This is a genomic window from Streptomyces sp. NPDC052023 (genome assembly GCF_044548465.1).
GTDB lineage: Bacteria > Actinomycetota > Actinomycetes > Streptomycetales > Streptomycetaceae > Streptomyces.
Window position 1 is genome coordinate 253,247 of the sequence record NZ_JBIUBW010000007.1, and the last position, 49,687, is coordinate 302,933.

Annotated in this window: 48 protein-coding genes and 2 pseudogenes (1 of these 50 only partly in view); 27 read left to right on the forward strand and 23 right to left on the reverse strand. The window is 72.6% G+C overall.

The features are described from left to right. The 4 genes from ACIHCM_RS17805 to ACIHCM_RS17820 form a co-directional block, all read right to left on the reverse strand. On the reverse strand, positions 1 to 746 hold the 5' portion of the coding sequence (locus ACIHCM_RS17805; protein ID WP_399896258.1) for a DUF6895 family protein. Its footprint begins 181 nt before the window's first position; the window shows 746 of its 927 coding nt (coding positions 1–746); the start codon lies at positions 744 to 746; its stop codon lies beyond the left edge, outside the window. Further along, complete coding sequence (locus ACIHCM_RS17810) at positions 743 to 1,432, reverse strand: hypothetical protein (protein ID WP_399896261.1); 690 nt, start codon at positions 1,430 to 1,432, stop codon at positions 743 to 745. Before ACIHCM_RS17810 ends, ACIHCM_RS17805 begins: the two co-directional genes overlap by 4 nt. Positions 1,433 to 1,454: 22 nt before the next feature. Continuing rightward, entirely contained in the window at positions 1,455 to 1,634 is a 180-nt protein-coding gene (locus tag ACIHCM_RS17815; protein WP_399896264.1) for a hypothetical protein, read from the reverse strand. Between the two features lie 129 nt (positions 1,635 to 1,763). Beyond that, on the reverse strand, positions 1,764 to 2,915 hold the full coding sequence (locus ACIHCM_RS17820; protein WP_399896267.1) for an aromatic acid exporter family protein: 1,152 nt from the start codon (positions 2,913 to 2,915) through the stop codon (positions 1,764 to 1,766). A gap of 153 nt (positions 2,916 to 3,068) precedes the next feature. Between ACIHCM_RS17820 and ACIHCM_RS17825 the strand changes: the two genes are divergently transcribed. Together ACIHCM_RS17825 and ACIHCM_RS17830 are read left to right on the forward strand one after the other, a co-directional pair. Continuing rightward, a complete protein-coding gene (locus tag ACIHCM_RS17825; RefSeq protein WP_399896270.1) occupies positions 3,069 to 5,345 on the forward strand; it encodes a catalase in 2,277 nt (758 codons plus the stop codon). Positions 5,346 to 5,594: 249 nt separating this feature from the next. Beyond that, the gene (locus ACIHCM_RS17830) at positions 5,595 to 7,151 is read left to right on the forward strand and encodes an APC family permease (protein WP_399896273.1); all 1,557 of its coding nucleotides are present in this window, start codon (positions 5,595 to 5,597) and stop codon (positions 7,149 to 7,151) included. Positions 7,152 to 7,211: 60 nt separating this feature from the next. Here the strand turns inward: ACIHCM_RS17830 and ACIHCM_RS17835 are convergent, their stop codons facing one another. From ACIHCM_RS17835 to ACIHCM_RS17855, 5 genes are all read right to left on the reverse strand, one after another. Further along, complete coding sequence (locus ACIHCM_RS17835) at positions 7,212 to 8,420, reverse strand: cytochrome P450 (protein ID WP_399896276.1); 1,209 nt, start codon at positions 8,418 to 8,420, stop codon at positions 7,212 to 7,214. After that, positions 8,417 to 9,124, reverse strand: coding sequence for a tRNA-dependent cyclodipeptide synthase (locus tag ACIHCM_RS17840; RefSeq protein ID WP_399896281.1), 708 nt, complete (start codon positions 9,122 to 9,124; stop codon positions 8,417 to 8,419). The genes ACIHCM_RS17835 and ACIHCM_RS17840 overlap by 4 nt, the downstream gene beginning before the upstream one ends. 282 nt (positions 9,125 to 9,406) lie before the next feature. Beyond that, entirely contained in the window at positions 9,407 to 9,580 is a 174-nt protein-coding gene (locus ACIHCM_RS17845; protein WP_399896284.1) for a CsbD family protein, read from the reverse strand. A gap of 301 nt (positions 9,581 to 9,881) precedes the next feature. Beyond that, positions 9,882 to 11,414, reverse strand: coding sequence for an FAD-dependent oxidoreductase (locus ACIHCM_RS17850; protein WP_399896288.1), 1,533 nt, complete (start codon positions 11,412 to 11,414; stop codon positions 9,882 to 9,884). 53 nt (positions 11,415 to 11,467) lie between these two features. Beyond that, positions 11,468 to 12,103, reverse strand: a complete 636-nt coding sequence (locus ACIHCM_RS17855; protein WP_399896292.1) for a class I SAM-dependent methyltransferase — start codon at positions 12,101 to 12,103, stop codon at positions 11,468 to 11,470. Positions 12,104 to 12,252: 149 nt separating this feature from the next. Here ACIHCM_RS17855 and ACIHCM_RS17860 point away from each other — a divergent pair, with 149 nt between their 5' ends. The 4 genes from ACIHCM_RS17860 (at position 12,253) to ACIHCM_RS17875 (ending at position 19,534) form a co-directional block, all read left to right on the forward strand. Then, positions 12,253 to 13,119, forward strand: a complete 867-nt coding sequence (locus ACIHCM_RS17860) for a fructosamine kinase family protein (RefSeq protein ID WP_399896295.1) — start codon at positions 12,253 to 12,255, stop codon at positions 13,117 to 13,119. A gap of 72 nt (positions 13,120 to 13,191) precedes the next feature. Next, on the forward strand, positions 13,192 to 13,854 hold the full coding sequence (locus ACIHCM_RS17865; protein WP_399896433.1) for a lipoprotein: 663 nt from the start codon (positions 13,192 to 13,194) through the stop codon (positions 13,852 to 13,854). A gap of 189 nt (positions 13,855 to 14,043) precedes the next feature. After that, positions 14,044 to 16,557: a SpoIIE family protein phosphatase gene (locus ACIHCM_RS17870; RefSeq protein ID WP_399896298.1), complete on the forward strand. Its 2,514-nt coding sequence runs from the start codon at positions 14,044 to 14,046 to the stop codon at positions 16,555 to 16,557. Between the two features lie 172 nt (positions 16,558 to 16,729). Beyond that, a complete protein-coding gene (locus tag ACIHCM_RS17875; protein WP_399896301.1) occupies positions 16,730 to 19,534 on the forward strand; it encodes a SpoIIE family protein phosphatase in 2,805 nt (934 codons plus the stop codon). 152 nt (positions 19,535 to 19,686) lie between these two features. Here the strand turns inward: ACIHCM_RS17875 and ACIHCM_RS17880 are convergent, their stop codons facing one another. Beyond that, entirely contained in the window at positions 19,687 to 19,923 is a 237-nt protein-coding gene (locus ACIHCM_RS17880; RefSeq protein WP_399896304.1) for a hypothetical protein, read from the reverse strand. Between the two features lie 250 nt (positions 19,924 to 20,173). Between ACIHCM_RS17880 and ACIHCM_RS17885 the strand changes: the two genes are divergently transcribed. From ACIHCM_RS17885 to ACIHCM_RS17915, 7 genes are all read left to right on the forward strand, one after another. After that, positions 20,174 to 20,641, forward strand: a complete 468-nt coding sequence (locus tag ACIHCM_RS17885; RefSeq protein ID WP_399896307.1) for a hypothetical protein — start codon at positions 20,174 to 20,176, stop codon at positions 20,639 to 20,641. Positions 20,642 to 20,843: 202 nt separating this feature from the next. Next, positions 20,844 to 22,244, forward strand: a complete 1,401-nt coding sequence (locus tag ACIHCM_RS17890) for a sensor histidine kinase (RefSeq protein ID WP_399896310.1) — start codon at positions 20,844 to 20,846, stop codon at positions 22,242 to 22,244. Further along, on the forward strand, positions 22,241 to 22,663 hold the full coding sequence (locus ACIHCM_RS17895) for a roadblock/LC7 domain-containing protein (RefSeq protein WP_399896313.1): 423 nt from the start codon (positions 22,241 to 22,243) through the stop codon (positions 22,661 to 22,663). The genes ACIHCM_RS17890 and ACIHCM_RS17895 overlap by 4 nt, the downstream gene beginning before the upstream one ends. Continuing rightward, the gene (locus ACIHCM_RS17900; protein WP_399896318.1) at positions 22,660 to 23,022 is read left to right on the forward strand and encodes a DUF742 domain-containing protein; all 363 of its coding nucleotides are present in this window, start codon (positions 22,660 to 22,662) and stop codon (positions 23,020 to 23,022) included. Before ACIHCM_RS17895 ends, ACIHCM_RS17900 begins: the two co-directional genes overlap by 4 nt. Beyond that, complete coding sequence (locus ACIHCM_RS17905; protein WP_399896320.1) at positions 22,994 to 23,602, forward strand: GTP-binding protein; 609 nt, start codon at positions 22,994 to 22,996, stop codon at positions 23,600 to 23,602. The genes ACIHCM_RS17900 and ACIHCM_RS17905 overlap by 29 nt, the downstream gene beginning before the upstream one ends. Then, on the forward strand, positions 23,599 to 24,837 hold the full coding sequence (locus ACIHCM_RS17910; RefSeq protein ID WP_399896323.1) for a cytochrome P450: 1,239 nt from the start codon (positions 23,599 to 23,601) through the stop codon (positions 24,835 to 24,837). Before ACIHCM_RS17905 ends, ACIHCM_RS17910 begins: the two co-directional genes overlap by 4 nt. Next, positions 24,834 to 26,060, forward strand: coding sequence for a cytochrome P450 (locus ACIHCM_RS17915; RefSeq protein WP_399896326.1), 1,227 nt, complete (start codon positions 24,834 to 24,836; stop codon positions 26,058 to 26,060). The genes ACIHCM_RS17910 and ACIHCM_RS17915 overlap by 4 nt, the downstream gene beginning before the upstream one ends. Positions 26,061 to 26,189: 129 nt before the next feature. Here ACIHCM_RS17915 and ACIHCM_RS17920 read toward each other — a convergent pair whose 3' ends face one another. After that, positions 26,190 to 27,659, reverse strand: a complete 1,470-nt coding sequence (locus ACIHCM_RS17920; protein ID WP_399896436.1) for a helix-turn-helix domain-containing protein — start codon at positions 27,657 to 27,659, stop codon at positions 26,190 to 26,192. Between the two features lie 333 nt (positions 27,660 to 27,992). Here ACIHCM_RS17920 and ACIHCM_RS17925 point away from each other — a divergent pair, with 333 nt between their 5' ends. The 3 genes and pseudogenes from ACIHCM_RS17925 (at position 27,993) to ACIHCM_RS17935 (ending at position 30,504) form a co-directional block, all read left to right on the forward strand. Beyond that, positions 27,993 to 28,613 carry an L-threonylcarbamoyladenylate synthase gene (locus ACIHCM_RS17925; RefSeq protein ID WP_399896329.1) on the forward strand — a complete coding sequence of 207 codons (621 nt, stop codon included), beginning with the start codon at positions 27,993 to 27,995 and terminating at the stop codon, positions 28,611 to 28,613. Between the two features lie 51 nt (positions 28,614 to 28,664). Next, a pseudogene (locus tag ACIHCM_RS17930) lies at positions 28,665 to 29,135 on the forward strand (dienelactone hydrolase family protein); the annotation flags it as partial. Between the two features lie 169 nt (positions 29,136 to 29,304). Continuing rightward, positions 29,305 to 30,504, forward strand: coding sequence for a glycoside hydrolase family 64 protein (locus tag ACIHCM_RS17935; protein WP_399896333.1), 1,200 nt, complete (start codon positions 29,305 to 29,307; stop codon positions 30,502 to 30,504). Positions 30,505 to 30,570: 66 nt separating this feature from the next. Here ACIHCM_RS17935 and ACIHCM_RS17940 read toward each other — a convergent pair whose 3' ends face one another. Continuing rightward, positions 30,571 to 30,903, reverse strand: a complete 333-nt coding sequence (locus ACIHCM_RS17940; protein WP_399896336.1) for a hypothetical protein — start codon at positions 30,901 to 30,903, stop codon at positions 30,571 to 30,573. Between the two features lie 237 nt (positions 30,904 to 31,140). On the opposite strand from ACIHCM_RS17940, the pseudogene ACIHCM_RS17945 reads away from it, so the two are divergent. Continuing rightward, a pseudogene (locus tag ACIHCM_RS17945) lies at positions 31,141 to 31,347 on the forward strand (AAA family ATPase); the annotation flags it as partial. 131 nt (positions 31,348 to 31,478) lie between these two features. On the opposite strand, the gene ACIHCM_RS17950 reads toward ACIHCM_RS17945, so the two are convergent. The 4 genes from ACIHCM_RS17950 to ACIHCM_RS17965 all read right to left on the reverse strand — a co-directional run bounded on the left by ACIHCM_RS17950 (position 31,479) and on the right by ACIHCM_RS17965 (position 34,711). Next, positions 31,479 to 32,978, reverse strand: coding sequence for a chloride channel protein (locus ACIHCM_RS17950; RefSeq protein ID WP_399896339.1), 1,500 nt, complete (start codon positions 32,976 to 32,978; stop codon positions 31,479 to 31,481). After that, positions 32,971 to 33,258, reverse strand: coding sequence for an SHOCT domain-containing protein (locus ACIHCM_RS17955; protein WP_399896342.1), 288 nt, complete (start codon positions 33,256 to 33,258; stop codon positions 32,971 to 32,973). The genes ACIHCM_RS17950 and ACIHCM_RS17955 overlap by 8 nt, the downstream gene beginning before the upstream one ends. 84 nt (positions 33,259 to 33,342) lie before the next feature. Beyond that, positions 33,343 to 33,477 carry a hypothetical protein gene (locus ACIHCM_RS17960; RefSeq protein ID WP_399896345.1) on the reverse strand — a complete coding sequence of 45 codons (135 nt, stop codon included), beginning with the start codon at positions 33,475 to 33,477 and terminating at the stop codon, positions 33,343 to 33,345. A gap of 265 nt (positions 33,478 to 33,742) precedes the next feature. Continuing rightward, positions 33,743 to 34,711: a TauD/TfdA dioxygenase family protein gene (locus ACIHCM_RS17965; RefSeq protein WP_399896348.1), complete on the reverse strand. Its 969-nt coding sequence runs from the start codon at positions 34,709 to 34,711 to the stop codon at positions 33,743 to 33,745. A gap of 205 nt (positions 34,712 to 34,916) precedes the next feature. Between ACIHCM_RS17965 and ACIHCM_RS17970 the strand changes: the two genes are divergently transcribed. After that, complete coding sequence (locus ACIHCM_RS17970) at positions 34,917 to 35,747, forward strand: aldo/keto reductase (RefSeq protein WP_399896351.1); 831 nt, start codon at positions 34,917 to 34,919, stop codon at positions 35,745 to 35,747. A gap of 47 nt (positions 35,748 to 35,794) precedes the next feature. Next, complete coding sequence (locus ACIHCM_RS17975; RefSeq protein ID WP_399896354.1) at positions 35,795 to 36,400, forward strand: DNA polymerase ligase N-terminal domain-containing protein; 606 nt, start codon at positions 35,795 to 35,797, stop codon at positions 36,398 to 36,400. Between the two features lie 37 nt (positions 36,401 to 36,437). Here the strand turns inward: ACIHCM_RS17975 and ACIHCM_RS17980 are convergent, their stop codons facing one another. From ACIHCM_RS17980 to ACIHCM_RS17990, 3 genes are all read right to left on the reverse strand, one after another. Continuing rightward, entirely contained in the window at positions 36,438 to 37,448 is a 1,011-nt protein-coding gene (locus tag ACIHCM_RS17980) for an alpha/beta hydrolase family protein (RefSeq protein ID WP_399896357.1), read from the reverse strand. A gap of 27 nt (positions 37,449 to 37,475) precedes the next feature. Next, complete coding sequence (locus ACIHCM_RS17985) at positions 37,476 to 37,931, reverse strand: peroxiredoxin (RefSeq protein ID WP_399896439.1); 456 nt, start codon at positions 37,929 to 37,931, stop codon at positions 37,476 to 37,478. A 107-nt stretch (positions 37,932 to 38,038) separates the two neighbouring features. Then, positions 38,039 to 38,560 carry a MarR family winged helix-turn-helix transcriptional regulator gene (locus ACIHCM_RS17990; RefSeq protein ID WP_399896360.1) on the reverse strand — a complete coding sequence of 174 codons (522 nt, stop codon included), beginning with the start codon at positions 38,558 to 38,560 and terminating at the stop codon, positions 38,039 to 38,041. 383 nt (positions 38,561 to 38,943) lie between these two features. Here ACIHCM_RS17990 and ACIHCM_RS17995 point away from each other — a divergent pair, with 383 nt between their 5' ends. The 4 genes from ACIHCM_RS17995 to hemC all read left to right on the forward strand — a co-directional run bounded on the left by ACIHCM_RS17995 (position 38,944) and on the right by hemC (position 42,592). Further along, a complete protein-coding gene (locus tag ACIHCM_RS17995; protein WP_399896363.1) occupies positions 38,944 to 39,633 on the forward strand; it encodes a response regulator in 690 nt (229 codons plus the stop codon). 73 nt (positions 39,634 to 39,706) lie between these two features. Next, a complete protein-coding gene (locus ACIHCM_RS18000; protein WP_399896366.1) occupies positions 39,707 to 40,690 on the forward strand; it encodes an ATP-dependent DNA ligase in 984 nt (327 codons plus the stop codon). A gap of 143 nt (positions 40,691 to 40,833) precedes the next feature. After that, positions 40,834 to 41,610, forward strand: coding sequence for an NPP1 family protein (locus tag ACIHCM_RS18005; protein WP_399896369.1), 777 nt, complete (start codon positions 40,834 to 40,836; stop codon positions 41,608 to 41,610). A 49-nt stretch (positions 41,611 to 41,659) separates the two neighbouring features. Continuing rightward, positions 41,660 to 42,592 carry a hydroxymethylbilane synthase gene (gene hemC / locus ACIHCM_RS18010; RefSeq protein WP_399896372.1) on the forward strand — a complete coding sequence of 311 codons (933 nt, stop codon included), beginning with the start codon at positions 41,660 to 41,662 and terminating at the stop codon, positions 42,590 to 42,592. Positions 42,593 to 42,598: 6 nt separating this feature from the next. Here the strand turns inward: hemC and ACIHCM_RS18015 are convergent, their stop codons facing one another. Beyond that, on the reverse strand, positions 42,599 to 43,120 hold the full coding sequence (locus ACIHCM_RS18015; protein WP_393109789.1) for a hypothetical protein: 522 nt from the start codon (positions 43,118 to 43,120) through the stop codon (positions 42,599 to 42,601). Between the two features lie 527 nt (positions 43,121 to 43,647). Between ACIHCM_RS18015 and ACIHCM_RS18020 the strand changes: the two genes are divergently transcribed. Continuing rightward, entirely contained in the window at positions 43,648 to 44,442 is a 795-nt protein-coding gene (locus ACIHCM_RS18020) for an RNA polymerase sigma factor SigF (RefSeq protein ID WP_399896377.1), read from the forward strand. A gap of 42 nt (positions 44,443 to 44,484) precedes the next feature. Here ACIHCM_RS18020 and ACIHCM_RS18025 read toward each other — a convergent pair whose 3' ends face one another. Continuing rightward, positions 44,485 to 44,847 (reverse strand): ANTAR domain-containing protein, encoded by a 363-nt coding sequence (locus ACIHCM_RS18025; protein ID WP_399896380.1) that lies wholly within the window; start codon positions 44,845 to 44,847, stop codon positions 44,485 to 44,487. A 125-nt stretch (positions 44,848 to 44,972) separates the two neighbouring features. Here ACIHCM_RS18025 and ACIHCM_RS18030 point away from each other — a divergent pair, with 125 nt between their 5' ends. Next, positions 44,973 to 45,776 carry a VOC family protein gene (locus ACIHCM_RS18030; RefSeq protein WP_399896383.1) on the forward strand — a complete coding sequence of 268 codons (804 nt, stop codon included), beginning with the start codon at positions 44,973 to 44,975 and terminating at the stop codon, positions 45,774 to 45,776. 10 nt (positions 45,777 to 45,786) lie between these two features. On the opposite strand, the gene glgX is transcribed toward ACIHCM_RS18030, so the two are convergent. Further along, entirely contained in the window at positions 45,787 to 47,910 is a 2,124-nt protein-coding gene (glgX, locus tag ACIHCM_RS18035) for a glycogen debranching protein GlgX (RefSeq protein WP_399896441.1), read from the reverse strand. Between the two features lie 29 nt (positions 47,911 to 47,939). Beyond that, positions 47,940 to 48,452 (reverse strand): pep a2, encoded by a 513-nt coding sequence (locus ACIHCM_RS18040; RefSeq protein ID WP_399896386.1) that lies wholly within the window; start codon positions 48,450 to 48,452, stop codon positions 47,940 to 47,942. Positions 48,453 to 48,748: 296 nt separating this feature from the next. Between ACIHCM_RS18040 and ACIHCM_RS18045 the strand changes: the two genes are divergently transcribed. Both ACIHCM_RS18045 and ACIHCM_RS18050 read left to right on the forward strand, forming a co-directional pair. Beyond that, positions 48,749 to 49,045 (forward strand): DUF5133 domain-containing protein, encoded by a 297-nt coding sequence (locus ACIHCM_RS18045; protein WP_399896389.1) that lies wholly within the window; start codon positions 48,749 to 48,751, stop codon positions 49,043 to 49,045. A 69-nt stretch (positions 49,046 to 49,114) separates the two neighbouring features. Beyond that, positions 49,115 to 49,687, forward strand: a 573-nt coding sequence (locus ACIHCM_RS18050; RefSeq protein ID WP_399896392.1) for a maltotransferase domain-containing protein, incomplete at its 3' end; no start/stop codon positions are given.

Below are 49,687 nucleotides of genomic sequence, written 5' to 3' on the forward strand. Positions count from 1 at the left end.
GCGGCGGGGAGGCGGGACAACGTCGCGGCCACGGCGAGGAGTTCACAGCTCAGGTCCCACATCCGCGCCTCCACGCAGGTGTCGAGCCAGGCCGGGAGCCAGTCGGCGAGGTAGGACTCCACCTCCGGCGGCAGACCCCCGTCGGCGCGTCCCCAGTCGGTGAGGTGGAAGACGACGTGGGTGACGGCGTATCCGGTGGCGCGTTCGAAGGTCCAGGGTTCGGGCAGGCCGCCCAGCCAGGTGCGCTCCAGCGCCCGGGACCACCGGCCGTGGGCCGGGATGCCGCTGCGCAGTTCGGCGTTGAGCACACCGAGTCGCCGGGTGGGTTCCTGTTCGGTGAGCCGCCAGCCCCGGGTGCGGGCGACGACCGCGGTGGCCGCTTCGTAGGGCTCGTACCGCAGTCCCGCCGAGGCCAGGGCGGCGTACACCTCCAGGGGGTAGGTCGCGAAGGGTTCCAGTCGCTGGAGCCGGAGGAACAGCTCCCCGCGCCCGGTCTGTTCCCAGGCGAACGTCAGCAGGTCGTCGGCTGCCGCGCGCAGCGGGTCCGTGGGCGAGGCGGTACGGGTCACGGTCGCGCAGACCTGGGCCAGTTCGCCGAGCGGCTTCCAGCTTGCGTTGACCTGCCCGTCGACGGCCAGCGCGTCCTCGCCCAGGGCGAACTCGTCGCGGTGCGCACGGATCCAGGCGAGCGCGGGCCCGGCGACCTGCTCGGCGCTGCGGCTCTCCCGCACGTCCACGGCCCTCAAACGAGTGCTCCCCGGCGCATCAGCCGCGCGGCCTGCAGTTGCAGGGCCACGCGCGGGTCCTGGCCGCCCATCAGGTCCACGAAGTCCAGCCCGGCCTCCAGGCCCAGGGTGTCCGGCACCCCGGGCAGCAGGGTCAGCCAGCGCCCGGCGCCCGCGGCCTGCCGCCAGTCCCGGCGACGCACCGCCCGGACGAAGCCACGCGCGACGTCCACGGGGCGGCTCCGGGCCACCCGGGCCACCGCGCAGTCCTCGCCGGGCAGGGCCAGCGGGGCCAGCACCGCGAGCTGGTGGGTCAGCTGCTGCCAGCTCGCCCCGCCGAGCCAGACGGCGTCGGGTTCTCCGGGGACCGGTGCGCCGGCTTCGAAGCGGCACAGCCCCCGGGTCATCGCCCAGTGGCTCCACGCGACGGTGCCGCCGGCGCCCGGACGCGGCGGGTAGGCGGCCACGGACTCCTGGACCAGGGTGAGTTCGGCCGGGGTGGGCGAGGTGTGCAGCAGTACGTGCGGAAGGAGTACGTCCGCTCCCACCACGCGAACCGCCGCCGTGGCGACGCCGTGTTCCGCCTCGCCCGTCACCGTGGTGCTCTCCGCTCGCACGTGGTCTCCGCTCCGGAGAGCGGAGACCACGTCGGAAGCGAGCTCCTGCACCGCGCCCTCGAGGAGGGCGGAAGTGCCTGACTGCTTCATTTCGCTGCTCCCGTCGATCCGGTCAGCCCTTCTTGGGCCGCGGGGTCGGCGGCGACAGCAGCAGGGAACCGCCGCCGTCGGACAGGGCGAGCGCAGCGCACTCGCGGCTGTCGCGGTAGACGCCGTCGGCCTCGGCCGGGTCGAGCACCGCGTCGATGTCGGTGCTCTGGATCTCCGTGGTGATCTTCTCGGTGGAAGGCATGTCACCATCTCCCTCAGGGTGTCGAGCAGTACCTTCGGCACCCGGTGTCACCGCATCCACGCGAATGATGCGAAAGCCTTCAAAATTCGCATAGTTACAGAGTTCAACTTCTCCTCAGATGACGCGGCGTCACTCGTGACGCTCCGCGTCCCGGGGCAGCTGCTCGGCCAGGCGGCTGGCCTGTGCCAGCAGTGCACCGTGGACGGCCAGCGCCTCGGGGTCGTTCGGGACCGACCCGGGCAGCTGCTCCCGCAGGGCGTTGAGGGCCCGGTCGAGCTTGTCGACGGACTCCCGCAGCTCGTCCTCGGATCCGTCGCCGAAGCGGGTCCTGGCGTACAGATGGATCGCCTCGGCCGCGCGGCACAGGAAGTCCGCGTACGGGCCGGCGATCCGCGGGTCCGGCCGGGTGGGGCCGCGCTTCTCCTCGGCGACCTCCATCACGGTGCGGGTCACGCCGGCGGTGTGGACGGCCACGTAGTCGAGGACGACGACGGCATCGTCGTACGCGCGGCCGGGCGAGGACTGCCGGCGCCAGCCGAGCGGGTTGACGCGCAGGCTCTCGCGGCTCCAGCCGAGGGAGGAGCGGGCCTGGTCGACCAGCCGCCGCAGGCGCAACGCCCGTTCGTGCCAGCCCTCGGCGCGGTGGGCGTCCCACTCGTCCTCCCGGAGCCCCTCGGCGACGGAGGTCAGAATGGCGTGGGCCTCACCCGCCGCGTCCGCCAGGGCGGCCCGGGTGTCACGCAGGTACACCGGCGGGCGGATCAGCGCGTTGACCGCGATGCCCACCAGCGCGCCGAAGACGGCCTCCGCGATCCGGGCCGCCGAACCGGTGACGCTGACATTCGGGTCGGTGAGGACGAACAGCGCTCCGGTGGCCGCGTAGATGCCCTGGCTGCCCAGTTGCCGCCAGCTGCCGAGCAGGACCGCCACCGGAAGGACCAGAGCCATCGCGGCCATGGCGTTGCCGAGGGCCAGCACGCCCGCGGTGGCCACCACCGTGCCGAACGCGATGGCCGCCAGCTGTTGCAGACCGTGCGCCACCGACCGGTACACGGTCGACTCCACCAGCACGACCGCCACCCAGGGCGCCACGAACGCCATGGGCGCCTGAAGCCACCACCCCACCACCGCCCAGGCCACCCACGCGGCCAGCGCCGCCTTCACGGCCTGCACCGCCAGGTCGCGCTCCCGCCCCGGAGCCGCGCAGGCCCGCCGTACCGCGTCCACGGCGGCGTCGTAGCCCCGCCTGCCCCTGTGCCCTGTCGTGCGTATCCATGCCATACCACCCAGGTGCCACGCATGCGGGGCTTTGCAACCGGCAGAAATGCGGACGGTTCGGCTCAGGAGCTGCGGGTACTCAGGGCCTCGCGTGCGGTGCCGCGAGGCCGTGACCGGCGCGTATCAGACTTCGACGACTCGTTCCCCAGGAGTGCCATGCGCGACAAGAACCCGATCAAGGCCATGGCCGACAAGGCTGCCGCCGCCCTGGGTGACGACGGACCCGCCGAGGGTGTCCCAGGACGGCCGGGGGCCGAGACGCCGCCCTTGCACGAACCCACCGAGCCCAGGGAGCCGCTGCCGCCGAAGCCCGACCAGGCCGCTCCCGCGACGGTGGGCCCGACCGGCATCCCGACCGGAGCCGACCCCACGGCACGGGCGCAGGGCGGTCCCTATCTGACCACCGCCCAGGGCAACCGCCTGCACGACACCGATCACTCGCTGAAGGCCGGAGCCCGCGGGCCGGTGCTGCTCCAGGACCACCACCTGCGGGAGAAGATCACCCACTTCGACCACGAGCGCATCCCCGAGCGGGTCGTGCACGCGCGTGGCGCCGCCGCCCACGGGATCTTCCAGGGCTACGGCAGCGCGGCGAGCGTCAGCAAGGCCGCCTTCCTGCAGAAGGACGTCGAGACGCCGGTCTTCGTACGGTTCTCGACCGTGCTCGGCTCGCGCGGCTCGGCCGACACGGTCCGTGACACGCGCGGATTCGCGACCAAGTTCTACACCAGTGAGGGCACCTTCGACCTGGTGGGCAACAACATCCCGGTGTTCTTCATCCAGGACGCGATCAAGTTCCCGGACGTCATCCACGCGGGCAAGCCGCATCCGGACCGGGAGATCCCGCAGGCGCAAAGCGCCCACGACACGTTCTGGGACTTCGTCACCCTGCACACCGAGGCCACCCACCACACGCTGTGGAACATGTCCGACCGGGGCATCCCCCGGTCGTTCCGCATGATGGAAGGCTTCGGCGTGCACACCTTCCGGCTCGTGAACGCCGAGGGCGCGACCACGCTGGTGAAGTTCCACTGGAAGCCGAAGCTGGGCGTGCACTCCCTGGTGTGGGAGGAGGCGCAGATCGCGAGCGGCGTCGACCCCGACTTCCACCGGCGTGACCTCGCCGACGCCATCGAGGCGGGGGCGTACCCGCAGTGGGAGCTGGGCATCCAGACCTTCCCGGACACTCCCGACCAGACGTTCGAGGGCATCGATCTGCTCGACCCCACGAACATCGTCCCCGAGGAGCTGGCGCCGGTGCAGCCGATCGGGCTGCTGACCCTGAACGCCAATCCGACCAACTTCTTCGCCGAGACCGAACAGGTGGCCTTCCACCCCGGTCACCTGGTGCCGGGCATCGACGTCACCGACGACCCCCTGCTGGCCGGCCGGCTGTTCTCCTACCTGGACACGCAGATCAGCCGCCTGGGTGGGCCGAACTTCGCGCAGCTCCCGGTCAACCGCCCGCACGCGCCCGTCAACGACATGCTGCGCGACGGCATGCACCAGACGGCCGTGCACAGCGGGGCGGCACCCTACCGGCCGAACTCGCTGGACGGCGGCTGCCCGTTCCTGGCCGGCGCGGACACCCACGCCTACATCGAGACGCCGGTGGCGGTGCCCGAGGCACGCAAGGTGCGCAAGGCGCCGGAGTCGTTCGCGGACCACTTCAGCCAGCCCCGCCGCTTCTGGCGGAGCATGAGCCCGGTGGAGCGCGAGCACATCGTCGCCGCCTACACCTTCGAACTGGGCAAGTGCTACGAGCAGGCCGTCAAGGAGCGCGGTCTGCAGGTGCTGGCCAACATCGACCCCGAGCTGTGCGAGCCCGTGGCCGCCGGTCTGGGCCTGCCGGCCCCCGAGCCGACGGTGCCCGTCGAGACCGTCGAGCCGTCCCCCGCCCTGTCCCAGATCGGGCGCACCTGGCCGCTGGACGGCAGGATCGCCGGAATCGTGACCGACGGTACGGGCGACCTCGGCGAGGTCCGCGCGGTGCGCGAGGCCGTTCTGGCGGCCGGAATGGTACCGCTGGTGATCGCGCCGTCCGGCGGCAAGCTCGACCCGGAGGGCGAGCCGATCACGGTGCAGCGGACGTTCGCCACGGCCCGCTCGATCGAGTTCGACGCCCTGCTGCTGGCGGGTGTGCCGGGGCCGGGCGGTGACGCCTACGGGGCCCGGGACGCCAAGGCCGGCAACGGCGAGCCGAACGGCACGCGCCCCACCGATCCGAGGGTGCTGCTGATGCTGGGCGAGGCGTTCCGGCACGGCAAGGCCATCGGAGGCTGGGCGGGCGCGCGGTCCGCGCTCCAGGCCGCGGGCGTGCCGACCGACGCGCCCGGCGTGGTCGCCGGTGAGTCCGGGACCGGTGTCCTGGAGGAGATCTCCGGGCTGCTGAAGAGCCACCGGGTGTGGGAACGGTTCGCACCGCGCGTGTGAGGAGGCACAGGCTCGGTGTGGCGCGGATCACTCGGAAAGATCGCCATGCGCCGCATCGGGCCTCGCTGCGATTACCGAACAGCGGCCTGCCGGGACTCGACTTTGGAAGCTCGGAGCAACGCTCGAAGATAGCCTTAAAAATGCAGGCGGAACGCATATTTCACCGTTGAATGATCGGAAATGCAGCGTCGGGCCAAGCCGACGTCACAGGGAGCCGGCACGGAAACCGCAGGAATTAACGTCCTGTTCATGACTCAGCTGGACGTACGGCCCCAGGCCGGAGACACGGACGCGGCCTCCTCCGGGGGCATGCGCGCCAAGGGCCTGAGCGGGAACTCCGTCGGCCTGCTGGGCAGCGCGGTCATCGGTGTGTCCACCGTGGCCCCGGTGTACTGCCTCACCTCGACGCTCGGCTCCACGGCGGGTGAGGTGGGCGTCCAGATGCCCGCCGTGTTCCTCGCGGGTTTCCTGCCGATGCTGCTGGTCGCCTTCGCGTACCGCGAGCTGAACAAGGTGATGCCGGACTGCGGCACCTCGTTCACCTGGACGGTGAAGGCGTTCGGGCCACGCGTGGGCTGGATGTGCGGCTGGGGCCTGGTGATCGCCACGATCATCGTCCTGTCGAACCTGGCCGGCGTGGCCACCTCCTACTTCTGGCTGCTGGCCGGCGAGATCACCGGCAGCGAGTCCGTCGCCGCCCTGGACGGGAACAAGGCCGTCCACATCCTCACCTGCCTCGCACTGATCGCGATCGCGACGGTGATCAGTTATCGCGGGATGACCGCCACCAAGGGGGTGCAGTACGCGCTGGTGGCGCTGCAGCTGGTGGTGCTGGCCGTGTTCGTGGCGATGGCCTTCGGCAAGGCGGGCACGCCGGACTTCCCGACTTCGGCGGACTTCTCGTGGTCGTGGCTGAATCCGTTCGCTGTGCAGTCCTTCGGCGCGTTCACCGCCGGCCTGTCGCTGTCGATCTTCATGTACTGGGGCTGGGACGCCTGCCTGACCGCCAACGAGGAGACCAGCGGCAGCAGCCGCACGCCCGGCCGCGCGGCCCTGGTCGCCATGGTCGTGCTCGTCGGCTCGTACCTGGCCACCGGGGTCGCGGCGCAAATGGTCGTCGGCTCCGGCGACCAGGGGCTCGGCCTCGCCAACCCCGAGACCTCCGACAACGTCTTCGCCGCGCTCGCCGGGCCGGTGATGGGCCCCGCGCTCGGCATCCTGCTCTTCGTCGCCGTCCTCGCCTCGGCCGCGGCCAGCCTCCAGACGACGTTCATCCCGGTGGCCCGCACGGTGCTCGCGATGTCGACGTACGAGGCCCTGCCCGCCTCGTACGCCCGGGTGCATCCCCGCTTCAGGACGCCGGGGCGGGCCACGGTCACCGCGGGTGTCGCGACCGGCGTGTTCTACACGCTGATGACGCTGGTCAGCGAGCACGTGCTGGTCGACACGATCTACGCGCTCGGCCTGATGATCTGCTTCTACTACGCCCTGACGGCCTTCGCCTGTGCCTGGTACTTCCGTGCGGAGCTGCTGCGCTCCGGCCGCGACCTGGTGTTCAAGGGGCTGTTCCCCGTGGTCGGCGGTGTGCTGCTGGCGGCGGTGTTCGCCAAGACGCTGGTCGACATGTGGGACCCGGCGTACGGCAGCGGCTCGTCCGTGCTGGGAGTGGGGTCGGTGTTCGTGATCGGCGTCGGGCTCCTGGCCCTGGGCCTGGTGATCATGTCCGTGATGCGGTGGCGCAACCCGGCCTTCTTCCGCGGTGAGGTACTGACGGCGTCGACACCGGCGCTGGTCGCCAAGGACTGACGTACCGGGCCGGCGGGCGGGCGTCCCCTCCTCGGGGTCAGGGGAGTGACGGCTCCGGCGCTACCAGGCGACCGGCAGCCGCTCCGGGATGCGCTTCATGAAGCCCGTGCGCCATACGAGCTGCTCCACCGGCACGGCGAGGCTCAGCTCCGGCAGGCGCCGCTGGAGCACCTCCAGGGCGATCCGGGCGTGGGCACGGCCCAGGGCGGTCGCCGGGCAGTAGTGGGAGCCGCCGCCGAAGGAGAGATGGTCCGCGGCGTTCTCCCGGTGGACGTCGAAGCGGTGCGGGTTGGGGAACTTCTCCGGGTCGAGGTTGGCCCCTTCGACCAGGACCAGCACGAGCTCGCCCTTCTTGACCTGCACGTCGCCCAGCCGGACGTCGGCGAGGGCCAGCCGGGGCAGGGCGTCGCCGATGGAGAGGTTGACCCTCAGCAGCTCCTCCAGCCCTCGGTCGAGCAGTTCCGGTTGGTCCCGCAGCAACTCCCAGGTGGCGCGGTGGACGAGCAGGTGGACCAGCGCCATGGCGAGGAATCCGGCGGTGGAGATGACACCCGCGCCGAACATGGTGACGCCGACGGTGGCCAGCATCTCGTCCGTCAGGTGCGCGTAGTCGGGGTCGTCGCGCAGGGCGGCGAGCTCGCCCATCAGGCCCCGGGTCGCGGGGTCGTCCAGCAGCGAGGTCATGCGGCCGATGTCCCTGTCCCAGTTGATCTTCGCGCCGGTGACGGGGCACGGCGAGTTCATGAAAGCGATGTCCAGGCTGCGCAGGAACCGCGGCGCCTCGCTCTGCGGGATGCCGAGGATCCGGCAGTGCATCCCGGCCGAGTACGGATCGCAGAACGCGGCCCGCAGATCCGCGGTGGGACCGGCCTCGACGAGGGCGTCGACCAGCCGTTCGGCCTCGGCACGCAGCCAGTCGGTCAGACCCGGTGCCTTGGGGTTGAGGGCCTTCATCACCGCCCGGCGCAGCCCGGCGCCGGTGATGTTGCCCATGTTGTTCACGACCTCGGGCGGGATCGTCAGCGCGTACTGGCGCGGGACGCCGGGGGCGGAGGTGTCCTTCAGGGAGAACCGGCCGTCCTCCAGCACCTGCCGGCACAGGCCGTGGGAGGACACCAGCCAGGCCTCGTCGCCGGCGATCGTGCGGACCCGCCGTACCGGGGTCGTGGCACGCAGCTCCTCCACCTCGGCGGGCACCCGCCTCCCGTCCCACGAGAACGGGAAGTCGAGCACGTCCGTGGGGCGGGCGGCGTCAAGCGCGGTGGTCATGCGGTGGCTCCTTCGGTGGCGGGGGTGACCACTGCGTGGCCCTGGTTGCGGGAGGCGCGCAGGCCGGCGCCGCGCGAGTAGAGCAGTTCCGCCATCGGCAGGAGCTGGTGGTAGCAGTTGAGCGAGGACGGCACACCGAGGATCGCGGGGGTGTCGAGGAACAGCGGGGCCTCGGCGCACACGTACTCCAGGCACACGGCTTGCTGCTGCTCGCTCGCCCGCTCCCCGCGCCCCGTCAGGAACCGGCTCACCAGTGCCTCGCACACGGCGCGGAAGCCGTCGTCGGTGAGCAGCCGGCTCTTCAGCCGGCGGTGGATCTCCTGGTACGCCGGGTTGGAGCGGAAGTCGGACATCGGCTGCCAGCGCAGCCTCGTCCCCTCCGGGTCGGCGGCGGTGGCCGCGTCACGGACCTTCGCGCGCACACCCCGGAGGTTCTTCACCGCCTTTCTGCGGGCGTCGTCGGGGGCGTAGCCGGACGCCTCGTACATCTCGGCCAGATACAGGTCGGTGTAGACGAAGTCGATCTTCTCGAAGTGGTCCAGCCCCCAGCGGGCGAGGTCGTGCAGCCGCCGGGCGGAAAAGTAGCTGTTGCCCGGCGAGACGCCGATGACGGCATGTGCGCCCTCGGCGTGGATCACCTCGCAGTGGGATGTGTACGGCTGAACCTGGAAGACGTCGGCCATCAGCACGGATGCTGTGGTCAAAGGGGTAAGCCTCCGCCGCGCGCAAGTCCCTGCGGGGCCCTGTGCCCCCGGTGTGGCGACGCGGCGCGCTCACGCTATCCGCACGGGACGTGCCCGCCTAGTAACGCTGTGAGATTGGCCGGAAACGCTCGTAGCAACCGTCGAGAGCCGGGGAAGCGCCCCCACGCCGGGCGTTACCGCTCCCACCGCGGGGACGCCGTGTGACGAGGGACCGCTCCCACTCGCCCCACGCCAAAGAGCGGGCTCCCCGCACACAGGGAGCCCGCTCCTCTTGCGACCCGTTCAGTGCTTGAACGTGTCCTTGGTCTTCTCCTTGGCCTGACGAGCGTCGCCCTTGGACTGTTCCGCCTTGCCCTCGGCCGTCATCCGCTCGTTGCCGACCGCGCGGCCGGCCGCCTCCTTGGCCTTGCCCTTGGCCTGCTCCATCTTGGCCTTGGCCTTCTGCTCTCGCGCCACGATCGTTCACTCCAAGCATCGGCGGCGTTCGCTGACATCCACCGGGTGGCCCGATCCGCGAGACTCAAACACCGCCGGCTCGTCCGGCCCGGTGGACCAGGTGCCCACCGGCCACCGTGATCGGCCGGTCCGAGCCGGGAGCGGCCCTCGCGCCCGCGGCACGCGGCTCACGCATCCGCCAGGCGAAGAGGACGGGACGCACGGCTGCTCCTCGCGACGGCGCCGTGCGCACCCCCGCCCAGTGCACCTGCTGTGCGGGCAGCCGCGTAGGACAGTCGGAATCCGGCCAGAGCGCTTCCCCTCAGATGTCCCGCTGTTCCAGCGGCCGGACCGCCGGGCCCTGCACGACCTGGCCGTCGGGGGCGAAGCGGGAGCCGTGGCAGGGGCATTCCCAGGCCTGCTCGGCCCGGTTGAACGCCACGAGGCATCCCAGGTGCGTGCAGCGCGCGGACACGGCGTGCAGCCGGCCGTCCTCGTCCCGGTGCACCGCGCAGCGACGGCCGCCGACGTGCATGACGGCGCCGTCGCCCGGGGCGAGGTCGTCCGGGCCCGGGCGGGTCAGGCCCGGCAGCCGGTCACCGATGAAGTGCCGGGCGACAGTGGCCTGGTGACGCAGGAACTCGCCGCCCTCACGCAGCACCGGGGCGATGCGGCGCGGGTCGTACAGCTCGCTCCACGGCGGCACCTCACCACCCGTGATCTCGTCGCACAGCAGCCGGCCCGCCATGATGCCGCCGCTGAGCCCCCAGCCGCCGAAGCCGGTGGCGACGTAGACCTGGCGGCTCGCGGGATGCAGCGGGCCGACGAGCGGTACGTGGTCGGTGGAGTCGTTGTCCTGGGTGGCCCAGCGGTGACTGAGGCGCAGCGTGCCGAAGTGTCGCTCGGCCCAGCTGGTGAGGGTCGCGAACAGCTCCTCGGTGTCCTTGCCGGCGCCGGGGGTGAAGTGCTCGCCGGTCACGATGAGCAGGCGCTTGCCGTCCGCGTACGGCGCCGTGCGCACCGATCGGGTGCGGTGCTCGGGCGTGATGTACATCCCGTCGGGCGCCTTGGCCGCGTCGACGGGAGCGGTGATCACGAGCTCGCGGCGGGGCGAGAGGCGGGTGAAGAGCAGGGCGCGGTCGAAGATCGGGTAGTGCGTGGCGACGACGACCGCGCGCGCGGTCACCTGGATGCCGTCCTCCGTGGTCAGCACGCACGGCTCCCCCTCGGTGAGCTCGGTGACCCGCGTCCCCTCGTACAGCTGCCCTCCCCCGGCACGGATGGCGTCCGCCAGCGCGAGCAGGTACTTGCGCGGATGGAACTGGGCCTGGTCCGCGACCCGGACCGCCCCCGCGACCGGGAACGGCAGGTCGGTCTCCGTGACGAACTCCGCGCTCAGACCCGCCTCCTTGGCCGCCTCCGCCTCGGCCCGCAGCTCGGGGATCCGGCGGCGGCCCTGCGCGAAGGTGTAGGCGGCGGTTTCCTCCCAGTCGCACTCGATCCCCAGCTCCTCCACGATTCCGGCGGCGTGGTGGATGGCCTCCGTCTGGGAGCGCGCGTACAGGCGCGCCCCGTCGGTGCCACGGGTGCGGCGCAGCCGGTCGTAGACGAGGGTGTGCTGGGCGCTGAGCTTCGCGGTGGTGTGCCCGGTGACGCCCGCGGCGATCCGGTCGGCCTCCAGCACGGCGACCCCGTGCCCGCGCCGGGTGAGCTCCCATGCCGTGCTGAGCCCGGCGATGCCGCCGCCGATGACAGCGACGTCGACCTGGAGGTCGGCGGCGGGCGGGGGCGCCGGGTCACCGGGCGGAAGGGTGTCGAGCCAGTACGACGCGTGGAGTGCTGCCTGCTCGGTCATGGCCGCCGAGTTCCCGTGGCAGGTGCCGGTCACACGGAGCCGTTCGGGTCAGGTCAAAGGCGCCGGATCCGCCACACGTTGTCCTCCCGGTAGCCCTCCTGCCCGTCGGGCGAGACGCTCGCCCGCCGTACCGTCTGCGACGTCTCGACGGTCCAGCTCGCCTCGGGCAGCGCCAGTTCGGCGAGGACGCTCTCCAGCGTCGGGAAGACGTGTTCGAAGGGGGGTTCGGCCTGCCACGACGGCCAGCCCGCGTGCATCACGATCAGAAGCGTGCCGTGCTCGGCGACCGCCTCGGCGGCACTCCGCAGCACCCCCTGCTGGTCGAGGCCCACCGGGGACTGGAGGTACTGCGCGTTCACCAGGTCGAAGGTGCCCCGGGGGAAGCTGTGGCCGAGTTCGTGCCGTTCCCACGCGGTGCGGTCGCCCACCCCTGCGTCGGCGGCGTGCAGAGCGGCGCGTTCCAGGGCGGTGGGCGAGATGTCGACGCCGGTGGCCCGCCAGCCCTGCGACGCCAGCCACACCACGTCGGCGCCCTCCCCGCAGCCCAGGTCGAGGGCGGTGCCGGGGCGCAGGCCGGACACCTCGCGGACGAGCAGGGCGTTGGGGCGGCCGCTCCAGACGCGGTCGGTGTCCCGGTAACGGGCCTCCCAGAAGGCGGCGGGCTCGGTGGGCGCGGGGACTTCGGTCACGGGCTCTCCTAGAAGGCTGGGGTGGCTGACGAAGCGCACCGGTCCCGGTGCGGTGTCCGGAGACCGAGCCTGTCCCGGCCGGGGCACGGGGACAAACGCCGTTGCCGATACGGCAAATGGCGCATCAGCCCTGCCGTACGGTGGTGGCCGTGCACAGCAGCGACCAGGGAGCCGAGGCCGCGGCGACCCGCTTCACCGGGCGGGCCGTGACCCGCGTACGCCCCGTGTCCGGCACGCTCGCCGAGGTCACCCTCGACGACGGGCGGGTGGTGATGGTCAAGCGCCAGGACGCCCCGGGCGGGGTGGGGGCCGAGGCGGCGGGGCTGCGCTGGCTCGCCGCCGCGGACGCGGTGCGCGTCCCGGCCGTGCACGGTCACGACGGACAGTGGCTGGTGACCGACCGGGTGCCGGACGGGCGGCCGGGCGGGCGGGCCGCGCTGCGCTTCGGGCGGGACCTGGCCGCGCTGCACGCCACAGGTGCGGAGGCGTTCGGGACTGCTCCGCCCGGCGGCCCGAGGGACGCCTCGATCGGACTCGCGCCGATGCGCAACGTCCCCGGCACCGACTGGCCCCCTTGGTACGCCGAGCACCGCGTCCTGCCGTATCTGCGGCGTGCCGTGGACGACGGCACCCTGCGCGACGCCGAGGCCCGCCTCGTGGAGCGGGTCTGCGAGCGGCTCCCGGAACTCGCGGGGCCCGCCGAGCCGCCCGCCCGCCTGCACGGCGACCTGTGGAACGGCAACGTGCTGTGGGGCGCCGACGGGCACGCCTGGCTCATCGACCCGGCCGCGCACGGCGGGCACCGCGAGACCGACCTGGCCATGCTGCGCCTGTTCGGCTGTCCTCATCTCGACGAGGTGCTCGACGGTTACCAGCAGGCCGCCCCGCTCGCCGGGGGCTGGCGTGACCGCGTCGCGCTGCACCAGCTCTTTCCGCTGCTCGTGCACGCGGTGCTCTTCGGCCGGTCGTACGCCGTGCGGGCGCTGGAGGCAGCCCGGGTGACCCTGGCCCGCTGATCTCCCGGCCTGCGCACCTCCCGTGTCGGCACCCGGGATAAGGTGCCGACTTCGGCGAGAGGGGACATCACGGTGCAGGTCGGGGCGGGGAACGCGTGGCGGGGGCTGGTCCACGTGGCGTTGGCGGTGGGGCTGCTGACGGGCTGCGGGGAGGCCGCGCGGGACGACGCCGGGGCCCCCGCGAGCCCGTCGGCGGCACGCGGACCCGACGGGGGCGCGGGGGACGTCGGGAGCGGTGGCACGATCGGTGCGGCGGGTTCGCCCTGCGAGCTGCCGGTCACCTTCCGCATCGCCGCGAAGTGGGAGGCGGAATCCACCGCCGTCCCCGGCGAGGACGTACCGGAGGAAGTCGCCGACATGGTGTGGCGGCAGGGGCCGGTGACCGCCGCCTGCGAGGTCGACGCCAAGCCCGCCGGGCACATCGGCTTCCTGCGGGTCTGGACCGGCGAGCCGGGCGCGGCCGGCGCGCGCACCGTCCTGGAGGAGTTCCTGGCCGCCGACAAGGGGGCGGGCGAGGAGAAGTACCAGCCGTTCGAGGCGGGCGACCTCGCCGGTACCGAGGTGGAGTACCGGTACACCAGCTCGCTGACGGACGAGACCAAGACGGAGCGCGCGCTCGCCGTCGTCACACCGGACGGCCCGGTCGTCCTGCACCTCGGCGGGCTGGACACCGCGGAGCACGAGGCGATGCTCCCGGCGTACGAGCTGGCGAAGCGGACGTTGCGGGCATCCTGACGCGCGGCGGGCCCAGCCCGGGCCGCCCGGGCCCGTCTTCCGGCAGATCGGCGCTCTCCGCGCAGGTCCCGTGCGGCCACCCAGGGCGTACGCTCCGGATTCAGCCGCGCCCGGGTGCGGGCAAGGGGCGTCGTGGCGCATTCTTGCTGTGTCGCCTGCGCGACCGCGCGCATGGACGAGGTAGGGCCGATGACTGGGAGCGCCGAAGGCCGGAACAGGACGCTCGGCGGGCTGGCCACGTTGCTGGCCGACGCCGCCGGTGAAGCGGTCCGCGCCACCGACGGCCGCGCGGCCGGCGTCTATCTGCCGTCCAGCAGTCCCGGCGTGTTGCGGCTGGCCACCCTCGTGGGGCTGCCGGCCCGCTTGTACCGGCCCTGGTGGCGGCTGCACGTGGACCGCCGGTTCCCGGTGGCCGACGCCTACCGGCTCGGCGTGAAGGTGGTGCTGCCGAACAGCACCGAGAGCATGCGCCGTTATCCGCAGTTCGCGGCCGGACTGCCCTTCCCGGTGGGGACGATCAATGTGCCGGTCATGGGGTCGGCGTCGCCCTTCGGGGTGCTGACGGTGCTGCTGCCGGCCGTCCCCGACGTCACCGAGGTGCTGGCCAAGCGGGACCGGCTGGCGGAGATCGCCGAGGAGCTGGCGACCGGCGTGCGGCGGCTGGGGGCGGCGGGCGTGCCGCTCGTCTGGGACGACGAGCCGCTGTGCGTACGACCGCTGGGACCGCGCCGCACACCGAAGCGGATCGGGCGCTTCGTCTGGCACCCCGTGACCGACGTCGTCACGGCGGACGACAGCACGCGCACCCTGCTGGGGCTGGCCGCCGACGAACAACCCTGGGCCTCGGACACGTTGATCGGTGCCGTGATCGCCGAGGACGCGGAACGGCTGGCGGACCTGCTGCGGGAGGCGGCCGGCGGCAAGCAGCCCTCGGGGCCGCTGCTGCTGCGCACCACGGGGGGCGCGCCCCGGGTGGTGGAGGTGTGCGGCCCGGATGCCGCCGCCGCGGGCCCGGACCAGCCGGTCGACGGGATCGTCCTCGACGCGGGCTCGATGGCCGACGCGGCCGCCGACCAGCTGCCCCAGGGCGTGTTCTGCATGGACCGGCTGGGGCTGATCGTCTACGCCAATCCGCGCGCCGCCGAACTGCTGGGCGAGCCACGGGCACGCTTCCTGGGCCGTGCGCTGTGGGAGGGCGTGCCGTGGCTGGGCCAGTCGGCGTGCGAGGACCATCTGCGGGCGGCGCTGCTGTCGCCCCAGCCCGTGCACTTCCACGTCAGACGGCCCTCGCCGGGCGAGCGGGAGACCGGCGACGAGCGGTTCGAAGCCTACGACGGCGACTGGCTGTCACTCTCCGTCCATCCCGGCCCGGAGTTCCTGACCTGCACCGTCGCCCCGGCCCAGCGCGGCTCGCAGGCCCCGGACCCGCCCGAGGCGGCGGACGAGGCCCCCGGCGCGGAGGTGGCCACGACCTCGCTGGTGCACCGGCCGATCGTCCTCGCCATAGCCCTCACCGAGGCGACCACCGCCCGTCAGGTCTCCGCCGTGGTGATGCAGGAGCTGCTGCCCGCGTTCGGCGGCCGCCGCCTCGCCATCTACCTGCTCCAGGACCGGCACCTCTATCTGGCCTGGGAGACCGGTTTCCCGCTGGGGTTCCTCGCACCCTTCGAGGGCGTCGGCCTCGACGCCCGGCTGCCCGGGGTGGAGACGCTGACCACCGGTCAGCCGCTGTTCTTCGACTCGATGCAACAGCTCGCGAACACCTACCCCGGCATTCCCCTGGATGCCACCGAGGGCGCCCGCGCCTTCCTGCCCCTGATCGCGTCGGGGCGGCCGGTCGGTTCCTGCATCCTCGGCTTCGACCGGCCCCGCAGCTTCAGCACCGAGGAGCGCACGGTGCTCACCGCGCTCGCCGGGCTCATCGCGCACGCCATGGAGAAGGCGCAGCGCTACGAGACCGAGGCCGCCCTCGCCCGCGGACTGCAGCGCGCCCTGCTCCCCCGGCGGCTGCCGGTGCATCCCGGGGTGGAGACGGCGGGCCGGTATCTGCCGGGCACACAGGGCATGGACGTGGGCGGCGACTGGTACGACGTCGTCGAGGCCGGGGACGGACTCGCCCTGGTGATCGGCGACGTGCAGGGGCACGGCGTGCAGGCCGCCGCGACCATGGGTCAGCTGCGCAGCGCGGTGCGCGCGTTCGCGCTCGACGACCGGCCGCCCGACGAGGTGCTCAGCGGCACCAACCATCTGCTCATCGACCTCGACCCCGGCCAGTTCGCGTCCTGCTGCTACGTCCGTCTCGACCCGCTCACCGGCCGGGCCATGGTGGCCCGCGCGGGGCACCCGCCGCCGCTGCTGCGCCGCCCGGGCGGCCGTACGCGCGTGCTGGACATCGCCGGGGGCGTGGTGCTCGGGGTGGACCCGTTCGCCCGTTACCCGGTGACGGAGTTGGTGATGGACCCCGGTGCCGTGCTCGCGCTGTACACGGACGGGCTCGTCGAGCGGGTCGGCCACGACATCGACGAGGGGATCAGCGCGCTGCGGGTGGCGCTGGCCAAGGGCGGTGCCTCGGCGAGCCGACGGGGCGGCCGTTCCCTGGTGACCCTCGCGGACCGGCTCACGGCGGCCGCCCGGCATTCCGCGGACCGCCCCGACGACATCGCCCTGCTCCTCGCGGCCCGCCGTGCCGCGAAGCCGCGCTGAGGGTCCGTCCCCGCGGTGCGGGGGGCGGCGGACAGGCGGGAGGAACGGCGTCCCACCGGCCGGACAGGTGTGCCAGGAGGCGTAGCGGCGGGCCCCGTCACCTGACACGAGCGGCTCACCACACGGTGTGACTTCCCTCGCCTCCTCGGGCTCGGGAGTGTAGACAGGGCACATGGTCCGGCAATTGGGCCGATCCCGTACTCGGCCCACCCGTCCCCCCGCAGCAGAGCACGCCGCACGCACGCCTGTCTCCGGGCCGAGCGGGCGGCGGGCGCGGTCCGACACGGACGGCGGGCCCGACGGGCAGCGCAACGGCGGCCGTTCGCGGTGGAGTCCCACCGCGGCGTTGCGCTCCGCGCTCAGTGGGCGCAGCGTCGCCGGGCAGGTGTTCTTCTTCCAGGTCCTCATCGTGCTGCTGCTGGTCGTGGTGGCCGTGGTGGCGCTGGTCCTGCAGAGCCGCAGCGACAGCGCCGAGGAGGCCCGCAACCGGTCGCTGGCGGTCGCCGAAGCCTTCGCCAACGCGCCGGGCACCCGCGAGGCGCTGAACAGCCCCGACCCGTCGGCCGTCCTGCAGCCACGGGCCGAGGCGGCGCGCAAGGCGGCGGAGGTCGACTTCATCGTCGTGATGAACACCGACGGCATCCGCTACACGCACCCGATACCGGACCGGATCGGCAAACGGTTCGTCGGCACGCTCGGGCCCGCGCTCGCGGGCGGGACGGTCGTGGAGGAGGTCGACGGGACGATAGGGCAGCTGGTGCAGGCAGTGGTGCCCGTCAAGGACCCCGACGGCGAGGTCGTCGGCCTGGTGTCGGCCGGAATCACCACCGAGCACGTGGGGGGCGCGGCCAACCGGCAGTTGCCGCTGGTGCTGTTCACCGCGGCGGCCGGGCTGGTGATGGCCACGGCGGGCACGGCGCTGGTGAGCCGGCGGCTGCTGCGGCAGACGCGGGGCCTCGGGCCGCGCGAGATGACCCGGATGTACGAACACCACGACGCGGTGCTGCACGCGGTCCGCGAGGGCGTGCTCATCGTCGGCGCCGACGGCGACCTGCTGCTCGCCAACGACGAGGCCCGCCGGCTGCTCGGCCTGCCCGACGACGCCGAGGGCCGTGCGGTGCACGATCTCGGCCTGCCCGCGGACATCGCCGGGCTGCTGGCGTCGGGGCAGGTCGTCACGGACGAGGTGCGGCTGGTGAAGGACCGGCTGCTGGCGATCAACCAGCGGTCCACCCATCTGCGGGGCGGCCCGCACGGCAGCGTGGCCACCCTGCGCGACTCGACCGAGCTGCGGGCCCTGTCCGGGCGGGCGGAGCTGGCGCGCGAACGCCTCGACATGCTGTACGCGGCCGGTGCGGGCATCGGCACCAGCCTGGACGTGACGCGGACCGCCGAGGAGCTGGCGAATCTGGCCGTCCCCCGGTTCGCGGACTTCGCGACCGTGGACCTGTTCGACGCGGTACTGAGCGGTGAGCAGCCGGAGCCGGGGACCGAGGGGACCGAGATGCGCCGGACGGCCCTGGCCGGCGTGCGCAAGGATCCACCGCTGTATCCGGTGGGCGAGCGGATCCAGTTCGTGCCGTCCTCGCCGCAGGCCCGCAGTCTGCGCGCCGCGCAGGCGACGCTGGAGCCCCGGCTGCGGGACGCGCCGGGCTGGCAGGCACAGGACTTCGAACTCACCTCGCAGGCCCTGGACTACGGAATCCACTCGCTGATCACCGCGCCGCTGCGGGCGGGCTCCCTGATCCTCGGGATGGTCACCTTCTGGCGCGGGACCGGCTCCGGGGCCTTCGACGCGGAGGACCTGACCCTCGCCGAGGAGCTGGTCGCCCGCGCCGCCGTGTCCATCGACAACTCCCGCCGCTACACCCGCGAGCACACCATGGCGGTGACGCTCCAGCGCAGCCTGCTGCCGCGCAACCTCCCCGAGCAGAGTGCCCTGGAACTCGCCTACCGGTATCTGCCGGCCCAGGCCGGGGTCGGCGGCGACTGGTTCGACGTGCTGCCGCTGTCCGGTGCCCGCGTCGCCCTGGTCGTGGGGGACGTGGTGGGGCACGGGCTGCACGCGGCGGCCACGATGGGCCGGCTGCGCACCGCGGTGCACAACTTCTCCTCCCTGGACCTCTCGCCCGACGAACTGCTCGGACTGCTCGACGAACTGGTCGCCCGGATCGACCAGGACGAGGAGGCCGAGGGCGGCACCGCGCCCGTCACCGGCGCGACCTGCCTGTACGCGATCTACGACCCGGTGGTGCGGCGCTGCGCCATCGCCCGCGCGGGGCATCCGCCACCGGCGCTGGTCCGGCCCGACGGCGGCGTGGAGTTCCTCGACGTACCCCCCGGCCCCCCGCTGGGCCTGGGCGGCCTGCCGTTCGACACCGAGGAGGTGGAGGTGGCGGAGGGCAGCCGGCTGGTGCTGTACACCGACGGGCTGGTGGAGGACCGGGAGCGGGACATCGACGCCGGCCTCGATCTGCTGCGCACGGCACTGGAGCGGGCCGGGCCGTCGCCGGAGGACACCTGCCAGGCGGTGCTGGACTCACGGCTGGGGGCCAGGCACAACGACGACATCGCCCTGATGGTCGCGCGCACGCGGGCTCTCGGCCCGGACCGGGTGGACGCCTGCGACGTGGAGCCCGATCCGGCGGCCGTCGCCGAAGTACGCGCCCGGATCACCCGGCGGCTGACGGAATGGGGTCTTCAGGACCTCGTGTTCACCACCGAACTGATCCTGAGCGAGCTGGTCACCAACGCCATCCGCTACGGCGGTGCGCCGATCCGGGTGCGGGTGCTGCGGGACCGCAGCCTGATCTGTGAGGTGTTCGACGGCAGCAGCACCGCCCCGCATCTGCGGTACGCGACCATGACCGACGAGGGTGGGCGCGGTCTGTTCCTGGTCGCGCAGCTCGCCGAACGCTGGGGCACGCGCTACCTGCCGGGCGGCAAGGTGATCTGGGCCGAGCAGCCGCTTCCGTGAGCCGATCCCGCGGGCCGGGCAGGGCTCCGGCGGTCCGGCAGGGCGTCGCGCACCGGTCCGCAACTGATTGCGCCGGCGCCCCGCGCATGCGAGAGCCCGGGCACCGGCGCGGCGCGCCGGCGTCCGGGCCCCGGCGGTCCGGCAGGCGGGGTTCAGGTACCGGCGAGCCGGGAGCGCAGGAGGGCCTTGCCCAGTTCGGCGCCCTTGCGGCTGTCCGCCTGGGCCTTGCGGAACAGGTCCGCGACCTCGGTGTCCTTCTCGCGCTCCGCGTCCTGGATGTACGTCTCGAGGCGTAGCGCGTTGTTCAGACACGCCTCCACGTACCAGATCAGGTTGTAGTCCTTGTCCGGCGTGCCGGTGACGCCGCCGGCCTCCGTGCCACTGGTCATCCGGGCCTCCTCCTTCACCGATCGGGCGGAGCCCTTCGGGGCGGGCCCCTCAGCGCCGCTCGGGTACCCCTCCCGCTGCCCGGCACACAGACGGACCACTCGGCGCACGTCGGACACACGGCCGGATCCCGAACGGAACCGCCACAAACGCCAGCCCGCGCCACCCCTTCCCCCGCATAGAAATATCTACCAGCATGCATATGCCGGATCGGCCCCCACCGGGGCCGGCGGACATCCCCCGGAGCGGAACATGAGCGATCTCGGCTGGACGCGAGGAGTGGAGTGGCTCGCCGCCGCCGCACCCGATCCCAGGGCGTGCAAGCGGGACTGGGACCGGGGCGAGGGCGTCGCCCTGCTGGAGGCCGGCCGCTTCTGGGACGTGCTGAGCGTGCCCGACCAGCTGGGCCTGCTGGCGCTGGACCTGCTGTGGCGGCCCACACTGCCGATGCCGGGGCCGACGCTGGTGGACGTCGCCGCCCACCGGGTCGGCTTCTTCCTGCCCCCGGACCCGGACAGCAAGTGGATCGGCGCCGGACTGCGGAACGCGGGCCGGGGGTCATGGGTGGCCGTGCCGCCGCCGTACCGGTCCACCCGGTGCCTGGAATGGCTGATCCCGCCCGACGGAACGGGCGCGCTGCACTCGCCGGCCACGCTGGAGCTGGCGCTGCGTCAGGCGAACAGCAGCCTCTCGGTCCTGGCGCCGCTCTGCGGCACCTGACGGCCGATCATGCCCGTCAACTCGCTTGATCGACATGGCATTTAGGACAGTCGGCACAGAAGCGAACAGAGAGCGGCCCTCTTCGGAACCAAGTCCCACCTCACCGTGCGAGATCGGTCGCTGACGGTTGTACTGTGCTCCGAGTGCCTCGCCCCGGGGCCTCGGATTCCGTTCTGCCCCGACCTCCCCTGGAACCCTTTCGATGATCGAACTACCGGACCTGGCCGCCGGTGCGCTCGCCGCCGGCACACTGTCCGCGCTCGCCCTGAGCGGCGGGCTCGTGCGGTCCCGCCGTCAACAGGCCCGGCAGCGAGCCGAGATCGCTTCCCTGCGCCGCCAACTCGACGGCAACCTCAACGCGTTCACGGCGGAACTCGGGCACCTGGCCGCACAGCGCATGCCGGCCGCCGCCCGGCAGCTCGACCGCCCCCACCTCGCGGTGCCCGGTCCCCGTCAGCCGCATCTCACCGGCACCCCGCTGGGCGGCGCCCTGGACGACGTCCTGGGGGCGCTGCGCACGGAGCTGACCTCGCAGCGCACCCGCATCGACGCGGCCGCGCAGGCCGGGATGCGGGGCGCCACCCGGGAGATCCAGGCGGCGTTGTACCGGCTGCAGGACGCCCTGCACGGGCTGCAACAGCGCTACGACGATCCTGAGTTGGCGCAGACGCTGTTCGAACTCGACCACGAGAACGAGCAGTCGCTGCGCCGGGCGCAGATCACCGCCGTGGTGTGCGGGGCGTGGGTCGGGCTCGCCCGTGAGGAGTCCCATCTGGTGGACGCCGTGACGGGCGGTCAGGCCCGGCTCGCGGGTTACCGGCGGGTCCGTGTGCACAACCATCTGGAACCGGGCACGGCCCTCGTGTCGCATGCGGTCGAGCCGGTCGCGATCATCGTCGCCGAGCTGCTGGACAACGCGCTGCGGCACTCCGCGCCCGACACCGACGTGACGGTCAACCTGGAACACGTCCACCACGGAGCGTGCGTCACCATCGACGACGCCGGCCTCGGCATGACCCAGGACGAACGGGACCGCGCCCAGCGGCTGGTGGCCGGCTCGGAGCCGATCCTGCTGACCGACCTGGGCGATCCGCCGCGCATGGGCCTGGCGGCGATCGGCCGGCTGACCCGGCAGTTCGACCTCGGCGTGGACCTGTCCTCGCCGTCCCCGTACGGCGGGGTGCGCGCCGTGCTGCTGGTCGACAGCCACCTGCTGAGCCACGTCGACCCCGAGGAGCGCCCGCCCGCGGCCAGCGCCCCGCGCTCGACCCGCCGGGCCGAACCCCAGGCGCCGCCGTCCCCGGCACACGCGTACGGCACCGAAGCGGACGACGCCGCCTCCGGCGCCGTATCGCCGCACGGCGGGCCGCGGGACGCCGGGGGGCTGCCGCAACGGCGGCGCCGTACCCGGGCGCCCGCCTCCGGCGAGGCCGCGCCCCGCGCGCGGGCGCGACGGCCCGAGGAGGCCGCGGCCGCTCTGGGCGCGCTGCAGTCCGGTACGGCGGCGGCCCGGGCCGTCGCCCGGGACGGCGGCCCCGAGCCGGCCGACGAAGCGACCAGCGACACCGAACAGACCGACTACGAAGGGGGAGCGGCTCGATGACCAGCCGCGATGCGGGCGACACGGCGTGGGTGCTCGAACCGATCCTGGAGGTACCGCACGTCGTGGCCGCCGTCCTGCTCACCCGGGACGGACTCGTCACCGGCTACACCGACGCGCTGTCGCAGCCGTCGGCCGAGCGGGTGGCCGCCATCACCAGCACCGTGCAGGGCGCGTGCCGGACGGCCGCGGCGGCCTTCGCCGACCGGGACCGGGCCGAGGTGCGCCAGGTCGTCATCGAGTCCGACCACGGCTACGTACTGATCGTGCCGACGGACCACGGCACCGTCGTCGCCGCCCACGGGGACTCCGAGGTGCGGCTGGACCTGCTGGCGCACCGGGTGCACTCGCAGGTGGCGCGGCTCGGCGAGAAGGCGATGGCCGCGGCGCCCCGAGGAGCCGACGGCGGCCCGTCGGCATGACCGGCCGCCGGGGCGGCCGTCCCCTGGTTCCCGCGTATCTGTCGACGGGCGGTGTGGCCCGGCCGAGCCGCCCGCGTCTGGAGCGGCTCTCGGTACTCACCGGCAGCGGCGAACCCCCGCCGGAGGATCTGCCGGCCGCCCAGCTGGCGCTCCTCGACGAACTGGCCGGCGGCTCGCTGACCGTGGTGGAGGCCGCGGCGCTGCTGCGGCTGCCGGTCTCCGCGGTGCGGGTGCTGGCGGCCGGACTCGTCGACCGGAACCTGGCGCTCGCCCGCGCGCCGATCCCACCCGCCGAACGGTTCGACCCCGACCTGCTGAAGAGAGTGGCCGATGGCCTCCGCGACCTCAAGCACAACTAGCGGCATCCACCTCCCCGACAGCGCCCGTGAACTGGTGAAAATCCTGGTCGCGGGCCCGTTCGGGGTGGGCAAGACGACCCTGATCGACTCCGTGTCCGAGATCCGGCCGCTGCACACGGAGGAGCACCTCACCGAGGCGTCCACGACGGTGGACGACCTCGCCGGGGTGCGGGACAAGTCGACGACCACCGTCGCCATCGACTTCGGCCGCATCAGCCTGACCGGCGGGATCGTGCTCTATCTGTTCGGCACGCCCGGACAGGAACGGTTCCGCTCGCTGTGGGACGACATCGCGTACGGGGCGCTCGGCGCGCTCGTGCTGGTGGACAGCCGCCGGATCGAGGCCTCGTTCGACGTGCTCGGGCTGGTCGAGGAGAGCGGACTGCCGTACGCGGTCGCCTTCAACGCCTTCCCGGACGCCCCTCGCCACTACAGCGAGGAGCAGTTGCGCGCCGCGCTCGACCTGGATCCGGGCACGCCGATGGTGACGTGTGACGCCCGGGAGCGCGACTCCTCCCTCGACGCGCTGCTCGCCCTGGTCCAGCATCTGATCGACCGCCACCCCCCGGAGTCCCGGTGACCACCTATCCCCCTGCCCGGCAGGCCTTCTCCCGCTCGGTGCCGGTGCGCCTGTGGGAGGACGGCTTCGCGCTGGATCCGTACCGCTACTACGCTGATCTGCGCGCCCAGGGCCCGATCGGCTGGGCCGAACTCGCGCCGGGCGTACCGGCGTACGTCGTCGTCGACCGGCGGGCCGCGCTGGACCTGCTGCACGACACCGAGACGTTCTCGCACGACCCCCGGCCGTGGGAGGCGACCGTCGCCGACGACTCGCCGGTCCTCGGCATGATGCGCTGGCGCCCCAACACCCTGTTCGCCGACGGGGCCGACCATGTGCGCTACCGCACCACGCTGATCGACACCTTCGATCTGGTCGAGCCGCACGACCTGCGGGCGCGGGTGCACCGGGCGGTGCACGTGCTGGTGAGCAGGTTCGGGCCGCTCGGCGAGGCCGATCTGGTGGCGGACTTCGCCCGCCCCCTGATGGCGCTCGTCTTCAACAGCCTCTTCGGAATGCCGGACAGCGAGAGCGAACGGCTCAACGCCGCCCTCGGCAAGGTGATCGAGGGGGGCAGCGAGGCCGCCGAGGGCGAGGCCGAGTTCGGCGACTACGTGATCGGGCTGATCGCCGCCAAGGTCGGGCAGCGCGGTGACGACCTGCCGAGCCGGCTCCTCGACCACCCGGCGGGACTCACCCCCGAGGAGGTCACCTGGCAGGTGTTCCTCACCCTGGGCGCAGGGCACGAACCGACCTCGAACCTGCTGTCGAACGCGCTGTCGAGGATTCTCGGCAACCCCGAGTACTACTCGACCCTCACCAGCGGGGCCCGGCCCGTGACGGACGCGGTGGTGGAGGTGCTGCACCACGAGACGCCGCTCGCCAACTACGGCATCCACTTCGCCCGCAGCCCCCTGTCGTTCCACGGCGTGTGGATCCGGGCGGCGGTGCCGGTGGTCATCTCCTACGGCGCGCTGGCGCACTTCGCGGAGCAGGAGCACGGCGGCACCCGGCGCCCCGGGGACGCCTCGCACCTGTCCTGGTCGGCGGGTCCGCACGCCTGCCCGGTCAAGCAGCACACGCTGCTCATCGTCACGGAGGCGATCGAGCGGCTCACCCAGTGGCTGCCCGACATGGAGCCCCTCGTGCCCCGGGAGCGCCTGACCTGGCGCCCGGGTCCCTTCCACCGGTCGCTGACCGCGCTGCCCGTGCGCTTCACCCCGCGCTCCCCCGACCAGCCAGGAGACCGCACATGACCGAGACCGAGCGCATCGCCATCGACCCGTTCGGCGCCGACATCGCCGGCGAGACCGCCCGGCTTCGCGCTCTCGGCGCCGTGGTGCCCGTGGAGCTGCCCGGCGGCATTCCCGCCTGGGCGCCCACCGGCTACGACGTGCTCCGGGAGCTGATCCTCGACCCGCAGGTCAGCAAAGACCCCCGGCTGCACTGGAGGTTGTGGCCCGAGATCGGCCAACGCCCCTCCTGGGGCTGGATCCTGGGCTGGATCGGCGTCGTCAACATGCTCTCCACCTACGGCGCCGACCACGCCCGGCTGCGCAAGCTGGTCTCGCCGAGCTTCACCCACCGGCGCACCGATGCGATGCGCCCGCGCGTCGAGGCGGTCACCGCCGGGCTGCTCGACGCGCTGGAGACGGCCGGGGCCGACGGTGGTGTGGTGGACGTCAGAGCGGGGTTCGCCGAGCCGCTGCCGATGCGGATCATCTGCGACCTGTTCGGGGTGCCGGACGCGATGCGGGACGACACGAGGCGGATGATCGCGGCGATCATGGACACCTCCGATCCCAGCCCCGAACACGCGGCCTTTGTGCAACGGCAGATCGGCACGGTGCTGCCGGCGCTGATCGCGCACCGCAGCGAGCGCCCCGGCGACGACCTCACCACCGAGCTGATCCGGGTACGGGACGAGGACGGCGACCGGCTGAGCGACGAGGAACTGCTGTACACCCTGCTCCTGGTGATCGGGGCCGGGTTCGAGACGACCGTGAACCTGATCGGGAACGCGGTCGTCGCCCTGCTGCGAAACCCCGGGCAACTGGCCGCCGTGCGGGCCGGGGAGATCACCTGGGACGCGGTCGTCGACGAGACACTGCGGGTCCATCCGTCCATCGCGTCGCTGCCGCTGCGCTTCGCCGTCACGGACGTCAAGGCCGGCGGCGTCACCATTCCGGCCGGGGACGCCATCATCACGACGTACGCCGCCGCCGGTCTCGACCCCGCTCACTACGGGCCGGACGCGGCCGTCTTCGACGCCACGCGCGGCGCGGACGACCACCTGGCGTTCGGGATCGGTGTGCACCGGTGCATCGGCGCCCCGCTGGCCCGGCTGGAGGCGCTCACCGCGCTGCCCGCGCTGTTCGCGCGTTTCCCCGGGATCCGGCCCGCCGGGGGCGAGCTGCGGCAGGTGCCGTCCTTCATCGCGTTCGGCTGGCAGGAGGTGCCGGTACGGCTGCGGGACTGAGTCGGCCGGCACCGCCCGGGGCCCGACCGGTCCCCCGTTCCGGTCGTGCCCCTGCGGCCCGCCTCGAACCTACGTGCACGGTTGGCTCATTGTGTATCGCGTCCGTGCCCGTTCGGGCGCCGCGAGGACTCAACCGTGCACAGGTGCGTCCGGATGGCCCGGATTCGCCCCCCGCAGGACGGGCTGGTCGAGGTCACCGTGCGCCAGATGGGCGAGCACGACCTCGTAGAGGTCACTGCCCCCGGCCAGAAGCTGCCGTTCGAGTACGGGCTCGGCGCTGCGCACGTGCTCGCGCACGGTCTGCGCGTGGACGCCCAGAAGGTGCGCGGCGCGTTCGGCGTTGCCGCCGGCCGCGATCCAGGTGCGCAGGGTGCGGCGCAGGTTCCGGGTGTCGGAGTCCAGACGGCGCAGCAGCTCACCGGACCAGGTGCGCAGGGCGGGACCGGCCAGCAGATCGGTCAGCCGGGTCCCCGCACCGCCACCACCGTCCGGCAACTGAGCCGCGGACGCCTGGGTGTTGAGGGCCAGGTGGACGGTGGCCCGGACGGTGAGGTCGGACAGGTCGGTGCCGAGCAGGCCCTCCGCGCGTTCCATGCGGGCGCGGACGGTGTTACGGCTGACGCCCAGCACCGCCGCCGCGTTGACGGCGGTGAACTCCAGGCCCAGGCGCGTGGTGGCGAGGAGTTCGGCGCGGGTGTGGTGCGGCAGCGCGTCCAGGGGACGCAGGACGCGGGCCGCCCAGTCGCGCAGGGCGACCGGGTCCATGAGCCGTTCGGGGTGCGTGCGCTCGGCGTACACCGCCGCCCGGTCCGGGCGGAAGTGCGCGACGGCGAGGGCACTGACCGCCTGGCCGTACGCGGTCGCGGTCCGGGCGAGGCTCTGCCGGGCGCTGCCTCCGAGAAAGGTTCCGGGGCGGTCACCGACCAGTTCGCGCAGCTCCGCGGCGGCGGCCTCGCCCGGCGTCACGACGATCACATGAGCGTCGACAGCCGGGCAGCGCACGACGAGTGCCTGCTCCGCCGTGGCACGGACGCACTCCTCGGCGAACCGGTCGCGGTCCTCGGGGCGGCTCTCGGCGACATAGACGCAGGCCGTGTCCGTGTCGAGGAGACCGGGCCACAGCCCCGCGGCGACCCGGCGGGCGGAGACGGTGTCCTCGACCATGAGCAGTTGCAGGATCGCGAGCCGCAGATCCGAGGTGGCACGCCGCAGGCGGTGCCCGGCAGCGGTGCTCTCGCGGGCCCGCAGCAGGACTTCGAGCACTCCGGCGGTGTGGGTCACGATGTCCGCGGTACGCCGGTCGAAGGCCCCGGGACGGGCCACGGCGAGGACGCCGGCCGTCGCCGGGTGCGGGAGTTCGACCCGGACCATCCTCAGGTGGCGTACGGGGTCCTGGAGCGCGGCGGAGGCGATCCGGCCGGCGACGATGTCGGCGACCAGAGCCTCGTCGAGGGGCGTGCGGGTGCCGGCGAGGAGGTTGCCGGAGTCGTCCTGGAGGGCCACGTCCGCATGCGTGGCGGCGGCGAGCCAGGCGACGACCTTGCGGACATCGCGCCCGGACGGCCGCAGATGGTCGAGCAGCTCCTGCGCCCACGTCATGTCCCCGCCGACCACCGTCTCCGCGCGACGGCGCTCGCCCTCTCGCCCGGCCACGTCCTGTCCCTGTCCCTTCACCTGGCACTGCGCCCGCACCGGGCACGTCGGTCGGGGACCTTACCTCAAGGTGAGCCACGGAGCCCTGGGACTTTAGCGGCGTGGACGGGCGTACGGGGCCGGGTGAACGGGCGGCGAACGGGCAGCCCCTGTCGTCCACCGCTCTCCCGCCGCCGCGGCACTCCCCGCCACCCACCGCTCCCCCCTCCACCCCCTCGCACACGACTCCACTCCCCTGTCCGCTCGGCCGCCCCCGCCCCCGCGGCATAAGCTCGGCAGATGGCGAAGTACTACGACGTGCACCCCGACAACCCCCAGCCGCGCACTATCACCCAGATCGCGGACAGCGTCCGGTCGGGGGCGCTCATCGCATACCCCACCGACTCCTGCTACGCGCTCGGCTGCCGGCTGGGCAGCAAGGACGGCACCGACCGGATCCGGTCCATCCGCCGGCTCGACGACCGGCATCACTTCACCCTCGTGTGCCAGGACTTCGCGCAGCTCGGCCAGTTCGTGCGGGTCGACAAGGACGTGTTCCGCGCGATCAAGGCCTCCACGCCGGGCAGCTACACGTTCATCCTGCCCGCGACGAAGGAGGTGCCGCGCATGCTCCAGCACCCCAAGAAGAAGACGGTGGGCGTGCGCATCCCCGACCACGTCGTCACCCAGGCCCTGCTCGCGGAACTGGGCGAGCCCCTGCTGTCCAGCACGCTGCTCCTGCCCGACGAGGAGGAGCCGATGACGCAGGGCTGGGAGATCAAGGACCGGCTCGACCACGTCCTGGACGGGGTGGTCGACTCCGGGGACTGCGGCACGGAACCGACGACGGTGATCGACTTCTCCGAGGGGGAGGCCGAGATCGTACGGCGCGGGGCGGGTGACACCACCCGGTTCGAATAGCCCGGGCACACGGCGGAGGCGGGCGGGTCGGCCGACGGGGCTCTTGCCCGCCCGATGGTGCGGTCGCTGACGCCCGAGCTCGCGATGCGCGACGCCGGGGTGTACCTGCGATGGCTGGCGGAGCGCCCCGAGGTGGCGGACGGCCCCGTCGCGGTGACCGGCTACTGCTTCGTCGCCCGGCTGTCACTGCTGACCGCCGGGACGTACCCGGACCGCGTCGCGGCGGCAGCCGGATTCCACGGCGGCCAACTGGCGACGGACGAGCCGGACAGTCCGCACCTGGTGACGGACCGGATCACCGCGGAGCTGTACTTCGGTCACGCCGACCACGACCCGTCCCTGCCGCCGGAGCAGGTCCAGCGCCTGGACGACGCGCTGACGGCGGCAGGCGTACGGCACCGCTGCGAGGTCCACCCGGACGCGCCACACGGTTTCACGCAGTCCGACACCGCGTCGTACCAGCCCGAGGGCGACACGCGGCACTGGGCGGCCCTGCTGGACCTCCTGGACCGCACCTTCTGACCGCTCGCACCCGACTCTCCCGCGACGACGAAGGGCGGCGCCCCCAACAGGCGGGCGCCGCCTTCCTGTTGCCGAAGTCATTGACATGCTCGCGCCCTGACGCAACTCTGAGAGCGCTCTCACACACAGGTACGGACCAACTCCCCCCACACCCGCACGGAGGTGGAGAGTGCTCGCAAGCCTCACACACCGGTTCCTCACGTCAGCCGCGGCGGCCACCCTGCTCGGCGCCCTGCTCACGTTCGGCACCTCGCCGCCCGCGGACGCCGCGGTGCCCGCCACGATCCCACTGAAGATCACCAACAGCTCCGGCCGGGGCGAACCCGTGTACGTCTACACCCTCGGCACCTCGCTGACGACGGGTCAGCAGGGCTGGGCCGACGCGAACGGCACCTTCCACGCCTGGCCCGCCGGCGGCAACCCGCCGACCCCGGCGCCGGACGCGTCGATCACCGGACCGGCCGCCGGGCAGTCCAAGACGATCCGGATCCCCAAGCTCTCCGGCCGGATCTACTTCTCGTACGGCCAGAAGCTCGACTTCCGCCTCACCACCGGCGGTCTGGTGCAGCCGGCCGTGCAGAATCCGGGCGATCCGAACCGCAACATCCTCTTCAACTGGTCCGAGTACACCCTCAACGACTCCGGCCTGTGGCTCAACAGCACCCAGGTCGACATGTTCTCGGCGCCCTACTCGGTCGGGGTGCAGCGCGCCGACGGCGGCGTGGTCAGCACCGGACGACTGAAGCCGGGCGGCTACACCGGGGTCCTCGACGCGCTGCGGGCCCAGCCGGGCGGCTGGGGCGGACTGATCCAGACCCGCTCCGACGGCACGGTGCTGCGGGCGCTGTCACCGCTGTACGGGCTGGAGACCGGGGCCCTTCCGGCGTCGGTCATGAACGACTACATCGACAGGGTCTGGCAGAAGTACGCCACCACGACGCTGACCGTCACGCCGTTCGGGGACCAGCCGAACACGAAGTACTTCGGGCGGGTCTCGGGTGGTGTCATGAACTTCACCAACAGTTCCGGCGCGGTCGTCACGAGCTTCCACAAGCCCGACGCGAGCAGCGTCTTCGGCTGTCACCGGCTGCTCGACGCCCCCAACGACCAGGTGCGCGGGCCCATCTCCCGCACCCTGTGCGCGGGTTTCAACCGCTCGACACTGCTCGCCGACCCCGACCAGCCGGACACCTCGCCGGCGAACTTCTACAAGGACGCGGTCACCAACCACTACGCCCGGATCATCCATGACCGGATGGCCGACGGGAAGGCGTACGCCTTCGCCTTCGACGACGTAGGCCACCACGAATCCCTGATCCACGACGGCAACCCGCAGCAGGCGAACCTGACGCTGGATCCGTTCAGCTGAGCCGGAGCACCTGCCCTGACCAGGCCGGGGCCCCACGGCCCCGGTCTGCGCCATGTTGCCGGACCGTCAGTGGACGACGGTGAAACTGCGCCACAGTCCCGTGGAGCGGACCGCCTCGTCCGACGTCTCCGTGGGCAGATACACGCTCTCTGCGCCCTTCGGCTCGGTGCAATCGGGTGTCGTGTACAGGATGATGTCGTTGAGCGTCTGATTGTTGACGTGGACCACCCCTTCGCGGAAGCGGTGGCACCCCTTGACCGACGGGTCCGAGAGGACCTCCACCGACTCGCGCTCGGTGCGCAACTCGATCGTGCCGAGCGCGTGATCCTCGCAGGCTGTCACCACGAGGCCGAGCATCACGACGCCGGTGAGCGCGGTCAGCGACCGTCTGGCGGCCATCGAACCTCCTGTGCGTGGCGAGGAGCCGGCTGGAACGTCGTCCCGGCACCACTATCCGCCGGAGCCGGCGGATGCGCCCGGTGAGGACGACCGTTGCGGGGACCAGGGGGCCGGCGGGGCGCCTCGCGCACGGCACAGGGTGACGTGACAGGTGATAGTGGACTGAGGCACGTTCCGGCGTCACCCCGGGGAGGCTTGTTGACCGGCAGGGTCCAGGGAGCACGGGTGGTGGTCGTGATGGGTGTGCCGGCCTCCGGCAAGTCCACCGTGGGCGTGCACCTCGCGCGCCGGCTCGGCGTGCCGTTCCTGGAGGGCGACGATCTCCACCCCGAGGCCAGCCGCGCCAAGATGGCGTCCGGGCGTCCTCTCGACGACGCCGACCGGCGGCCCTGGCTGGCGGTCCTCGCCGAGTGGATCCGGTCGGCCGCGGCGAGCGGGCGCGGGGGCGTCGTGCGGTGCGGCGATGTCGCGCGCGGCGGACGCGGGTCGTGGCTCTCCGGCGGGTCAGGCCCACGGCCGGGTACGACTGCCACGTCGGCCCCTTTCCTCCGACCGTCACGTGAGCTTCCGTCTCCTCACCCCCCGTCACGTGAGTCTCCGTCCGGCGCCGCACCCCGGTTCCGGTGTCGGTCTGCCCCGGCCCGTGCGCATCCGGCGCTGCCGCGCCTTGGGCGGCGGTCGTCCCCCGTTGCCGCGGGAGGTGCCGCCTGCTTGCCGACCTGCGGCACGGGGCGCCCGGCCGGCAGCAGCTGGACCGTCACGAAGGCCACCACGGACGCGAGGATCACGACGGGGATCACCGCATCGCTGCGCAGCACCAGGACCACCAGCACCACGCTGCTGACCGGCAGCCGCAGCGTGGCCACCGCGGCGGCAGCCATGCCCGCCGCCATGCCGGGGACGACTCCGAGGCCGGGCAGCGGCGCGAGCAGCACACCCGCCGCGGCACCGAGGAAGAGCGCGGGAAAGATGGGACCGCCCCGCAGGCTGCCGAGGCACAGCCCGTACGCCACTCCCTTGCACAGCAGTACGGCGATCAGGGCACCGACGCCCCAGTCCTGCGGATTCTCCGCCAGCTGGCCCAGCGTGGCCTGGCCGGACGACGCCACGTCCGCCGGCGTCCGGCCGACGCTCAGCGCGTACACCGACGCGCACGCCCCGGCGGCGAGAGCGCAGATCACCGTGCCGGTGACGAGCCGCCCCGCGACGAAGCGCGCCACCCACCGCCCGGTCGCCAGGATCGTGTGGAGTGCGGCGGCGATGCCGACGGCCATGACGACGGACCACAGCACGTCCCCTGCGTCGAGCCGGGGAATCGGGGCGCCCAGGGTCAGCGACAGGTTTCCCGTGGACAGGCCGGTCCAGCGGCCGAATCCGGTGAAGACGAGCGCCCCGATCCCGCTGGACAGCAGCGCCGGCAGCATCACCGCGAACAGCTGAGGGGCCCCTACTCCGGCCATCTCGATGAGAATGACGGCGGCGACCAACGGATTTCCGAAGATCGCGGACAGTGCGGCGGCGGCGCCGGCCGCGCCGAGGAACGCCATGCCCTGCGGTGCCTTCAGTGTTCTGACCAGTTCCGCGAACAGCAGTGCGAGGCCGCTGCCGAGGGCGATCAACGGGGCTTCCGGGCCCAGTGTGGCGCCGAGGGGCAGACTGGCCGCGGCCGCGAGGATCACCCCCGGCAGGGCGGCAGGAGTCGTCCCTTTGGCGTTCAGGCCCCCGGCGGCGATGTGACCGCCGCTGCCCGGCAGATGCTTGACGACCAGCCCGACGGCTACGCCGGCCACCGCGAGCAGCGGCAATGGCCACCACCAGGGAGGAGTCTCCCAGCCCAGCCGCGCCGGCAGTCCGGCCCACATCAGGTGCTCCAGCTGATGGAGGCCGGCGAGGAACCAGAACGCGGCGAGGGAGACCGGGACGCCGACGAGCGCCGAGGCGACGAGGGCCTTCTGGTAGGCCGGGGTGCGCAACAGATCACGCAGCCGGTCCGCCTCCTCCGGCTGGGTCCCGGCGGGGTCCCCGGGGGCCGGGCCCGCCTGCCGCGCGGCTCCTCGCCCTTCCGTGTCAGGCAAGGACCCGGCGCTTCTGGGCTTCGAACTCCTCCTCGCTGAGCACTCCCTGGGCCTTGAGGTCGGCGAGTTGCTTCAGCTGGTCGATCTTGCTGGTCATGTCGTCGGCGGCCGGATCGGGCGCGGCGGCGGCAGGCGCGGCCGGCGGCTGGGACGCGGTCCGGAGCCGGCTGTCCTGCTCGGCCCAGCGGCCCGCCTGCCGCCCCGAGACGCGGTTGGACACCGCGGTGGCGGTACCCGCGACGACGGCCGTGCGGGCGACCGCACGGAGAAGTCCTGGCATGCTCACTCATCTCCCATCTGGTCCGGGCGAAGGTGCGGCGGGACGACGGAGGGCGTCCGGCCCGCCCGACGGCCACGGGTCCGCTCAGGGCGCCGCCGGCTCGGTCGCGTCGAGCGACGCCACCAGCGCGTCCACGGAAATGCGCCCGCTCGCCACCAGTTGGGCCCCGCCGCGCCGCAGGGCCCGGGCCATCGGGGCGGCCCCTACGTTCTCGTACACGAGGATCGTCCCCCGCCTCGCGCAACTCCACCACCCACCGACCCGTCGGCGTCCTTGCGCACGAAGCCGAGGTCGATGATCCGGCCGACACCTCCTTCGACGTCGGTCGCCCGCGGCGCGGCCGGAGGTAGCACCTGCAGTCATTGCAGCACCCGATCACCGGCCCCGCACGTCCGCGCCCGGTCCCGCGAGGACTACGTGCGGATCCTCACCGACATGGCGACGAAGCCGGCCCCCGCGCTGGGCCGGCAGCCGGACGCCTGACTCACCAGCGTCCCGGCTCGGTGCCGGTGATCGGCTCCGACGGCCTGCCGTCGACGCCGACGGGGACGTCACCGGCAAGCATCACCCGGTGCATGATCCGGGGGTGACCGAGGTGGGCGTTGTCGCCGGGGGCCAGGTGGATCGTGGCCCGGTTGTCCCAGAAGGCCACGCTGCCCGGCTCCCACCGGAACCGGACCGTGTACTCCGGGCGGACGGCCTGCTCCAGCAGCATCTCCAGCAGCAGCCGGCTCTCGGGGCGGGAGACGCCGGTGATCTGCTCGACGTAGTAGCCGTTGACGTACAGGACGCGCTCACCGGTCTCCGGATGGACGCGCACCAGGGGGTGCTCCGAAGCGACCTGATGATCCAGCAGGTTGCGGAGGTAGGCGTCGTCGCCCGGGCGGGGCTGGTAGCCGACGCCGAGCCGGTGCTCGGCCCGCAGCCCGTCCACGAACTCGCGCACCGGCGCGGAGAGTCCGGCGTACGCCGCCGCCAGGTTCGACCAGGTGGTGTCACCGCCGTACGGCGGGACGGTCTCGGCGCGCAGGATCGTCGCGGCCGGCGGGTCGATCCAGGCGCCGTGGTCGCAGTGCCAGCCGCGCAGCAGGGTGTGCCGTCGGCGCTGGAGCCACTCCTCGTGCTCCATGCCGAACCTGCCGCCGAGCTCCAGCCGGTCGGCGGTCGTCTCGATCTCCGGGAAGCCGGCCGGTGAGGCACTGCCCCGCCGCCTCAGCACCACCGGCTCACCGAACCGCCGCGCGAACGCCACGTGCGCGGCGTGGTCCAGGCTCTGGCCCCGGAAGAACACCACCTTCCAGCGCAGCACCGCGTCCCGGATCGCGGCCACCTGTGCGTCGTGAAGCTCACCGGCCAGGTCGACGCCCGTGATCTCGGCCCCGATGTGCCCCGCGACGGGGTTCACCTCGACCCCCACGGCCCGCTGCCCCGCCATGGCCCTGTCCGTCGTCATGCGCACTCCATCGGTCGTCCGGCCAGCTCCGTGAAAGATCGTGACAGCGATCCTCCGCCGTGGCGACCCGCACCCCTTCCCGTCCAGACCACTTCTGGCCTCGCGGCGTTCCCGAGGGCAGCCGGGGCCGCCTCGGCCCGCGGCGGCGGGCACGGGCGGGCCCGCCCATACTGTCGGTACGGCAGAGTCGAGCGAAGGGTGGACCGTGGACGGCATTCCGGCGCACACGCTCAACGACGGCACGGCGCTCCCCGCCCTCGGCCTGGGCACCTGGCCGATGGACGACGCGCACGCCGAGCGGGCGGTGCTGACCGCCCTGGACCTGGGCTATCGCCTGATCGACACGGCGACGAACTATCGCAACGAGACGGGCGTGGGCCGCGCGATCGCCCGCAGCCGTGTCCCGCGCGAGGAGATCGTGGTCACGACGAAGCTCCCGGGCAGGCACCACGGCTACGAGCAGACCCTCGCCTCGTTCGAGGAGTCCCGGAGCCGGCTGGGGGTGGAGCAGGTGGACCTGTATCTGATCCACTGGCCGCTCCCCCGCGTCGGCAAGTACGTCGACTCCTGGCGGGCCATGATCAAACTGCGCGAGGAGGGCCTCGTGCGGTCGATCGGGGTCTCCAACTTCACGGTCGAGCACATCGAGCGGCTGGAGAAGGAGACGGGCGTGCTGCCCGCCGTGAACCAGATCGAGCTGCACCCCTACCTCCCGCAGGAGGAGTCGCGCGCCTTCCACGCCGAGAAGGGCATCGTGACCGAGAGCTGGAGCCCGCTCGGCCGCGGCACCGACCTGCTGCAGGACCCCGTGGTCGTCACCGTGGCCGAGGCACACGGCGTGACACCCGGTCAGGTCGTGCTGCGCTGGCACACCCAGCTGGGCGCACTGCCCATTCCCAAGTCGGCGGACGCCGAGCGGCAGCGGCAGAACCTCGACATCTTCGGGTTCACGCTGACGCCCGCGCAGATGCAGGCCGTCGCCGACCGCGAGCCGCAGCGCACCGGCGGGGACCCCGAGGTGCACGAGGAGTTCTGACGCCGGCGGCCCGGGGTACCCGGTGGCGGCGCACGGAAGGAGTCACGGTGGGTGGCGACGACCGGCTGCGGACCTACCGCGGCAAACGTGATTTCGGGCGGACCGGCGAGCCCGAGGGGCGTGCGGGCACCTCGGGCGACGCGCCCCGGTTCGTGGTGCAGATCCATGACGCGAGCACCCTGCACTTCGACTTCCGGCTGCAGGTGGACGACGTGCTGAAGTCGTGGTCGATCCCGAAAGGTCCGTCCGCCGATCCGAAGGACAAGCGGCTGGCCGTGCCGACGGAGGACCATCCGCTGGAGTACGAGCAGTTCGAGGGCGTCATCCCGGCGGGTGAGTACGGCGGTGGCACGGTGATCGTCTGGGATCACGGGACGTACGAGCCGATGAGCCATGACCGTAAGGGGCGGCCGGTCGACTTCGGCGAGTCGCTGGAGCACGGGCACGCCACGTTCCGGCTCAACGGGTCGAAGCTGCGCGGCGAGTACGCGCTCACCCGGTTCCGCGGCGACCAGGGCGACGCGGAGGCCTGGCTGCTGGTGAAGGCCGGGCACACCCGGGCGGGCCGGGGCACACCGGATCCGCGACGGGCCCGGTCGGTGCGCAGTGGCCGTACGCTCGCCCAGGTCGCCGCGGACGCCGGGGAGGACTGAGCCGCGGCGGCCGGGTGCCGGCGCCGCCCTGCCGACGTCAGCGCAGGTGGCGCGCGAAGAAGTCCATGGTGGTGTCCATGGAGCTCCGCCAGCGGGCGTGGAAGGTGTGGCCCTCCCCCGGCTGCTTCACCAGCCGGACGTCCACGCCCGCCGCCGCGAACGCGGCAGCGGTCTGCTCGGACCACTTCAGGGGGCAGGTGCCGTCGGCGGTGCCGTGCTGGATGAGCAGCGGCTCCGTCACCCGGTCGGCGTAGGTGATCGGTGAGATCTCCCGCCAGAAGGCGGGGTTCTCCTCGGGGGTGCCGTGCGCGGCCTCGATCTCGGCGACGACGGGGTCGCCGTCGGGCCGCTGGAACCGGTCGATGTTCTCCTCGGGACGCGAACTGACCGGGGCGAAGACCGCGGCCGCGTCCACCAGGCCCGGCGTCACCACCAGCGTGTTGTACACGACTCCGCCGCCCATGGAACGGCCCAGCAGGCCGATCCGGTCGCCGTCGGTCTCCGGACGGCCGGAGCCACACAGGGCCTTGACGGCCGCGATGACGTCCTCCGTGTAGCCGAGACGGAGGTTGACGTCGTTGTCCGGGTCGTCGTCGGAGCCTGCGTGGTTGCGGTAGTCGGTGTGCAGGACGGCACAGCCGTTGCGGGCGAGCAGGTCCTGCTGGCGGGCCAGTCCACGGCCGGTGGTGTAGACGGCGGGGTCGATGTAACCGTGCGCCAGCACGAGCGCCGGGAAGGGCCCCATGCCCTCGGGCACGTCGAGGATGCCGGAGATGGTGAGACCGTTCGCCTGGTAGGTGACGGCGTACTGGGTGCGGGCGCGAACAGCGCCGAGGCGCAGGCCGGAGCCCGTGTGCTCGCGGGCGATGAGGCCCGGCAGGGACACGGGGCCGGGCGGCTTCGGCGTCGGGCCGGTGGTGTCCGGGCGTTCGGCGCGGGTCGCGGCCGGGGTGGACGTCTCGGGACCGGTGGCTTCGCCGTTGGTGCAGCCGACCACGGCCGCCAGCATCAGGCAGGCGGTGACGCGGGCTTTGCCTCGCAGCCGCATGGGGCCAGTATCGCGGACGCGGCTCCGTCAGTCAGCCGCTCCCGCCCCCTGGTGGCTGCGCAGGGCCGCGAGGGCCCGGTCGGCGTGGGTGTTCATGCGCAGTTCGCTGCGGACGACCTCCAGGACGGTGCGGTCCTCGGCGATGACGAAGGTGACGCGCCTGGTCGGGGCCAGCTGGAATCCCCGCTTCACGCCGAACCGTTCACGGATCGCGCCGTCCGGGTCGGACAGCAGCGGCATGCCGAGCGTGTGCCGTCCGGCGAACTCCGCCTGCCGCTCGACCGTGTCGCCGCTGATGCCGACCGGCCGGGCTCCCACCGCGGCGAACTCCGCGGCCAGGTCGCGGAAGTGGCAGGCTTCGGCCGTGCAGCCCGCGGTGAGGGCGGCGGGGTAGAAGAACAGCACGACCGGCCCGTCGGCGAGCAGTGCGGACAGCCGGCGGGGGGTCCCCGTCTCGTCCGGCAGCTCGAAGTCCTCGATCATGTCGCCGACGTGCGGCTGGGACGGGGGCACGGTTCCTCCTTGGGTCGCCTGACGCGCGATCCTACTCGCCGGTAGGGCGCGGGGGCACCCGGTGGACGACCCCGGCTTCAGGAGGTGCCGGCCTCGGCGGCGGCCCGCGGCTCGGCGTCGTCGTCGGCCGCCGCCGCGAGGAAGTCGTCGACCATCCGGTGGAAGAGCGTCGCGAGCCGGCGCAGTTCCTCCGGCGACCAGTCGGACAGGGCCAGTTGCATGCCGCGCGCCCCGACGTCGCGGATCCGCTCGATGGCGTCGCGCCCGGCCTCGGTGAGCTCGATGCGCTGGGCGCGCCGGTCGTCGGGGTCGGGGACGCGGCTGACGTACCCCGCGCGCTGCAACTGCTGCACCGTGCGCGTGACGTGCGAGGCCTCCACACCGAGCCGGTTGGCCAGTTCCCCGGGCCGCAGCGGCTCCGAGTCGGCGACCTGCCGCAGCAGTGCCACCGCCGCGCGGTCCAGCGGCACACCGGCCAGGGCCATCAGCCGATCGTGCTGCCGGGCGCGGGTGCTGAGGTAGGTGATGCGCATGAGGGCCCGCTCGATCTCGACGATCTCGGGGGACACGGGGCCCGGGGGAAGCGGCGGTGTGGGCATGCCTCCACATTACCATTCATTGCCTAAGTCAAGTAATTTACCGTGCACGTTCCGCACGGGACCGGTGGCCTCGGCGCCGAGCGCGGACCGGGCCGAAGGATCGGTGCGCCCCCTGCGAAGGTGCGGGCGCCACCCGGACGGCCCTCGTAGCCTCGCCCCGGGGCGCCGCGCGGTTCGGTCACTCCCGCCGCGCCCCGGGCGGTACCTCGGGCGGATGACATGTGCCGACGGCGGGCGAAGCCGCGCTGCCTTCCCGGGGCAGATCGCCCACCATGGGGGCAGGGGCCGGCCGGAGACCCCGGCCTGCCCGGCGACCACGTCACCGACGAGGTCACCACCGCGCCGCCGGACCCCACTGCCCAGGCAAGGGAAGAACGCACCTCATGACCATCCGCGTGTTGCTCGCCGACGACCAGGCCCTGCTGCGGGCCGCCTTCCGGATCCTGATCGACTCCTGTGACGACATGGAGGTGGTCGGCGAGGCCGTCGACGGCGCCCGGGCGATCGAGCTGGCCCGGGCCCACCGGCCCGACGTCGTCCTGATGGACATCCGCCTGCCCGGCAGCGACGGACTGGCCGCCACGACCGCCATCTGCGCCGACCCGGAGCTGTCCGCGACCCGTGTGCTGGTCCTCGCCACGTCCGAGATCGACGAGGACGTGGCCGAGGCGCTGGCGGCAGGGGCCAGCGGATTTCTCGGCAAGGAGGCCACCCCCGACGCACTGCTCGACGGCGTGCGGATCGTGGCGGCCGGCGAGTCCCTGCTCTCCCCGCTCGCCACCCGCGCCCTGATCACACGTTTCCTTGCCACTCCCGCCGACGGCGCACGGCTCGCGGCGCCCGAGGACCTCGCCGCACTGACGGCCGGGGAACGTGAGGTGCTGGGCCGGGTGGCCGAGGGCCGGACCGATACGGAGATCGCGGAGAAGCTCCTGCTCAGCCCGCCGGACGTGCGGTCCCACGTGGACCGCGCGATGACCAAGCTGGGCGCCCGGGACCGCGCTCAACTGGTTGTCATCGCCTACCAGTCGGGGCTGGTACGGGCCGTGCCGCCGCCGGCCGGGGCGCACTGACCCCACCCTCCGTTCAGGGGAAACCTGCGGGCGGGGCGCGTGGCGCCGCCCCACCCCGTCGACACCTCAAGCCGTGACCCTGCCGCTGATCGCCCCCATGCTCGCCACGCCCGGCACCCTGCCGCCCGCCGCCCAGGACGCGCGGTGGGCGTACGAGACCAAGCAGGACGGCCAGCGTGCGGTGGTGTATCTCCCCGGCGACGGAAGCGTGCTGCTGCGCGCCAGGTCCGGCGAGGAGATCACCGGCGCCTACCCCGAACTGCTGCCGCTCGGCGCTGCCCTGGGCGGCACGGCCGCGGTGCTGGACGGCGAGGTGCTGGCGCTGGACGAACAGGGGCGTGCCGACTTCCAGTTGCTCCAGTCGAGGATGGGCCTCGCCCACTCCCCCGCGCGGGCGGCCCGCCGTGCGGCCCAGGTACCGGTCCACCTGGTGCTGTTCGACGTGATGCACCTGGCGGGGCACTCCTTGACCGGGCTGTCCTACGCCCGGCGGCGCGCCCGGCTGGAAGCCCTGGGCCTCGCCGGGCCGTTCTGGTCCACTCCGGGGGCCCTGGTGGGCCACGGCGCCCAGGCGCTCCAGGCCACCCTCGAGCACGGTCTGGAAGGCCTGGTCTGCAAGCGGCTGGACTCGGTGTACGAACCGGGTGTGCGCTCCCGCGCCTGGATCAAGATCCGCAACATGCGCGGCGAGGACGTCGTCGTGGGCGGCTGGCTGCCCGGCAAGGGCCGGCTGACGGGCCTGCCGGGCGCGGTGCTGGTCGGCCAGCGCGACGCCGCCGGGCGGCTGCGGTACGTCGGTGGCGTGGGCACCGGCTGGAGTGAGGCCGAACGGACGGAACTGGCGGCGCTGCTGCGGGAACACGCCAGTGACGCCTGCCCCTTCGATCCGGTGCCGCCGGCGCCGGGCGCGCGGTGGGTGCGTCCCCGGCTGGTCGGCGAGGTCCGCTACAGCACCCGTACCAGGGCCGGGCTGCTGCGCCAGCCGTCCTGGCTGCGGCTGCGGCCCGACCTCACGCCCGAGGAGTCCACGGCCGATCTGCCGGAGCACCTCGCCTGACGCCGTTTCAGCGGGCAACTATTGGGCTGTCCTTCACCGACGGGACGCCTGTGACCTCTTGGCCGGGACGGGCTTTCCGGGGAAGCTGAACTGCCTTTCCCCCCACAGCCCTTGGGCTGCGCCCGAACCAGGAGGAGGACGCAGTGTCGTCGCCGAAGTCCGCCGTACACCGCAGGAGATGGCTCACCGTTGTCGGTGGTGCCGCCGCGCTCGTCGTCGCCTTTCCCGCCACCGCCTTCGCCGCCCCGCCGCCGGCGCTGCCCGCCAACGCCGACAGCCTGGAGCGGACGTTCCAGCCGGCCCTCGACTACGACAAGGACGGCTGCTACGCGACGCCCGCCATCAGCGCCGACGGCACCGTCAACGGAGGCCTCAACCCGACCGGGGCGCTCAACGGCAACTGCCGGGACGCCTCCGACCTGGACAACACCAACAGCTACTCCCGCTACAAGTGCAACAACGGCTGGTGCGGCATCGTGTACGGCCTGTACTTCGAGAAGGACCAGGCCCTGCCGGGCAGCAGCATAGGCGGGCACCGCCACGACTGGGAGCACATCGTCGTGTGGGTGCAGGACAACCAGGCCAAGTACGTCTCGACGTCCAACCACGGCTCGTTCACCGTGCACAACGCCTCGGCGATCCGCTTCGAGGGCACGCACGCGAAGATCGTGTACCACAAGGACGGCATCAGCACGCACTGCTTCCGCGCCGCCAACTCCAACGACGAGCCGCCGGAGAACCACAAGGGCACCTGGCAGTACCCGCCGCTGGTCGGCTGGAACGGCTACCCGGCCGGGGTGCGGGACAAGCTGGCGTCGTACGACTTCGGCAGCGCGCACTTCGGTCTGAAGGACGGCAGCTTCACCTCCCACCTGGCGAAGGCCAAGCCGTCCGGCATCGCGTTCGACCCCAACGCCTGACGGGCGTTCCCGGGCGCGGCGGGGGCCGGTGACGGTCTATCGTGTCGGCATGCCGGTCCCCGCACTGATCCGCATCGTCTCCCGGGACTCCCCCATGGCGCTCGCCCAGGTGGCCCGCGTCCAGGCGGAGTTGACAGCCTGTCATCCCGAGGTGAGAACCGAGGTCCTGCCGGTGAAGACCACCGGCGACAAGTGGCTCGGCGATCTCTCCCTGGTCGAGGGCAAGGGCGCGTTCACCAAGGAGGTCGACGCGGCGCTGCTGGCCGGTGAGGCCGACCTCGCGGTGCACTGCGTCAAGGACGTGCCCGCCGACCGGCCACTCCCGGCCGGTACGGTGTTCGCGGCGTTCCTGAAGCGCGACGACATCCGTGACGCGCTGGTGCATCCGGGTGGGCTCACCCTGGACGAGCTCCCGGCCGGCACCCGCATCGGCACCTCCTCGGTGCGCCGGGTCGCCCAGCTCGCCGCCACGCATCCGCACCTGGAGTGCGTGCCCTTCCGTGGCAACGCGGGCCGGCGGCTGGACAAGCTCGCCGCCGGTGACGCGGACGCGCTGCTGCTGGCCGTCTCCGGTCTGGAACGCATCGGCCGCCGGGACGTGATCAGTGAGGTGCTCTCCCCCGACGTGATGATGCCGCCCATCGGCGCGGGCATCCTCGCCCTGCAGTGCCGCGAGGGCGACAGCGACCTGATCGACGCGGTCAGCGCGCTCGGCGACCCCGGTACGCACCGGGAGGCGACGGCGGAGCGGATGTTCCTGCATGTGCTGCAAGGGCACTGCAACAGCCCGATCGCCGGTTTCGCGCGGACGGACCACGGCGAACTCTCCCTGCGCGCCTGCGTGTTCACGCCGGACGGCAAGACCCGGCTCAACGCCCACGAGTGGGCGGGCCGCCTGGACCCCGCCACCCTGGGCACCTCGGTCGCCGTGGCCCTGCTGCGTCAGGGCGCCCGCGAGATCATCGACGGCATTCCGCACTGACCCGCGTCAGGCGGTGCCCTCCTCTGCCTGGTCGCGCAGGAAGTTGCTGACCTGGTGGGCGAGGCTCTCCCGGCCGGCGCCGGCCGGGGCGCACGCGGTCGCCTCGTGCAGGCCGATGCCGCCCGTCCACAGCCGGCGGTCGGCCCAGTCGTCGTCCACCCGCAGCTGGATCTGCACGTCCACCTGCGCCAGGGCCGCCTCGGTTCCGGCCGCGTACGCGACGGCGGTGACCCGGCGCAGCGGGTAGACGTCGTAGCCCTCGACGAACTGCGAGTTCCGCCAGTCCAGGAACGCGCTCTCCCCGTCGGGGCCGATCCGCACGTCGATCTGGCCGTCCTCCAGATGGATGCCGAAGCGGCGGTCACCGCGGTTCTCGACGGTCACCCGCAGCCGGAAGTACGTCAGCCCCTCGGCGGCGTCGTCGCGTCCACGCGGCGGCTCCGCCCGCTCCAGACCGTGGACGCGAACGCGCAGACCGGCATGCTCGTCGTACTCCTGCCAGTCCCCGACCACGTTCGGCTCGTACACACTCCACCTCTCGACCTCTCGAAGCTGCTTCCTATCCGTGGGCTCAGCGCAGTGTCAAATGAGCAGAATGGGCTGTGGCCAGGGATTTCCCGCACTTGATCGCTGATCAAGCCGTGCGCAGGGACAATCCGCACAGGCCCTTCCACGGGCGTGCCGCACATCACGTCCACCTTCCGGGTCGGCCGGCCGGCTGTCCCCGCGGCAGGGAGACGGCGCGACGGCGGGAGGCCGGGACCTCCGTCGTGAGCCGGCCGGGCGCACCACCGAACACGTGCACGACCTCGGTCGGAGAACGCCACCGTTCGGAGTCGCCCGGTCGCGGAAGGATACGGCGCGAGCACCGTGGAACCCGGACACCTGAAGGGCGTTTCGTACGCATTTGTCATGGGAAGACTGTTTTAAGTGCTTCGGACAGGAGGCACGTCCGTGGGTCAGGTACGCCGCCCCCGCACGTGTTCCTGCGAGCGATCCGGGCGCCCCCTCCCACGGTCTCTGTCCACCCGGCACCTGCTGAGGGAGGCGCGCACATGCGTACCGCCAGCAGAACGAAGCAACACCCCCACGACGACGCCCCCGACACGGCCGCGGAATTCCTGCGCCTGCGGGAACTCCCGGACGGCCCGGAACGCAAAGCGCTGCGGGACGAACTGGTACGGGTCTGGTTGCCCATGGCGGAGCGGATCGCCGTGCGCTTCCGAGGCCGCGGCGAGGCCCTGGAGGACCTCTACCAGGTCGCCGCCCTCGGGCTCGTCAAGGCCGTCGACCACTACGACCCCGCCCGCGGCCGCGCCTTCGAGGCGTACGCCGTGCCGACGGTCACGGGCGAGATCAAGCGCCATTTCCGCGACCACATGTGGACGCTGCACGTCCCGCGCCGGGTCCAGGACCTCCGTAACCGGGTGCGGCGCGCCATGAAGGAGCTCTCCCAGACCACGCCGGGCCGGCCCCCCACCGTCGCCGAGATCGCCGCGTACGCGGAGCTCAGCGAGGAGGAGGTGCGCACCGGCATGGAGGCGCTGGAGTGCTTCACCGCGCTGTCCCTGGAGGCGGAGATGCCCGGGACGGACGGGTACGCCCTCGCGGACGCGATAGGCGGGCTCGACCCGAGCTACGACACCGTCGTCGACCGGGTCGCCGTGGCGCCCTGTCTACAGGCACTGCCGGAGCGTGAGCGGACCATTCTCTATCTGCGCTTCTTCCAGGGGATGACGCAGAGCTGCATCGCACAGCAGCTGGGCATCTCGCAGATGCACGTCTCGCGGCTGCTCAGCGCCTGCTTCGCCAGGCTGCGCGAGGAACTGCTCGCGGGCACACCCCGCTGAGCCGGGAAGGGGAGTCACCCGGGCGGTGCAGCGGAGAGGAAGTCAGTCGGGAGGCGCACCGGGGATCTGCGTGCCGGGGATCTGCGTGCCGGGGATCTGCGTGGGACCGTAGCGGTCCAGGGCGTCCTCGAGGGCTGCGCGGATCTCCGGGGGCATCTCCCCCTCGCGGCCCCAGGTCAGCACGAGCTCCGCCACCGTGCGGAGCTTGGTGTTCGTGTGCTGGGAGACCTCCTTCAGCACCGCCCATCCCTCGTCCGGCGTCACCCTGCCGAGCGCCACCATCATCCCGATGGCCTGGTCCACCACGGCATGCGAGCAGACGGCCTCCTTGAGCTGGACGATCTCGTCCTCCAAGGCCCGGAGCCGGTCGGTGTCGCCGGCGGGCTCGTGCGGTACACCTGCCACACCTCCATCCTCCCCATCGGGACTGACGTCTGCCACCGGGGTACTCGGCAGGCGTCATGACCGGTTCCGGTTGGACACTGGTGTCGAACCGGTGGCTACCGGTCGACGAGACCAGGACGACTGCCATGCAACATGACACGACACCCACGACCCGTACGACGGACGTGGTCACCACGAACAACGCCTTCGGGGCGCCATGCTGGGTGAGTCTCACCAGTCGCGACGTGCGCGCCACCGAAGAGTTCTACACCGCCGTACTGGGCTGGGAATGGCGGAAGGCCAAGCTCGGCGACCACTTCCGGATCGCGCTGGCGGAGGGCTCGCCCGTCGCCGGCATCGCCGCGGTCGCCAGCATGTGGCAGATGGCGGTCGCCTGGACCCCCTACTTCGCCGTCCCCAGCGCGGACGCCGCGGTGGCCCGGGCGCAGGAGCGTGGCGGCACGGCGGCGGTCGGGCCCATCTCGCTGCCGCCCGGCCGCGCCGCCCTGCTCGCCGACCGGGACGGGGCGACCTTCGGCATCTGGGAGGGCGAGCTGGTCACCGACTGGGAGACCTGGCACCGTGCCGCGCCCGCCTTCATCCGGCTGCACACCAGGGACGCCTTCGACGCCGCCATCTTCTACGGCGAGGTCCTGGAGTGGGCCTCGGCGACGCGCGGCTGCTGCGAGATCAACTACGAGGGCGAGGAGGTCGTCCTGCGCAGCGGCGGTGACGTGGTGGCCCGCATCGAGTCCGGCGCCCTGGAGGCGGCTCCCGATCCCACCATCCGCCCGCACTGGCAGATCCACTTCGCGGTGGCCGACGTGGCGAGCTGCGCACGGGCCGCGGAGCACCACGGCGGCAGCGTGCTGCGCCTGGACACCGAGGACGCCGTGCTGCGCGACCCCGACGGGGCCCAGTTCACGGTGACCTCGCGCCGTCAGCGCTGAGCGCGCCCTGCTACGCGGCCGGCGCGTTCCGTGACGGCCGGGACAGCACGACGAGGCTGCGCGCCTCCACCGTGAGCGCGGTGGCCGCCTTGTGCTCGGTCTCGTCCGGCGGTCCCGTGGGGTCGGCGGTGTCGATGAGGGTGGTCCAGCGTTCGCCGTACGCACGGTCCGGCAGCCGGAAGACCACGGGCTCCCAGTAACTGTTGAGGAGCAGCAGGAAGGAGTCGTCGACCACGGGGCGCCCGTAGGCGTCGGGTTCGGCGATGGCGTCGCCGTTGACGAAGACACCGACGGAGTGCGCGTCCGAGCGCTGCCAGTCCTCGTCGGACATCTCGGTCGCGTCCGGTTGCAGCCACACCAGGTCGGGCAGCGGCTGCCCGGCATGCGTGACCGTCTCGCCGCGGAAGAAGCGCCGGCGGCGCAGCACCGGGTGGGCGGCGCGCAGCGCGATGACGTACCGCGTGAAGTCCCGCAGGTCCCGCTGCTCCTCGGTGAGCCGCCAGTCGATCCAGGAGACCTCGTTGTCCTGGCAGTAGGCGTTGTTGTTGCCGCCCTGGGTGCGCCCGATCTCGTCGCCGTGACAGAGCATGGGGATGCCCTGGGACAGCAGCAGGGTGGCGAGGAAGTTGCGCTGCTGGCGGCCGCGCAGTTCGAGGATCCCGGGATCGTCGGTATCGCCCTCGGCACCGCAGTTCCAGGACCGGTTGGTGCTCTCGCCGTCCCGGTTGCCCTCGCCGTTGGCGTCGTTGTGCTTGTCGTTGTACGACACGAGGTCGCGCAGGGTGAAGCCGTCGTGCGCGGTGACGAAGTTGACGCTGGCGCGGGGGCGGCGCCTGCTGTGCTGGTACAGGTCGGAGGAGCCGGTCAGCCGGGAGGCGAACTCACCGAGCGTGTGTTCCTCGCCGCGCCAGAAGTCCCGCACGGCGTCGCGGTACAGGCCGTTCCACTCCGACCACAGCGGCGGGAAGTTGCCCACCTGGTAGCCGCCCTCGCCCACGTCCCACGGCTCGGCGATCAGCTTGACCCTGCTGATGACGGGGTCCTGCTGGATCAGGTCGAAGAAAGCCGACAGCCGGTCCACCTCGTGGAACTGCCGCGCCAGTGTCGCCGCGAGGTCGAAGCGGAAGCCGTCGACGTGCATCTCGGTGACCCAGTACCGCAGCGAGTCCATGATCAGCTGAAGCACGTAGGGGTGACGCATGAGCAGGCTGTTGCCGGTGCCCGTGGTGTCGTAGTAGTGGCGCCAGTCGCCGTCGACGAGGCGGTAGTACGAGGAGTTGTCGATGCCCCGGAAGGAGAGCGTGGGGCCCTTCTCGTTGCCCTCGGCGGTGTGGTTGTAGACCACGTCGAGGATCACTTCGAGGCCGGCCGCGTGCAGCGCCTTGACCATCGACTTGAACTCGGCGACCTGCTGGCCCCGGGTGCCGTGCGCCGCGTAGGCGTTGTGCGGCGCGAAGAAGCCGATCGTGTTGTAGCCCCAGTAGTTGGACAGGCCGCGGTCCTGGAGATGGCCGTCCTGCACGAACTGGTGGACCGGCATCAGCTCGATGGCCGTCACGCCGAGTGAGGCGAGGTGCTCGACCGCGGCGGGGTGGGCGAGCCCGGCGTAGGTGCCGCGCAGTTCGGGCGGCACGTCGGGGTGGGTACGGGTGAGTCCGCGGACGTGCGCCTCGTAGATCACCGTGTCGGCGTACGGCCGTCCGAGCGGCCGGTCCTCGCCCCAGTCGAACGCCGGATCGGTCACCACGCCGAGCATGGTGTGCCCGGCGCTGTCGGCAGGGTCGGGCCCGGACGACGAGCGCTCGTACAGCGAGGGGTGGTTGTCGATCTGCCCGTCCACGGCCTTGGCGTACGGGTCGAGGAGCAGTTTCGCGGGGTTGCAGCGCTGGCCGGCCGACGGGTGCCAGGGGCCGTGCACCCGGTAGCCGTAGCGCTGGCCGGGCTTGATGCCGGGCAGGTAGCCGTGCCAGACGAAGCCGTCGACCTCGGTCAGGGGGATGTCGCGGTGGTTGCCGCGGTCGTCGACCAGCACGAGGTCGACGCGTTCGGCGACCTCACTGAAGAGCGCGAAGTTGGTGCCCTTGCCGTCGAAAGCGGCGCCCAAGGGGTAGGGGTGCCCGCTCCACACGGGCACCCCGTCCTTGCCGTTCGGCTTCTTCTTCGTCACCGCGCGTCCTCCAGGGCGCCGTCGGCCGGCCGCGCCGGGGCGGCGAGGGAGGCGACCGGCGTCTCGCGCGGCACCTGCAGCCCCTCACGCAGATCGGGCGCGGGCGCCATCGGCACCAGCGGGACGCGCTCGCCGGCGCGGGCCCGCTGCGAGAACCAGATGACCTTGCTGCCGGTGTCGGTGGCGCAGCAGCCCCAGCCGTCGCTCATGGCGGCGATGTGCTCCAGGCACGCCCGCAGGTCCAGATCGGGGCGGAGGTCCTGGTCGTTGTCGCCGACGGCGGTGATCAGGTGCTGGCCGTTCCACCACATCTCGATCGACGTGTGCTTGTCCGTCGCGTGCTCGTCGATGGCCTTCAGCAGCAGCTCGGCGCTGCCGCAGACGGGCTTGACCAGCGGTTCGAGGTCCCAGTACTTCAGGTGGGCCGCGAGGATGCGGCTGACCTGTCCAACGCGTTCCGGGCTGACTTCCACATCGAGGTGGTAGTAGCAGGGCACTGCGGTCTTCATCGTGGCTCCTCACCGGCGAGGCTCTCGCTCCCTCGCCCTAGCAAGCCGATCCCCGAACACGAAGCGTGAGCACTGATCGCTTCCGAGTCACCACAACAGTGCGGGTGCTAGCCCATTCGTGCAACACGAGCGAACTCCCGAGATGGTTGAACCTCTAACAAGACGCTGGGTCGTCGTGCGTGCACCATGAGTGAAGGCCCTCGATCGCCGTAACGGATCCGTGCCCCTCGCGGGCCCGGCCGCCGGCCCGACCGTCGGGAACGTGCCCATCGAGCGCCCGGAAGGTGAACGGCGCCATGCTGCTACCCGCCAGAGCCGAAGTCACCAGGCAGCTGCGGCGGTACCGGGCCTGGGAGCGTGCGATGCTCGCGGCCCCCACCGACAGCGCGGTGCGGACCGGCTTCGAGGACTCGGGCTACACCCTCTGCGTGCTGATGGGAAAGCGCTGCGCGCGCGAGGCCGCGGAGGCGGCCGAGCGCTACTTGCGCACCACGCTGGCCACCTACCTGCGGGACGAGACCTGCCGACCGCGTCCGGGCCGTGTCCCCCGGCGTGGACCCCCGCCGGGACGGCGTTCCCGGGCGGGGCTCTAGCCACCGTTCAAGGCGGTATCCCGAGCCGGGCCGAGGGGCCCGGCTTTGAGTACGACGGAGGTGAGACCCATGAGTACGACTGAGGCCATCGGCCGCATTCCGGTCCGGGACGTCCATCCGGCCGTGGAGGGCGGCAGGCGCCCGGCGAAGGCCGTTCCCGGAGAGACCTTCCAGGTCACGGCCACCGTGTTCCGCGAGGGCCATGACGCGGTCGCCGCCGATGTCGTCCTGCGGGATCCCGAGGGCCGGCCCGGCCCCTGGACGCCGATGCGCGAACTCGCCCCCGGAACCGACCGCTGGGGCGCCGAGGTCACTCCGGACGCCATCGGCCTGTGGACGTACTGCGTCGAGGCATGGAGCGATCCGGTCACCACCTGGCGGCACGTCGCCGGGATCAAGGTGCCGGCGGGCATCGACACCGGCCTGGTCCTCGAAGAGGGGGCCGTCCTGTACGAACGGGCCGCGGCCGACGTGCCCGAACGCGCGGCCCGCGAGGTCGTGCTGGCCGCCGCGCGAACCCTCCGGGACGACTCGTTGCCGGTCGCCACCCGCCTCGCGGCGGCGTTGACGCCCGAGGTGGACGCGGTGCTCGCGCGGTATCCGCTGCGGGAGTTGGTGACCGCTTCCGAGACGTTGCCGTTG

What these genes read in the sequence shown, in the direction of transcription:
- ACIHCM_RS17810 (WP_399896261.1), bottom strand. Translation starts at nt 1,432, where the DNA reads ATGAAGCAGTCAGGCACTTCCGCCCTCCTCGAGGGCGCGGTGCAGGAG.
- ACIHCM_RS17815 (WP_399896264.1), bottom strand. Translation starts at nt 1,634, where the DNA reads ATGCCTTCCACCGAGAAGATCACCACGGAGATCCAGAGCACCGACATC.
- ACIHCM_RS17820 (WP_399896267.1), bottom strand. Translation starts at nt 2,915, where the DNA reads ATGGCATGGATACGCACGACAGGGCACAGGGGCAGGCGGGGCTACGAC.
- ACIHCM_RS17825 (WP_399896270.1), top strand. Translation starts at nt 3,069, where the DNA reads ATGCGCGACAAGAACCCGATCAAGGCCATGGCCGACAAGGCTGCCGCC.
- ACIHCM_RS17830 (WP_399896273.1), top strand. Translation starts at nt 5,595, where the DNA reads ATGACTCAGCTGGACGTACGGCCCCAGGCCGGAGACACGGACGCGGCC.
- ACIHCM_RS17835 (WP_399896276.1), bottom strand. Translation starts at nt 8,420, where the DNA reads ATGACCACCGCGCTTGACGCCGCCCGCCCCACGGACGTGCTCGACTTC.
- ACIHCM_RS17850 (WP_399896288.1), bottom strand. Translation starts at nt 11,414, where the DNA reads ATGACCGAGCAGGCAGCACTCCACGCGTCGTACTGGCTCGACACCCTT.
- ACIHCM_RS17870 (WP_399896298.1), top strand. Translation starts at nt 14,044, where the DNA reads ATGACTGGGAGCGCCGAAGGCCGGAACAGGACGCTCGGCGGGCTGGCC.
- ACIHCM_RS17875 (WP_399896301.1), top strand. Translation starts at nt 16,730, where the DNA reads ATGGTCCGGCAATTGGGCCGATCCCGTACTCGGCCCACCCGTCCCCCC.
- ACIHCM_RS17880 (WP_399896304.1), bottom strand. Translation starts at nt 19,923, where the DNA reads ATGACCAGTGGCACGGAGGCCGGCGGCGTCACCGGCACGCCGGACAAG.
- ACIHCM_RS17885 (WP_399896307.1), top strand. Translation starts at nt 20,174, where the DNA reads ATGAGCGATCTCGGCTGGACGCGAGGAGTGGAGTGGCTCGCCGCCGCC.
- ACIHCM_RS17890 (WP_399896310.1), top strand. Translation starts at nt 20,844, where the DNA reads ATGATCGAACTACCGGACCTGGCCGCCGGTGCGCTCGCCGCCGGCACA.
- ACIHCM_RS17895 (WP_399896313.1), top strand. Translation starts at nt 22,241, where the DNA reads ATGACCAGCCGCGATGCGGGCGACACGGCGTGGGTGCTCGAACCGATC.
- ACIHCM_RS17900 (WP_399896318.1), top strand. Translation starts at nt 22,660, where the DNA reads ATGACCGGCCGCCGGGGCGGCCGTCCCCTGGTTCCCGCGTATCTGTCG.
- ACIHCM_RS17905 (WP_399896320.1), top strand. Translation starts at nt 22,994, where the DNA reads ATGGCCTCCGCGACCTCAAGCACAACTAGCGGCATCCACCTCCCCGAC.
- ACIHCM_RS17915 (WP_399896326.1), top strand. Translation starts at nt 24,834, where the DNA reads ATGACCGAGACCGAGCGCATCGCCATCGACCCGTTCGGCGCCGACATC.
- ACIHCM_RS17920 (WP_399896436.1), bottom strand. Translation starts at nt 27,659, where the DNA reads ATGACGTGGGCGCAGGAGCTGCTCGACCATCTGCGGCCGTCCGGGCGC.
- ACIHCM_RS17925 (WP_399896329.1), top strand. Translation starts at nt 27,993, where the DNA reads ATGGCGAAGTACTACGACGTGCACCCCGACAACCCCCAGCCGCGCACT.
- ACIHCM_RS17940 (WP_399896336.1), bottom strand. Translation starts at nt 30,903, where the DNA reads ATGGCCGCCAGACGGTCGCTGACCGCGCTCACCGGCGTCGTGATGCTC.
- ACIHCM_RS17955 (WP_399896342.1), bottom strand. Translation starts at nt 33,258, where the DNA reads ATGCCAGGACTTCTCCGTGCGGTCGCCCGCACGGCCGTCGTCGCGGGT.
- ACIHCM_RS17965 (WP_399896348.1), bottom strand. Translation starts at nt 34,711, where the DNA reads ATGACGACGGACAGGGCCATGGCGGGGCAGCGGGCCGTGGGGGTCGAG.
- ACIHCM_RS17980 (WP_399896357.1), bottom strand. Translation starts at nt 37,448, where the DNA reads ATGCGGCTGCGAGGCAAAGCCCGCGTCACCGCCTGCCTGATGCTGGCG.
- ACIHCM_RS17985 (WP_399896439.1), bottom strand. Translation starts at nt 37,931, where the DNA reads ATGATCGAGGACTTCGAGCTGCCGGACGAGACGGGGACCCCCCGCCGG.
- ACIHCM_RS17990 (WP_399896360.1), bottom strand. Translation starts at nt 38,560, where the DNA reads ATGCCCACACCGCCGCTTCCCCCGGGCCCCGTGTCCCCCGAGATCGTC.
- ACIHCM_RS17995 (WP_399896363.1), top strand. Translation starts at nt 38,944, where the DNA reads ATGACCATCCGCGTGTTGCTCGCCGACGACCAGGCCCTGCTGCGGGCC.
- hemC (WP_399896372.1), top strand. Translation starts at nt 41,660, where the DNA reads ATGCCGGTCCCCGCACTGATCCGCATCGTCTCCCGGGACTCCCCCATG.
- ACIHCM_RS18020 (WP_399896377.1), top strand. Translation starts at nt 43,648, where the DNA reads ATGCGTACCGCCAGCAGAACGAAGCAACACCCCCACGACGACGCCCCC.
- ACIHCM_RS18030 (WP_399896383.1), top strand. Translation starts at nt 44,973, where the DNA reads ATGCAACATGACACGACACCCACGACCCGTACGACGGACGTGGTCACC.
- ACIHCM_RS18040 (WP_399896386.1), bottom strand. Translation starts at nt 48,452, where the DNA reads ATGAAGACCGCAGTGCCCTGCTACTACCACCTCGATGTGGAAGTCAGC.
- ACIHCM_RS18045 (WP_399896389.1), top strand. Translation starts at nt 48,749, where the DNA reads ATGCTGCTACCCGCCAGAGCCGAAGTCACCAGGCAGCTGCGGCGGTAC.